At 66.0% G+C, this 56067-nt stretch carries 53 protein-coding genes, 2 tRNA genes and 1 pseudogene (1 of these 56 running past the window's edge); 34 read left to right on the top strand and 22 right to left on the bottom strand.

Annotation, left to right across the window (positions count from 1 at the left end; translation table 11 throughout):
- Positions 1 to 1477 carry the 5' portion of a DUF3604 domain-containing protein gene (locus WFK98_RS24810; RefSeq protein WP_336802159.1) on the bottom strand. The gene continues 8 nt to the left of window position 1, outside the view, so the window shows 1477 of its 1485 coding nt (coding positions 1-1477); the start codon lies at positions 1475 to 1477; its stop codon lies off the left edge, out of view.
- A 446-nt stretch (positions 1478 to 1923) separates the two neighbouring features.
- Here WFK98_RS24810 and WFK98_RS24805 point away from each other — a divergent pair.
- Positions 1924 to 2007 (top strand): annotated as a pseudogene (locus tag WFK98_RS24805) (IS5/IS1182 family transposase); the annotation flags it as partial.
- 93 nt (positions 2008 to 2100) lie between these two features.
- On the opposite strand, the gene WFK98_RS24800 reads toward WFK98_RS24805, so the two are convergent.
- Positions 2101 to 2190 (bottom strand) — tRNA-Ser (locus WFK98_RS24800).
- A 276-nt stretch (positions 2191 to 2466) separates the two neighbouring features.
- Between WFK98_RS24800 and WFK98_RS24795 the strand changes: the two genes are divergently transcribed.
- The 4 genes from WFK98_RS24795 (at position 2467) to WFK98_RS24780 (ending at position 5333) form a co-directional block, all read left to right on the top strand.
- Positions 2467 to 2793 (top strand): hypothetical protein, encoded by a 327-nt coding sequence (locus WFK98_RS24795; protein ID WP_336802158.1) that lies wholly within the window; start codon positions 2467 to 2469, stop codon positions 2791 to 2793.
- 28 nt (positions 2794 to 2821) lie between these two features.
- On the top strand, positions 2822 to 3487 hold the full coding sequence (gene msrA, locus WFK98_RS24790; RefSeq protein ID WP_336802157.1) for a peptide-methionine (S)-S-oxide reductase MsrA: 666 nt from the start codon (positions 2822 to 2824) through the stop codon (positions 3485 to 3487).
- Entirely contained in the window at positions 3484 to 4152 is a 669-nt protein-coding gene (locus WFK98_RS24785; protein WP_336802156.1) for a 2OG-Fe(II) oxygenase, read from the top strand. Before msrA ends, WFK98_RS24785 begins: the two co-directional genes overlap by 4 nt.
- A 65-nt stretch (positions 4153 to 4217) precedes the next feature.
- Positions 4218 to 5333: an NADH:flavin oxidoreductase/NADH oxidase gene (locus tag WFK98_RS24780; protein WP_336802155.1), complete on the top strand. Its 1116-nt coding sequence runs from the start codon at positions 4218 to 4220 to the stop codon at positions 5331 to 5333.
- A gap of 225 nt (positions 5334 to 5558) precedes the next feature.
- Here the strand turns inward: WFK98_RS24780 and mepA are convergent, their stop codons facing one another.
- Positions 5559 to 6566, bottom strand: coding sequence for a penicillin-insensitive murein endopeptidase (gene mepA, locus WFK98_RS24775; protein WP_336802154.1), 1008 nt, complete (start codon positions 6564 to 6566; stop codon positions 5559 to 5561).
- A 296-nt stretch (positions 6567 to 6862) separates the two neighbouring features.
- On the opposite strand from mepA, the gene WFK98_RS24770 reads away from it, so the two are divergent.
- Positions 6863 to 7510, top strand: coding sequence for a peroxiredoxin (locus WFK98_RS24770; RefSeq protein WP_266337100.1), 648 nt, complete (start codon positions 6863 to 6865; stop codon positions 7508 to 7510).
- Positions 7511 to 7669: 159 nt separating this feature from the next.
- On the opposite strand, the gene greA is transcribed toward WFK98_RS24770, so the two are convergent.
- On the bottom strand, positions 7670 to 8137 hold the full coding sequence (greA, locus tag WFK98_RS24765; protein ID WP_336802153.1) for a transcription elongation factor GreA: 468 nt from the start codon (positions 8135 to 8137) through the stop codon (positions 7670 to 7672).
- 167 nt (positions 8138 to 8304) lie between these two features.
- Between greA and WFK98_RS24760 the strand changes: the two genes are divergently transcribed.
- Entirely contained in the window at positions 8305 to 9297 is a 993-nt protein-coding gene (locus tag WFK98_RS24760) for a glycosyltransferase family 9 protein (protein WP_336802152.1), read from the top strand.
- Positions 9298 to 9486: 189 nt separating this feature from the next.
- Here WFK98_RS24760 and lepA read toward each other — a convergent pair whose 3' ends face one another.
- Positions 9487 to 11292 carry a translation elongation factor 4 gene (gene lepA / locus WFK98_RS24755; protein ID WP_266337103.1) on the bottom strand — a complete coding sequence of 602 codons (1806 nt, stop codon included), beginning with the start codon at positions 11290 to 11292 and terminating at the stop codon, positions 9487 to 9489.
- Between the two features lie 54 nt (positions 11293 to 11346).
- A complete protein-coding gene (locus tag WFK98_RS24750) occupies positions 11347 to 12255 on the bottom strand; it encodes a LysR family transcriptional regulator (RefSeq protein WP_266337104.1) in 909 nt (302 codons plus the stop codon).
- A 105-nt stretch (positions 12256 to 12360) separates the two neighbouring features.
- On the opposite strand from WFK98_RS24750, the gene WFK98_RS24745 reads away from it, so the two are divergent.
- Together WFK98_RS24745 and WFK98_RS24740 are read left to right on the top strand one after the other, a co-directional pair.
- Positions 12361 to 12879, top strand: a complete 519-nt coding sequence (locus WFK98_RS24745; RefSeq protein WP_420909584.1) for a GNAT family N-acetyltransferase — start codon at positions 12361 to 12363, stop codon at positions 12877 to 12879.
- Positions 12880 to 12881: 2 nt separating this feature from the next.
- Complete coding sequence (locus WFK98_RS24740) at positions 12882 to 13376, top strand: GNAT family N-acetyltransferase (RefSeq protein ID WP_336802151.1); 495 nt, start codon at positions 12882 to 12884, stop codon at positions 13374 to 13376.
- Here the strand turns inward: WFK98_RS24740 and WFK98_RS24735 are convergent.
- Complete coding sequence (locus WFK98_RS24735) at positions 13373 to 14491, bottom strand: TRAP transporter substrate-binding protein (RefSeq protein ID WP_266337106.1); 1119 nt, start codon at positions 14489 to 14491, stop codon at positions 13373 to 13375. The two genes, WFK98_RS24740 and WFK98_RS24735, sit on opposite strands and share 4 nt — an antisense overlap.
- A 126-nt stretch (positions 14492 to 14617) precedes the next feature.
- Between WFK98_RS24735 and WFK98_RS24730 the strand changes: the two genes are divergently transcribed.
- The 5 genes from WFK98_RS24730 (at position 14618) to prmB (ending at position 18292) form a co-directional block, all read left to right on the top strand.
- Positions 14618 to 15025: a hypothetical protein gene (locus tag WFK98_RS24730; protein WP_336802150.1), complete on the top strand. Its 408-nt coding sequence runs from the start codon at positions 14618 to 14620 to the stop codon at positions 15023 to 15025.
- Positions 15026 to 15113: 88 nt separating this feature from the next.
- On the top strand, positions 15114 to 15524 hold the full coding sequence (copM, locus tag WFK98_RS24725; protein WP_336802149.1) for a CopM family metallochaperone: 411 nt from the start codon (positions 15114 to 15116) through the stop codon (positions 15522 to 15524).
- Between the two features lie 223 nt (positions 15525 to 15747).
- The gene (locus WFK98_RS24720) at positions 15748 to 16497 is read left to right on the top strand and encodes a hypothetical protein (RefSeq protein ID WP_336802148.1); all 750 of its coding nucleotides are present in this window, start codon (positions 15748 to 15750) and stop codon (positions 16495 to 16497) included.
- An 87-nt stretch (positions 16498 to 16584) separates the two neighbouring features.
- Positions 16585 to 16977 carry a YidB family protein gene (locus WFK98_RS24715; protein WP_336802147.1) on the top strand — a complete coding sequence of 131 codons (393 nt, stop codon included), beginning with the start codon at positions 16585 to 16587 and terminating at the stop codon, positions 16975 to 16977.
- A gap of 328 nt (positions 16978 to 17305) precedes the next feature.
- Positions 17306 to 18292 (top strand): 50S ribosomal protein L3 N(5)-glutamine methyltransferase, encoded by a 987-nt coding sequence (gene prmB / locus WFK98_RS24710; RefSeq protein WP_336802146.1) that lies wholly within the window; start codon positions 17306 to 17308, stop codon positions 18290 to 18292.
- Between the two features lie 230 nt (positions 18293 to 18522).
- On the opposite strand, the gene WFK98_RS24705 is transcribed toward prmB, so the two are convergent.
- Positions 18523 to 20052: an MFS transporter gene (locus WFK98_RS24705; RefSeq protein WP_336802145.1), complete on the bottom strand. Its 1530-nt coding sequence runs from the start codon at positions 20050 to 20052 to the stop codon at positions 18523 to 18525.
- Positions 20053 to 20318: 266 nt separating this feature from the next.
- On the opposite strand from WFK98_RS24705, the gene WFK98_RS24700 reads away from it, so the two are divergent.
- Positions 20319 to 20873 (top strand): TetR/AcrR family transcriptional regulator, encoded by a 555-nt coding sequence (locus WFK98_RS24700; RefSeq protein WP_266337113.1) that lies wholly within the window; start codon positions 20319 to 20321, stop codon positions 20871 to 20873.
- Between the two features lie 10 nt (positions 20874 to 20883).
- Here WFK98_RS24700 and WFK98_RS24695 read toward each other — a convergent pair whose 3' ends face one another.
- Positions 20884 to 21279 carry a VOC family protein gene (locus WFK98_RS24695; RefSeq protein WP_336802144.1) on the bottom strand — a complete coding sequence of 132 codons (396 nt, stop codon included), beginning with the start codon at positions 21277 to 21279 and terminating at the stop codon, positions 20884 to 20886.
- Between the two features lie 310 nt (positions 21280 to 21589).
- On the opposite strand from WFK98_RS24695, the gene rlmN reads away from it, so the two are divergent.
- Entirely contained in the window at positions 21590 to 22807 is a 1218-nt protein-coding gene (gene rlmN / locus WFK98_RS24690; RefSeq protein WP_336802143.1) for a 23S rRNA (adenine(2503)-C(2))-methyltransferase RlmN, read from the top strand.
- Positions 22807 to 23271 carry a hypothetical protein gene (locus WFK98_RS24685; RefSeq protein WP_336802142.1) on the top strand — a complete coding sequence of 155 codons (465 nt, stop codon included), beginning with the start codon at positions 22807 to 22809 and terminating at the stop codon, positions 23269 to 23271. Before rlmN ends, WFK98_RS24685 begins: the two co-directional genes overlap by 1 nt.
- Here WFK98_RS24685 and WFK98_RS24680 read toward each other — a convergent pair.
- Positions 23249 to 23890 (bottom strand): LysE family translocator, encoded by a 642-nt coding sequence (locus tag WFK98_RS24680; RefSeq protein WP_266337117.1) that lies wholly within the window; start codon positions 23888 to 23890, stop codon positions 23249 to 23251. The genes WFK98_RS24685 and WFK98_RS24680 overlap by 23 nt on opposite strands.
- Before the next feature lie 108 nt (positions 23891 to 23998).
- A complete protein-coding gene (locus tag WFK98_RS24675; RefSeq protein WP_336802141.1) occupies positions 23999 to 25096 on the bottom strand; it encodes a lactonase family protein in 1098 nt (365 codons plus the stop codon).
- Positions 25097 to 25314: 218 nt separating this feature from the next.
- Between WFK98_RS24675 and WFK98_RS24670 the strand changes: the two genes are divergently transcribed.
- The 8 genes from WFK98_RS24670 (at position 25315) to WFK98_RS24635 (ending at position 33049) form a co-directional block, all read left to right on the top strand.
- A complete protein-coding gene (locus tag WFK98_RS24670; protein WP_336802302.1) occupies positions 25315 to 26847 on the top strand; it encodes a serine hydrolase in 1533 nt (510 codons plus the stop codon).
- A 346-nt stretch (positions 26848 to 27193) separates the two neighbouring features.
- Positions 27194 to 28675 carry an OpgC domain-containing protein gene (gene opgC, locus WFK98_RS24665; protein ID WP_336802140.1) on the top strand — a complete coding sequence of 494 codons (1482 nt, stop codon included), beginning with the start codon at positions 27194 to 27196 and terminating at the stop codon, positions 28673 to 28675.
- A 284-nt stretch (positions 28676 to 28959) separates the two neighbouring features.
- Positions 28960 to 29036 (top strand) — tRNA-Arg (locus tag WFK98_RS24660).
- 222 nt (positions 29037 to 29258) lie between these two features.
- Positions 29259 to 30263 carry a hypothetical protein gene (locus WFK98_RS24655; protein ID WP_336802139.1) on the top strand — a complete coding sequence of 335 codons (1005 nt, stop codon included), beginning with the start codon at positions 29259 to 29261 and terminating at the stop codon, positions 30261 to 30263.
- A gap of 104 nt (positions 30264 to 30367) precedes the next feature.
- Positions 30368 to 30571 carry a helix-turn-helix domain-containing protein gene (locus WFK98_RS24650; protein WP_266337121.1) on the top strand — a complete coding sequence of 68 codons (204 nt, stop codon included), beginning with the start codon at positions 30368 to 30370 and terminating at the stop codon, positions 30569 to 30571.
- Between the two features lie 144 nt (positions 30572 to 30715).
- Positions 30716 to 31321: a hypothetical protein gene (locus WFK98_RS24645; RefSeq protein WP_266337122.1), complete on the top strand. Its 606-nt coding sequence runs from the start codon at positions 30716 to 30718 to the stop codon at positions 31319 to 31321.
- Complete coding sequence (locus tag WFK98_RS24640) at positions 31318 to 31971, top strand: helix-turn-helix transcriptional regulator (RefSeq protein ID WP_266337123.1); 654 nt, start codon at positions 31318 to 31320, stop codon at positions 31969 to 31971. The genes WFK98_RS24645 and WFK98_RS24640 overlap by 4 nt, the downstream gene beginning before the upstream one ends.
- The gene (locus WFK98_RS24635; protein WP_266337124.1) at positions 31955 to 33049 is read left to right on the top strand and encodes a tyrosine-type recombinase/integrase; all 1095 of its coding nucleotides are present in this window, start codon (positions 31955 to 31957) and stop codon (positions 33047 to 33049) included. Before WFK98_RS24640 ends, WFK98_RS24635 begins: the two co-directional genes overlap by 17 nt.
- 381 nt (positions 33050 to 33430) lie before the next feature.
- Here WFK98_RS24635 and WFK98_RS24630 read toward each other — a convergent pair whose 3' ends face one another.
- From WFK98_RS24630 to WFK98_RS24615, 4 genes are all read right to left on the bottom strand, one after another.
- Positions 33431 to 34615 carry a glycoside hydrolase family 88 protein gene (locus tag WFK98_RS24630; protein ID WP_336802138.1) on the bottom strand — a complete coding sequence of 395 codons (1185 nt, stop codon included), beginning with the start codon at positions 34613 to 34615 and terminating at the stop codon, positions 33431 to 33433.
- Positions 34616 to 34696: 81 nt separating this feature from the next.
- Positions 34697 to 35269 carry a DUF1349 domain-containing protein gene (locus WFK98_RS24625; protein WP_336802137.1) on the bottom strand — a complete coding sequence of 191 codons (573 nt, stop codon included), beginning with the start codon at positions 35267 to 35269 and terminating at the stop codon, positions 34697 to 34699.
- A gap of 8 nt (positions 35270 to 35277) precedes the next feature.
- Positions 35278 to 36330, bottom strand: coding sequence for a LacI family DNA-binding transcriptional regulator (locus tag WFK98_RS24620; RefSeq protein WP_336802136.1), 1053 nt, complete (start codon positions 36328 to 36330; stop codon positions 35278 to 35280).
- A gap of 75 nt (positions 36331 to 36405) precedes the next feature.
- Positions 36406 to 37998 (bottom strand): GMC family oxidoreductase, encoded by a 1593-nt coding sequence (locus tag WFK98_RS24615; RefSeq protein WP_336802135.1) that lies wholly within the window; start codon positions 37996 to 37998, stop codon positions 36406 to 36408.
- 350 nt (positions 37999 to 38348) lie between these two features.
- Between WFK98_RS24615 and WFK98_RS24610 the strand changes: the two genes are divergently transcribed.
- The 8 genes from WFK98_RS24610 to WFK98_RS24575 all read left to right on the top strand — a co-directional run bounded on the left by WFK98_RS24610 (position 38349) and on the right by WFK98_RS24575 (position 47568).
- Positions 38349 to 39380, top strand: coding sequence for a substrate-binding domain-containing protein (locus WFK98_RS24610; RefSeq protein WP_336802134.1), 1032 nt, complete (start codon positions 38349 to 38351; stop codon positions 39378 to 39380).
- A gap of 169 nt (positions 39381 to 39549) precedes the next feature.
- Complete coding sequence (locus tag WFK98_RS24605; protein ID WP_336802133.1) at positions 39550 to 40284, top strand: enoyl-CoA hydratase-related protein; 735 nt, start codon at positions 39550 to 39552, stop codon at positions 40282 to 40284.
- A 52-nt stretch (positions 40285 to 40336) separates the two neighbouring features.
- Positions 40337 to 41548: a CaiB/BaiF CoA transferase family protein gene (locus WFK98_RS24600; RefSeq protein WP_336802132.1), complete on the top strand. Its 1212-nt coding sequence runs from the start codon at positions 40337 to 40339 to the stop codon at positions 41546 to 41548.
- A gap of 41 nt (positions 41549 to 41589) precedes the next feature.
- On the top strand, positions 41590 to 43134 hold the full coding sequence (locus WFK98_RS24595; protein WP_336802131.1) for a sugar ABC transporter ATP-binding protein: 1545 nt from the start codon (positions 41590 to 41592) through the stop codon (positions 43132 to 43134).
- Positions 43131 to 44123, top strand: a complete 993-nt coding sequence (locus tag WFK98_RS24590; protein ID WP_336802130.1) for an ABC transporter permease — start codon at positions 43131 to 43133, stop codon at positions 44121 to 44123. Before WFK98_RS24595 ends, WFK98_RS24590 begins: the two co-directional genes overlap by 4 nt.
- Positions 44120 to 45052, top strand: coding sequence for a tetratricopeptide repeat protein (locus WFK98_RS24585; protein ID WP_336802129.1), 933 nt, complete (start codon positions 44120 to 44122; stop codon positions 45050 to 45052). The genes WFK98_RS24590 and WFK98_RS24585 overlap by 4 nt, the downstream gene beginning before the upstream one ends.
- A gap of 3 nt (positions 45053 to 45055) precedes the next feature.
- The gene (locus WFK98_RS24580) at positions 45056 to 46072 is read left to right on the top strand and encodes an ABC transporter permease (protein WP_336802128.1); all 1017 of its coding nucleotides are present in this window, start codon (positions 45056 to 45058) and stop codon (positions 46070 to 46072) included.
- A complete protein-coding gene (locus tag WFK98_RS24575) occupies positions 46069 to 47568 on the top strand; it encodes an aldehyde dehydrogenase family protein (RefSeq protein ID WP_336802127.1) in 1500 nt (499 codons plus the stop codon). Before WFK98_RS24580 ends, WFK98_RS24575 begins: the two co-directional genes overlap by 4 nt.
- Positions 47569 to 47901: 333 nt before the next feature.
- Here WFK98_RS24575 and argE read toward each other — a convergent pair whose 3' ends face one another.
- From argE to WFK98_RS24540, 7 genes are all read right to left on the bottom strand, one after another.
- Positions 47902 to 49050, bottom strand: a complete 1149-nt coding sequence (gene argE / locus WFK98_RS24570) for an acetylornithine deacetylase (protein ID WP_336802126.1) — start codon at positions 49048 to 49050, stop codon at positions 47902 to 47904.
- 29 nt (positions 49051 to 49079) lie between these two features.
- Positions 49080 to 49817: a DUF1028 domain-containing protein gene (locus WFK98_RS24565; RefSeq protein ID WP_336802125.1), complete on the bottom strand. Its 738-nt coding sequence runs from the start codon at positions 49815 to 49817 to the stop codon at positions 49080 to 49082.
- Entirely contained in the window at positions 49814 to 50614 is an 801-nt protein-coding gene (locus WFK98_RS24560; RefSeq protein WP_336802124.1) for an ATP-binding cassette domain-containing protein, read from the bottom strand. Before WFK98_RS24560 ends, WFK98_RS24565 begins: the two co-directional genes overlap by 4 nt.
- Positions 50611 to 51444, bottom strand: a complete 834-nt coding sequence (locus WFK98_RS24555; RefSeq protein ID WP_336802123.1) for an ABC transporter ATP-binding protein — start codon at positions 51442 to 51444, stop codon at positions 50611 to 50613. The genes WFK98_RS24560 and WFK98_RS24555 overlap by 4 nt, the downstream gene beginning before the upstream one ends.
- A 5-nt stretch (positions 51445 to 51449) precedes the next feature.
- A complete protein-coding gene (locus WFK98_RS24550) occupies positions 51450 to 52283 on the bottom strand; it encodes an ABC transporter permease (protein ID WP_336802122.1) in 834 nt (277 codons plus the stop codon).
- Entirely contained in the window at positions 52283 to 53236 is a 954-nt protein-coding gene (locus WFK98_RS24545; protein ID WP_336802121.1) for an ABC transporter permease, read from the bottom strand. The genes WFK98_RS24550 and WFK98_RS24545 overlap by 1 nt, the downstream gene beginning before the upstream one ends.
- 69 nt (positions 53237 to 53305) lie before the next feature.
- Positions 53306 to 54883, bottom strand: a complete 1578-nt coding sequence (locus WFK98_RS24540; protein ID WP_336802120.1) for an ABC transporter substrate-binding protein — start codon at positions 54881 to 54883, stop codon at positions 53306 to 53308.
- Positions 54884 to 55141: 258 nt separating this feature from the next.
- Between WFK98_RS24540 and WFK98_RS24535 the strand changes: the two genes are divergently transcribed.
- A complete protein-coding gene (locus WFK98_RS24535) occupies positions 55142 to 55735 on the top strand; it encodes a helix-turn-helix domain-containing protein (protein WP_336802119.1) in 594 nt (197 codons plus the stop codon).
- Positions 55736 to 56067: the final 332 nt, after the last annotated feature.

Genomic DNA, 56067 nt, shown 5'->3' with positions numbered 1-56067 from the left:
ATTGATCCAAAAAGTAAGTTATTTCAATTGGATCATAGTGATAGGCCTTGTGGCGTTCGAATCCTCCCAGCGCATCCTCGGGAAGGAAATCCCAGCCGCCGAAGAAGCGCAGCGTGATGCGCGTCCCCGTGGTGCCATAGACCTCCTTGCGCTTCATCGCGTCCCAGATCGAGGCGCGCGTGTTCTCGGGTGCCCAGACGGCGGTGAGCCCCGAGGCACCAAGCTTCCAGTCCTTGACGGTGCGGCCGTCGAAATCGAAGGCGTTCCCGGTCGAGCGTTCCGGACCCGGTTCGCTGGCCGGGAACTTGCCCCAGAAGTTGTTCTCTTCGGTCGAGGAGATGCCGGTATGCGCGTCGGTCGAGCCGATCAGGCCGAATTTGAAGGGGTTGGTGCCCAGTTCCCCTTCCAGCTTGAGCCCGCGCTTGAGGGCCTCGCGGGCATATTCGTAGTCGATCATGCCTGGTTTCTTGGGCACGACGTTCAGGTTGCCCTTGTCCCAGATCTCGAAATCCGCGAATTCGTCGCTGGGCGCCAGAGAGGGGTGCTGCTCGGAGGTGCCCTTGCCTTGGGTGACCTCGTAGAGCGGCTCCCAGCGGGCGCGGGCCTCGGCCCATTTCGCATCGATCGGCTTGCCGTCGGGAGTCTCGGTCGCGAACATCAGCCCGTTCGACAGGTTGCCGTTATGCGGCACGGCCAGAACCTTGCCGCCGGTCTTGTCCTCATACGCCTGCAGCCATTCCCAGAACTTGTTCGGAAGCTCGCTTTCGAAGGTCGTATAGGGCCGTGCCATGTCGGCCTTGTCCTTGCCGTCGCGATAGACCACGTTGCGGTGCAGGTTGTTGCCCCCACCATAATTCGAGGTCCACTCATAGCCGATCAGGGCGGTGAACTTGCCCGGATTGTTGTGGCTTTCGACGATTTCGGTCATCTTGTGCCAGATATCCATCTGGGTATCTGGATCGGTCATGGGCTTCGGGATCTTGCCCTCGCCCTGCAGGGCGATCATCTCCATCATGACCTTGCTGGCAGACTCGCCGCCCTTCCGCATCTCGTCATGCCAGCGCTTGAGCACCGGGTCGGCCATCATCGCCTGATCGCCGTCGTAGATGCTGGCGACGGTGCCGAGCGCATCGGAATGGTCTGCCACCATCAGGAAGTCATAGGGGCGCGACAGGCGCACGGGCTGGCCGGTGTTCGACTCGATCGTCTCGCCCTCGGCATATTTCAGCGCCTCATCCGGTCCGACCCGGGTGCCGCCGGCAAAGGCATCTGCCGACCAACTTGTATGCAGGTGGATCTCGCCCCAAAGCGGCTGGGTCGCGAATTTGCGCCCGGCATAGGGCGAATAGCCCGGCTGGTTGAAAAAGCGCTCGACCATCTTGGGGTTGATCGTACCCGCATCGGTATTGACCTGCGCCGCAAGAGGGCTGGCAAGGAAGGTCGAGGAAAGCACGAGAAGAAAAATTCGACGTGTCATGTGAAGCCCCTTTCGGCTGCGAGGGCGGGGCACATATGAGTCAGTGACGTTGATCTTCCGCGACATTTAGGACTCGATTTCAGCGCGACCACAAGCTTGCCTAAACTGATTTCCAGCGGAACGCAGAACGGTCCAGCATCGTCCGGCCTTTCGGGCCTAAGGTCCAAAACCTCGCCGCGCGCCGCGCGATGGGCCCCTCAGGCGAATGCCGCGTGCAGCATTCAAGACCTATCGATCGGTCAGTTAGGGCCGCACGTTCACGCTGCAACTGCATTCGCGGCGTCCCGCAAGGTTGTTGGCGATTGGCTCGGTGCCGATTGCGCACATCATCGGCGACTCCATCGGGATCCGAGGGCGACGGGAGGAGTGTCCATGTTGCATGTGTCCTCGACCGAGGGCCCATGGGCTACATCGAGTACATGTTCCCGAAACCACGTGCGGCGGGGAAGAAAGGGGGTCGCCCGATCGGACGGGCCAAGGCTGGCCTGAACACCAAGCTGCGCGCCATCGCCGATGCCGAGGGACGGCGGTAGCGGCTGTTCATGACCGCAGGCCAGGTCGGCGACTACACCGGGCGGGTAGCCGCAGAGATTCGTCAGTCAGTTGGACATTTCAACAGCAAGTGGCGGAGGGAGCGGGATTCGAACCCGCGATACGGTTTCCCGTATACACACTTTCCAGGCGTGCGCCTTCAACCACTCGGCCACCCCTCCGTACCAAACGCCTTGCGGCGTGGAAGTCTGCCGGCGCAGCATTCGAGGCGGCGGGCGCATCGTGCGGGCGGGCAGGTCCTGCTCTTGGCAAGACAGGCGGTGCGGTATCACGAAGCCATGGGCCGCCGCAAGGGTCCCGGCGAAATCAGCCGGGGATCGTCGCGTATTCGTGGCCGTCGCTTCGGCAAGCGTTGCCGAATTCGCGCCGCCACACTATCTCTGGGCCAGTCGCCGCTGACCAGACGGGCCTGCCGGGCCGCGACGAGGGACCAGATCATGTTCACACTTCTCGTCCGCCTGCTCGGCCTTTTCGCCATCGCCGGAGCGGTGGTCGGGCTCGTCATCGACGGCACCAAGTCGATCGCCGCCTCGACGCTGACGGTGACGCCGCTGGGCCAGGCGTGGTTCGCCTTCGATCCCGCCAGTCTGAACGCCCTGCAAGCCGCCGTCGCCACCCATGTCGAGGTCTATGTCGGTCCGTGGGTGTGGTCGCCGGTGATCCAGTTCCTGCTGACGCTGCCGACCTGGCTGGTGCTTGGCGCCATCGGCGCCTGCCTTCTTCTCGCAGGGCGGCGGCGCCGCTACCACTCCGTCGTCGCCTGACATCCTCTCTCAGACAAGGAGACTTTCCATGAATCTCCTCGACCTTTTCGCGCGCAAGACCCGCATGCCCGCGCCGGGCGAAGCCTTGCCCGGCCGCGCGCAGCCGATCGTCGAGCCCGGCCTGCATTTCGTCAACGGCCACCCGATCGCCGGGCCCTATCCGGACGGCGTCCGCACGGCCCTGTTCGGCCTCGGCTGCTTCTGGGGGGCGGAGCGCAAGTTCTGGCAGACCCAGGGCGTCTGGGCGACGGCGGTCGGCTATGCCGGCGGCGAGACGCCGAACCCGACCTATTCCGAGGTCTGCACCGGCATGACCGGCCACAACGAGGTGGTGCTCGTCGCCTATGATCCGGCGGTGGTCTCCTATGGCGATCTGCTGAAGGTCTTCTTCGAGAGCCACGATCCGACCCAGGGCATGCGCCAGGGCAACGATGTCGGCACGCAGTACCGCTCCGGCATCTATGTCGCCGACGCGGCGGAGCGGCAGGCGGCGGAAGCGGCTCGAGACGCCTATCAGGCGGCGCTGGTGCAGCGCGGCTTCAGCCCGATCACCACCGAGATCGTCGACCGGCCGCCCTTCTATTTCGCCGAGGACGACCACCAGCAATATCTCGCCAAGAATCCCGGCGGCTATTGCGGGCTGGGCGGCACCGGCGTGTCTTGTCCCATCGGTACGGGGGTTGCCGCATCTTGAATGAACTTGTCGAGGCGGAGACGGACGATTTCGACAGGTCCGTCGGCGACGCAGCCATCGAGGGTCTTGCCCGAAAAGGCTACTGCGTCGTCGACGACCTTCTCCATCCAGATTTGATCCGAAGCCTGGCCGGCGAGCTGGCGGGGCTTGAAGCCTCCGGGGCGTTGGCCGCCGCGGCGGTCGGCCGCGAGGGCGGCCGTCGCCAGGCGGCCGAGATCCGGCGGGCGGCGATCCGCTGGTTCGACGGCAGCACGACGACCGAGCGGCGGCTGCTGGACGTGGCCGAGCAGCTGCGCATTGCCATCAATCGCCGGCTCTTCCTCGGCCTGTTCGACTTCGAGTGCAATTTCATCGCCTATCCGACCGGCGGCTTCTATGGTCGCCATCTCGATAGCCTTTCCGGCGCGCGCAATCGCGTCGTGTCGATGGTGATCTATCTCGATGCCGGCTGGCAGGCCGACTATGGCGGCATCCTGCGCCTGTGGGAGGCGACGGAAGAGGACGCCGGCACGGTGGAGGTCGTTCCCCAGGCCGGCCGCATCGTCCTGATGATGTCGGAGGAAATCCCGCATGAAGTGCTGCCGGCGCATCGGCCGCGCCATGCCGTCGCCGGCTGGTGGCGCGTCAACGCTTCGACCGGCCAGCGCCTCGACACCTCGCGCTGACCGCCTTCGCGCCAAACGGGCGCGGATCCCCGCCTATTGCCAATCTTCCCTGAATGGATCGATCGATGACCAGTGCGCTCTTCACTCCCATCACGCTCGGCGAGTTCACGATACCGAACCGCATCGCCGTGGCGCCGATGTGCATGTATTCCGCCGATGACGGCTCGGCGACCGACTGGCACGTCCAGCACTGGATGACGCTCGGAATTTCGGGCGCCGGCATGGTGACCTTCGAGGCGACCGGGGTCGAGCGGCGCGGCCGGATTTCGCATGGCTGCCTCGGGCTCTATTCGGACGCCAACGAGGCGGCGATGGCGCGGGCGCTGGCGACGGCGCGGCGCGTGGCGGCGCCGGGCGCCGTCTTCGGCGTGCAGCTCGGCCATGCCGGCCGCAAGGCCTCGACGCAACTGCCCTGGCTCGGTGGCGGGCCGCTGACGCCGGAGCAGGACGCCTGGCAGACGGTGGGGCCGTCCGCCATACCGTTCGCGCCCGGCTGGCATACGCCGACGGCGCTGGACGAGGCGGGCATCGAGACGATCGTCGAGGCCTTCGTCGCCGCCGCCAGGCGGGCGGAGCGGGCCGGGCTCGATTTCGTCGAGCTGCACGGCGCGCATGGCTATCTGCTGCACGAATTCCTGTCGCCGATCTCGAACCAGCGTACCGACCGCTGGGGCGGCAGCCTCGAGAACCGGATGCGCCTGATCGTGACGGTGGCGAAGGCGGTGCGCGCGGCGCTGCCGGAACGGATGTTCGTCGGCGCGCGGCTTTCGGCGGCGGAATGGGTGGAGCGGGACAATTTCAACGTCGAAGAGGCGGTCGAGGTCGCCAAGGCGCTGAAGGCGGCGGGCGTTGTCTATATCTGCGCCTCCACCGGCGGCAACGCGCATGACGCGAAGATCCCGCTCGGCCCGCTCTATCAGGTTGAATTCGCGGAGAAAATTCGCAAGGGCGCCGACATCGTGACGCGGGCCGTCGGCCTGATCACCACGCCGGCCGAGGCGGAAGCGGTGCTGCAGGAGGGCAGGGCCGACATGATCGCGCTCGCCCGCGCCATCCTCGCCGATCCGCGCTGGCCGTGGCGCGCCGCCTACGAGCTCGGCGCCGAGGCCTATGCGCCGCCGCAATATCTCCGCAGCCTGACGACGGTGAAGCACTGGGTCGTCGACGAGGATGACGACTAGGATCGGACCGGGTCTTCTTCCGCGCCAACCGGTCCCCGCTTCGCGCGAAGACGCTCCGGCGGAAACAGAAACGGCCGCTTCGAGGCGTTCGAAGCGGCCGTTTCTGTTAGCGATCCGTTAACCCCAGAGCCTTTCCGTGTTTCATTGAAACACGGAAAGGCTCTGGCTCTTTGTTCGGTCGCGTTTTCTTCACGCGAACCGGGATCCACTTCGCTTGAAAACGCTTTAGTGGAGCGTGCCGGTGACCGGCTGCTCGTCGGTCGGGTTCTCGATGTCGGCCGGCGGCGCGTCATAGGCCATCGGCGCCGCCGCGGCGGAGGGTTCCGGCGTCATGCCGGGAGGGGCCCCGATCAGCACCTGCCGGCAGGCGGCCGGCAGGTCGGCCAGCAGCATTGGCCGCGGCTTCACGGCGGGCTTGGTTGGCTTGGTCGGCGTCTTGGGCGGCTTCGGCGGCTGCAGCCAGGCGTCGAGCTCGGCGCCGCAGCCATCGCCCGGCGGCGGGGCCTTCTGCGGCACGCAGCTCGCCATGTGGGGCGGGCAGTCGAGCCGGACGTGGAAGTGGTAGGTGTGGCCCCACCAGGGACGAACCTTGTTGAGCCAGCCGCGGTCGCCGCGCGTATCCTCGCAGAGCGCCTTCTTGATCGCCGGGTTGACGAAGATGCGCGCCACCCGCGGGTCGAGCGCGGCGCGGCGGATCAGCCTGACCTGGCCCTGGGTCCAGACCGAGCGGTCGATCACGCGCGCCTTCTCGTTGACCATCGAGGTCGCGGCCATCGTCTCGCGCTCGTCGCGGGAGAGCAGGCGGCTCGGCATCGGCGTCAGCCAGAGGTCGACGTCGAGGCCGATCTGGTGGCTGGCATGGCCGGTGCGGGCCGGGCCACCGCGCGGCTGGCCCATGTCGCCGACCAAGAGCCCCGGCCAGCCGTCCTGCCGCTTGGCGTCGTGGGCGAGCTTCTCGGTGAAGGCGATCAGTTCCGGGGTGCCCCAGTTGCGGTTGCGCGACAGGCGCATGGCCTGCCAGTCGGGCCCGTTGACGGGCAGCGCCACCGCGCCGGCCAGGCAGCCCTTGGCATAGGAGCCGATCGAGCGCGCCTCGAGCGGGATCGGCGTCTTGACGTCCCCGAACAGAATCTTCGCCGGCGTCGTGTCGATCGAGTCCGCCAAGGCGGGCGCGCCGGCCAGAACCGGCAGCAGGATCGAAAGCGCCAGCGCGCGGATCGGCCTTTTCAGCATGATGACACCTTCCTGGTCAGCGCTCCCCGGCGGGCAGTATCGCCGATCAATCTTGACGATCTATCAACCATCGCCGGCTTGCCGCAGCGCACCGGCATTTGGACGAATATTCCAGTTTTGGACCTGTCTCGCCTTCGAGATGGAATGAACTGCCTGATGTCCGTCGAACGTAGGCAATCCATGCTCGAAACCGTCATGATTCCGCAATTGACCGGTTGCAATGCCGTGCGATACTCGCACCCTAGACGGCCGCGGGTCTCGTCGCGGCAGCCGGCACGCAACAGGGCATTCAGAAAATGGCACTCAATCTGGGGGACGTGGTCCCCGATTTCACCGCCGACTCGACCGAAGGCAAGATCTCGTTCCATGAGTATCTCGGCAATGGCTGGGGCGTTCTGTTCTCGCATCCGAAGAACTTCACCCCGGTCTGCACCACCGAGCTCGGCGCCGTCGCCAAGCTGAAGCCGGAATTCGACCGGCGCGGCGTCAAGGTCATCGGCCTCTCGGTCGATCAGCTCTCCAATCACGGCCAGTGGGTCGACGACATCCGCGACGCCACCGGCTCGACGCTGAACTTCCCGCTCATCGCCGATCACGACAAGAACGTCGCCAATCTCTACGGCATGATCCATCCGAACGCTTCCGACACGACGACCGTCCGTTCGGTCTTCATCATCGGCCCCGACAAGAAGCTGAAGCTGACGCTGACGTATCCGGCATCGACCGGGCGGAATTTTGACGAGATCCTGCGCGTCATCGACAGCCTGCAGCTGACGGCCAAGTTCTCGGTGGCGACGCCGGTCGACTGGAAGCACGGCGACGACGTGATCATCGTGCCGTCGGTGTCGGACGAGGCGGCCAAGGAGAAGTTCCCGGGCGGCTGGAAGACCGTGAAGCCCTATCTTCGCGTCGTGGCGCAGCCCAAGGTCGACGAGACCGTCTGATCGGGCGGTTCCGGTTCTGAAATGGCGTCGGCCCCGGCCGGCGCCATTTTTCGTTTGGGCTGCGTTTCGGCGGGTAAGGCAAGCAAGACCCTCACCCCAACCCTCTCCCACGCGCGGGAGAGGGTTGGGGTGAGGGGCTTACCGGCCACAGCCCCGGCTCTAGTCGATCCCCACGATCTCCGCGTCCCGGCCCGCGATGGCGATCTCGTCGCCGACGCTGCGGCCGATGACCGCCTGCGCCAGCGGCGAGACATGCGACACGGTGCCGGCATTCGGGTCGGCCTCGTCCTCGCCGACGATCCGGTAGGTCTGCCGCCGCCCATCCTCGCGCAGGATCGTCACCGTCGATCCGAACTGCACGGTCGCGCCGTCCGTCGGCGCCAATATGAGTTCGGCGCTGGCGCGCCGCTTCTGCCAGTAGCGCAGGTCGCGGGCGAGCGTCGCCGCCGTCATCCTGTCATCGGCAATCCGGGCCGCCGCCAGCGCGGCGGCGAGGCTGGCGAGTTCGGCCTCGATTGCCGCCAGGCCTTCCGGTGTCACCAGGTTTGGATGCGGCGAGACAGGGCGCTCCGGCAAGCCGTCATCGCCCTGGTCCGCGTCGTCTTCCTTCACGAAGGCCCTGCTCATGCGGGGAGGGTAGGGTTCCCGGCCCGCGCCGTCCACCGGCTCGTGGGGACGACTTGTCCGGCGCGCGGAAAAATCGACGCCGGCCGGGCGCCAGAATTCGAAACGCTATGGCAGCGCGGAAAAAACGGCTATGGAAGCCGCCTTCCTCCTCGCATCCTGGCCGATCCATGACATCCAATTCTGCCGCCGCCCTCAAGCCCATCGCCGTCCTGAGCGACCGGGCCGGACTAGGCGACGCGCTGATGGTCTGCCCGCTGATCTGGGCCGTGGCGGAGCGCTATCCCGGCCATCCGATCTGGTGGATCTCCTCCTGCCCCGACAAGCTGACCCGCACGGTGCATGAACTGGTCGCCGACATCGCGCCGACCTTCGTGCATTTTCCGCGCGCCCGCTATTGGCCGGTTCCCGTCATTTCGGCGCTTCTGAAGCTGCCGCGCTTCCACAGGGTTTTCGACGTGCGTTCGCGCGTCGGCGACGTGCTGCTGGCGCGCGCCTTCCTGAAGTCGAAGGGATTCCAGAGCAGCATCCCGATCGGCAAGCTGCACCGGCCGGCGCTGATCGTCGATCGCAGCTGGTCGACGATCGAGGCGGATGCCGGCCGCAAGCTCGACTGGACGCTTTCCGCCAGGGATGGCTTCCACCTGTCGCCGAAGGCCGAGGCGCTGGCGGCGGAGCTGTTTCCGGCCGATCGCCGCCATGTCGGCATCGCGGTGACGACCAAGGGCGGCAAGGGCTGGCCGGTGCCGCGCAACATCGCCTTCGCCAGGCTGCTGCTGGCCGAGGGGCTGACGCCGGTCTTCTTCTCCGGCCCGTCGGAGCGCGAGGAAATCGCCGCGATCCGCGCCGCCGTGCCGGAGGCGATGTTCACGCCGGCGCGCTATGACGGCGAGCCTGACAGCGTCTACCGGCTGGAGCTGACGGCGGCGAGCGCCCGGCGCATCACCGTCGGCGTCGCGCCGGATACCGGGCTCGGCCACCTGATGGGTATTTCGCTGGTGCCGATGGTCAGCCTGTTCGGCCCCGGCGAGCCCGAGCGCTGGGCGCCGCAGGCGGTCCGCAACATCATCGTCCAGGCGCCCGAGATCGACGGCAAGCGCCGCATGGACACGATCGAGCCGGAAACGGTGCTGAAGGCCGTGCACGACATGCTGCGCGGGTAGGGGCTGGCCTTGGCAGGCTAGCCTCTGCCCCAACCCCAACCTGGCCGTCATCCCGGGCGAAGAACCGGGATGACGACGGAGTTTGGGTTGACGACCGAACCAGTCGCGGAAGGAAGAGCGGCCCCAGAAACAGAACGGCCGTCCCGATGGGATCGGAACGGCCGGTTATTCCAACAGCGCAGCGGCGGCTCAATCGTCCATCTTGAGCGCGGCGATGAAGGCTTCCTGCGGGATGTCGACCTTGCCGAACTGGCGCATCTTCCGCTTGCCTTCCTTCTGCTTGTCCAGAAGCTTGCGCTTGCGGGTGATGTCGCCGCCATAGCACTTCGCCGTCACGTCCTTGCGCATGGCGCGGACCGTCTCGCGGGCGATGATCTTGCCGCCGATCGCCGCCTGGATCGGGATGACGAACAGGTGCTGCGGGATCAGGTCCTTCAGCTTCTCGCACATGGCGCGGCCGCGCCGCTCGGCCTGGGTGCGGTGCACCAGCATCGACAGCGCGTCGACCGGCTCGCCATTGACGAGGATCTGCAGCTTGACCAGGTCGCCGGGGCGGTGGTCGGTCAGGTGATAGTCGAACGAGGCATAGCCCTTCGAGATCGACTTCAGCCGGTCGTAGAAGTCGAACACCACCTCATTGAGCGGCAGGTCGTAGGTGACCATGGCGCGGGTGCCGACATAGGAGAGGTCGGACTGGATGCCGCGCCGCTCCTGGCAGAGCTTGAGGATGGCGCCGAGATATTCGTCCGGCGTCAGGATCGTGGCGCGGATCCAAGGCTCCGCAATTTCTTCGATCTTCATCACATCCGGCATGTCGGCCGGATTGTGCAGGTCCATCTCGCTGCCATCGGTCAGCAGGATCTTGTAGATGACCGAGGGGGCCGTCGCGATCAGGTCGAGATTGAACTCGCGCTCCAGCCGCTCCTGGATGATCTCCAGATGCAGGAGGCCGAGGAAGCCGCAGCGGAAGCCGAAACCGAGCGCCGCCGAGGATTCCATCTCGAACGAGAACGACGCGTCGTTGAGGCGAAGGCGGCCCATGGCGGCGCGCAGTTCCTCGAAATCGGCGGCGTCGACCGGGAACAGGCCGCAGAACACCACCGGCTGCGCCGGCTTGAAGCCCGGCAGCGCCTCGGCGGTCGGCTTCTTGTCGTCGGTGATGGTATCGCCGACGCGCGTATCCGCGACTTCCTTGATCGAGGCGGTCAGGAAGCCGATCTCGCCCGGGCCGAGGCTTTCGACCGGCACCAGCTTCGGCGTGAAATAGCCGACCCGCTCGACGTCGTAGACGGCGTCGGCGCCCATCATGCGGATGCGCATGCCCTTCTTCAGGTGGCCGTCGATGACGCGGATCAGCACGATGACGCCGAGATAGGAATCGTACCAGCTGTCGACCAGCATCGCCTTCAGCGGCGCGTCGGCGTCGCCCTTCGGCGGCGGCAGGCGGGTGACGATCGCTTCCAGCACGTCGGGGATGCCGATGCCGGTCTTGGCCGAGATCAGCACGGCCTCGGAGGCGTCGATGCCGATCACTTCCTCGATCTGCGCCTTGATGCGGTCGGGCTCGGCCGCCGGCAGGTCGATCTTGTTCAGGACAGGCAGGATCTCGAGGTCGTTGTCGATCGCCTGGTAGACGTTCGCCAGCGTCTGCGCCTCGACGCCCTGCGAGGCATCGACGACGAGCAGCGCGCCTTCGCAGGCGGCGAGCGACCGCGACACCTCATAGGCGAAGTCGACGTGGCCGGGCGTGTCCATCAGGTTCAGGATGTAGTTCTTGCCATCCTTCGCCTTGTAGTCCAGCCGGACGGTCTGCGCCTTGATCGTGATGCCGCGCTCGCGCTCGATGTCCATCGAGTCGAGAACCTGTTCCTTCATCTCGCGGTCGCTCAGGCCGCCGGTGGCCTGGATCAATCGGTCGGCAAGCGTCGACTTGCCATGATCGATATGGGCGACGATGGAGAAATTGCGGATGTTGTCTTGCGGCGCGGTGCTCATGGCGCGCTCAATAGCATCAAGGATGTTGGCCGCAAAGCGCTGAAACGCGCCTTTTCAACGCCGGCCGGCATGGAGCACGCCAAGTTCATCGGCGCGGGCGACGATCCTGTCGGCGAGTTCGGCCACGAGCGGGCGCGAGAGCGCCTCCGGACTGCCGGTGACAAGGGCGGAATCGCGCCAGATCACGGGCATGTCGATCGGCGCCAGGTCGATCAGCCGGCCCTCGGCGAGGTCGTGGGTGATCGAGGCCTCGAGCAGGTGGCCGATCGCCTCGCCGCGCTCGATCAGGGCGCGGCCGGAGCTGAACAGCACCTGCGAACTGGTGCGGGCCCGATGGCGCAGGCTGACGATCGCGTCGGGCGTCACCTGCCACCAGAAGAAGGAGAGGAAATGCGGCGCGACGGCGAAGATGCGGTCGAGCGTCGGCTGCGGCCCGATCTCCCGCGCCAGCGCCGGCGAGGCGGCGAGCACGGCCTTCTCGCGCAGGATCGCGACCGGCTCCAGCGCCTCGAGCAGCGGATCGAAGTTCGGCCAGCCGATGATGGCGAGGTCGAGGCTGCGGTCATGCAGCCATTCGGCGATGTCGCGGTGGCGGCCTTCCTCGAAGCGCACTTCGACGCGGGGATGGGCGTGCATGAAGTCGACGACGGCGGGCGTCGCCAGCGGTTCGATCAGGCTGCGGAGCGAGGCGAAGGCGATGCGGCCGCGATCGACGCTGCGCATGGCGTCCTCGCTCTCGAGCAGGGTCGCCAGGATGCGCCGGGCATAGGAGAGGAAGGTGGCGCCGCGCTCGGTCAGCTCGACCTTGCGGCCGCGGGTGAACAGCGCGCCGCCGACATGGCTCTCCAGCGTGCGGATGCGCATCGAGATCGTCGCCTGGGTGACGTTGAGCCGGGCGGCCGCCTTGGTGAAGCTGCCGTCGCGCACGATCCGGTCGAAGCTGCGAAGCTGGTCGATATCCATAAAAAGTACTTATGCTTCGGTTCAAATTTTCCTATTCTGATAGTTTATCATTGACATAAACGATGCAAAAGCTTGTTTTTGGGCGAAAGACCAACCGATGGAGCCATGATGGTTTCGATCCTGTCCCTAGATGGGCCGGCGGCGCGCGCCGCCATCCCGGCGCTCGCCGGCATCCTCGTCGACGCCGTGGCGCATGGCGCCTCGGTCAATTTCCTCGCCGGCTTTTCGCAGGCCGAGGGCGAGGTGTTCTGGGGCGGCCAGATGGCGGCGATCGAGGCCGGCAGCCGCGTGCTGCTGGTCGCCGAGCTCGACGGGCGCATCGTCGGCACCGTGGTGGTGACCTTCGCGCCGCAGCCGAACGGGCCGCACCGGGCGGAGATCGGCAAGATGCTGGTGCATTCGAGCGCCCGCCGCCGCGGCCTCGGCAGCCGGCTGCTGCAGGCGGCGGAAGACGTGGTCCGCGCCTCCGGCCGGACGCTGGCGCATCTCGACACCCAGACCGGCTCGGCCGGCGAGGCGCTCTACCGGGCGCGCGGCTGGACCGAGATGGGCGTCATGCCCGGCCATTCCCTGACGCCGGACGGGCGGCTCGCTGCGGCGACATTCTTCTACAAGCAGGTTTGAGCATGACGACGATCCGCGCGGCCACAGAGGCCGACCTCCCCACCATCCTGGCCATCTACAACGACGCGGTGGTCAACACGGCGGCGATCTGGAACGACGATCTCGTCGATCTCGACAACCGTATCGCCTGGTTCCGCGCCCGCATCGGGCAGGGCTTCCCGGTGCTGGTCGCGGTCGAGGGCGAGCGCGTGCTCGGCTATGCCAGCTATGGCGATTTCCGCGCCTTCCAGGGCTATCGCTTCACGGTCGAGAACTCGATCTATGTCGCGGGCGAGGCGCGCGGCAAGGGCGCCGGCTCGGCGTTGCTTGCCGCCCTCGTCGAGGCCGCCAGGGCGCAGGGCAAGCACATGATGGTCGCCGGCATCGAGGCCGGCAACGCGGTGTCGATCCGCCTGCACGAGAAGCAGGGTTTTGTGGAGACGGCGCGTATGCCCGAGCTCGGCTTCAAGTTCGGCCGCTATCTCGACCTGGTCTTCCTGCAGAAGAAGCTGGACTAGATCGCCAGCGCGCGCGCCCGCATGGCAAGCGCCGCGCCTTCGGCGACGGCGGCATAGGCGACCGCCTTCTTGCGGAAGGCGATGAAGGCCGGATGCACCTCGCGCGCCATCGGGCTCGCCTCGCCGACCTCGGCCAGGACCTCGGCCGAAGTCTTGGCGAGCGCGTCGATCACCCCGTTCGGGAAGCTCTTCACCACCGTGCCGCGCTCGATCAGCGTCGGCAAAGCGAGGATGTTGTTGGCGGTGAAATCGGCCGAGACCTCCAGTGCGGCCGCCGCGGCGGCGGTGCGCACCACGGCCTGCAGGTCGGCCGGCAGCGCCGCGAACGCCGCCTTGCCGATCATCAGCTCCATCGCCGTCGCCAGTTCGTGGAAGGCCGGCATGTAGCAGAACGGCGCGGCGCGCGGCAGGTTGAGCGCGAGGTCGTTCCACGGGCCGACCCATTCGGCCGCGTCGATCGCGCCCGTCTGAAGTGCCGCCGCGATGTCGCCCTGCGGCAGCAGCACGGGGCTGGCGCCGAGCCGCTTCAGCACGTCGCCGCCGAGGCCGGTGATGCGGATGGTGAGCCCCTTGAAATCCTCTGCCGTGCGGATCTCGCGCTTGAACCAGCCGGCGGCCTGCGGCCCGGTCGAGCCGACATAGAGCGGCAGCACTCCGAACGGCTCGTAAGCGCGCTCCCAGAGCGTCTGGCCGCCACCGAAATCGAGCCAGGCGATGTGCTCGCTCGCCGTCAGCCCGAAGGGCACGCCGGAGAAATAGTGGAAGGCAGGATCCTTGGCCGCCCAGTAATAGGGCGAGCCATGGCCCATCTCGGCCTTGCCGGTCGAGACGGCGTCGAAGACCTGTGTCGGCGCGACGAGGTCGCCGGCGGCGAAGACCTGGATCTTGAGGCGGCCGTCGGACAGCGTCGCGATGCGGTCGGCGAGGCGCTGCGCGCTTTCGCCGACGCCGGGCGCATCCTTCGGCCAGGCCGTCGCCATCTTCCAGACGAGGCTGTCGGCGGCGCGCGCGATCGAGGGCGCGGCGAGCGGGGTGGCGGCAAGGCCCGCGCCGAGTCCGGCTGCGCCGAACCCGATCAGTCGCCGCCGATCGATCTGTCCCTGCTTCCGCGTCATGCCATTCCCTCGAACCTTCGCCATTGCAGCCTATCAGTGCTGAATGACAGCTGAACACCCGTCTGGCCGACGTGAACAGAAATCTGGGACATTGACGGCGACGGCCGGAGTGGCCAGTTTTACGGCGTGACTCTCGCACGGCGTTTCGCCGCCCTCGTCCTGATCGTCGTCAGCCTGCTGCTTCCGGGTGGTTCCGGGTCGGCCTGGGCCATGGCCGATCACGCCGGGCAGGCGGATTGTCCGCATGCGGCGATGGTCCTGCCATCGGGCAACGCGTCGCATGGCGGCGCGATGGCGCACGTCGCGATGGCGCATGTCATGCCGGTCGTCGCGGTTTCCGGCGCCCCGCATCCGCTTCCCGCCGCCGCGCCGTCGCTGCCCGCCTGCTGCATCGCCATCACCTCTACCGTCCCGGCGCTCGACGCCGGGCCCGCGCTTGCGGCCGGAGAGACCGGTGCGCGGCTGCGGCCGCTTTCCGACGCCATGCCGGCGCAGCGGTCGATCGGTCCCGACTTGCCGCCGCCTCGCGCCTGATCGTCCCCGTCGTCAAGCCATGGGCCGGAAGCGCGCGGGCCGCGCCGGCCATCCCCATGCCCGCATTTTCATACAGAGACGAACGATCATGAACACCATCCTGAAACTGGCGGCCGCCGCCGCGCTTTCGCTCGCCATTCTGCCGGCTTCGGCCGAGGAAGCCATGGATCATGCCGAGATGGATCACGCGATGGATCACGGCCAGATGGACCATGGCGCCATGGCGAAGGAACAGCCGGGCGACAGCCCGTCGACCAAGGCCTTCCGCGCCGCCGACAAGGCGATGATGCAGGACATGGCGATCGAATATTCGGGCAATGCCGACGTCGATTTCTTCCGCGCGATGATCCCGCATCACGAGGGCGCGGTCGCCATGGCCGAGGTCGAGCTGCAATACGGCAAGGACCCGGAAGCGCGGAAGCTGGCCGAAGCCGTCATCAAGGCGCAGAAGGAAGAGATCGCCTTCATGAAGGCCTGGCTGGCCAAGAACGCGCCGTAGCAAGATCAGCCGGTAATAAGCCGTAGAAGAGAATCAAGATCGCGGCCGCGTGAATAGCGGTTGCGATCTTGGCCGATCCTGCCAACGATTCTTGGCCCGGCGCGTGTCGGGAGATTGACACCTGCAACGCGCGGATGTTCCCTCAACCCGCGGGGAAAGCGCGACGCCGTCGCGGCTTCGTTGGAAGGTGATGTCGTTGAGACATCCAAGGGAGATCGGCACTATGAAGATGCGATCCGCACTCATCCTGGTCGGCGCAAGCATGTCGCTGGGCCTGTTGGCGTCGGCCCTGCCGGCGTCCGCCGCGACTTCGTCGCCCGCCATGCAGTCCTGCAGCGACGACTGGTCCAAGATGAAGGCAGCCAACAAGGTTCCGGACGGCCAGACCTGGCCGAAATTCTGGAGCCAGTGCTCCAAGGACTATGCCGCTGCGCACCCGGATGCAGCCGCTGCCGCGCCCGCCGCCGATACCAAGGCCGCCAAGACCACGGCCAACACGACGGCCAAGACGACGCCCGCCGCGCCGGCCGCTGCCGACGCCAAGGCCGGTGGCAAGTCGGGCGCCATGCAGTCCTGCAGCGACGACTGGGCCAAGCTGAAGGCCGCCAACAAGGTTCCGGCCGGCCAGACCTGGCCGAAGTTCTGGAGCCAGTGCTCCAAGGATTATGCCGCCGCCAATCCGGACGGCGCCGCTGCGCCTGCCGCCAAGGCGGGCTCGGCGAAGGCCGCGACGACGGACGAGGATCTCGGCATGGCGCTGCCCGATCCCGACGCCGCCGCCAAGCTCGACACCGGCAAGACCACTGCCGGCAAGCGGCAGATGACCCCGGGCCAGCAGGCCGCCGTCGTCCGCATCCGCGCCTGCGGCGCGGAGTGGCAGGCGAAGAAGGCGGCGGGCAAGCTGCCGGAGGGCGCCAAGTGGCCGCAATACTGGAGCGACTGCAACAAGCGGCTGAAGGCCAAGGGGCAGTAGCCCCTGCAATGTTGGTGTAGTCATAGGCATGTAGCCTCGTTCCGGTCGGGGGCAGAGAACGACGTTCCGTTTGGAAGGAGAACCATCATGGGAATCTTTGACGGTCTTGTCGGCAATGTCCTCGCGGCGCTTCAGGGCCAGCAAGGCGAGGGCGTCCAGCCGGACGCCCTTGGCCAGGCTCTGAACGGCGCGCTCGCCAATACCCAGTTCGGCAGTCTCGACGGCGTGCTCAGCCAGTTGCAGAGTTCCGGCCTCGGGGCGCAGGTCGCCTCCTGGCTCGGCCAGGGCAACAACCTGCCGATCAGTGCCGACCAGTTGCGCGAGGCGCTGGGCAACGAGGAACTGCAGAAACTCGGCACCCAGCTCGGCATTCCGATGGACCAGGTCAGCGATATCCTCGCCAAGGTCCTGCCTCCCACCGTCGACCAGTTGAGCCCGAACGGCACGCTGGCGCCGCCGGCGGGACCGACGCCCGGCTGAGTTCGGGCGCTTCTTATTCGGGTGCGGTGCAAGACCCTCGCCCCAACCTCTCCCGCGTGCGGGAGAGGGCTTTCTTTCGTGTGGTTCGGCAATCGCGCCACCTCCGTGGCGGAGCGCCGGCCGGAACCCTCGCCCGCCTGCGGGAGACTGCAGGGTGAGGGGGCTGGCCGTGCGTATCGCGCGTGATTCGAGACGGCCCTCGCGCTTTCATGCTTCGATCGAAGCGCCGGCTGTCCCCATGGCACCCGAGATCGCAGTGCGGAGAGATGCGCGAAGCGTCCCGACCTGCTAGGACGGGGCGAAACCGTCCCTTACGCACGAGCCCGCCGTGACCGAAACAAGCCGCCCCGCCGATCAGTTCCTGACGATCCGCGATTTCCTCCGCTACGCGATCAGCCGCTTCAACCAGGCCGGCCTTGCCTTCGGTCATGGCGCCTCGACCGCGTTCGACGATGCCGCCTATCTGGTGCTGGAAGGCCTGAAGCTGCCGATCGACACGCTGGAGCCGTTCCTCGATGCGCGCCTTCTGCCGGAGGAGCGCCAGCGTCTCGCCGACCTGATCGAGGCGCGGGTGACGACCCGCAAGCCGACGCCCTATCTGCTCAACCGCGCTTATATCCAGGGCGTGCCCTTCTATGTCGACGAGCGCGTGATCGTGCCGCGCTCCTTCATCGGCGAACTCCTGCATTCCGAATTCTTCGGCGGCGACGAGTTCACGCTGATCGAGGACATGTCGTCGGTCGAGACCGTGCTCGATCTCTGCACCGGCTCGGCCTCGCTCGCGATCCTCGCCGCCGGCGTGTTCGAGAATGCCGAGATCGACGCCGTCGACCTGTCGCCGGATGCGCTCGAGGTCGCGAAGATCAACGTCGCCGAGCACAATCTCGGCAATCGCATCGAGCTCTATGAAGGCGACTTGTTCGCCCCGCTCGGCGACAAGCGCTACGACCTGATCCTGACCAACCCGCCCTATGTCGACGAGATCGCCATGGAAGAGTTGCCGGAGGAATACCGGCACGAGCCGGAGATGGCGCTCGCGTCCGGTCTCGATGGCCTCGATATCGTCCGGCGAATTCTCGAGGCGGTGCCGGCGCATCTCAATCCCGGCGGTGGCCTGCTCTGCGAGATCGGCGCCGGTCGCGAGATCCTCGAAGCCGAATACCCGCATCTCGATTTCTTCTGGCTCGATACCGAGGAGAGCGAGGGCGAGGTGTTCTGGCTGTCGGCCGAGAGCCTCGGCGTCGCCGACGCGGAGCCCGGTGACCAGGACCTGGCCGATCTCGCCAATCTCGGCGACGAGCCGGAAGAAGACTGATCCGGCAGCCCTCGGGCGTTTGAAATGAAGAAGCCCCCGGCCGCGCCGCGGCAGGGGGCTTCTTTTTTGGCGGGATCGATCAACCGCGCCGTTTCACCTCTCCCAGGGGGAGAGGTCGGAGCGAAGCTCCGGGTGAGGGGCTGCGATCGCGCGGGGAGGGCTCAACCCCTCACCCGCCGGCCTGCGGCCGTCGACCTCTCCCCTTGGGAGAGGTGACCTTCGCACGCCGCCTATGCGCCGATCTCCAGCATTCGCGGCTCGCGGGCCTTTCTCGGCTTGCGCGAGCGCAGCGCCACCAGCGTGACCAGCGCGGCGGTGAAGGTGATCGCCGCGCAGATCAGCATCGTGTTGCGGAACGCCGCGCCATAGGCCGCCATCGCGGTGTCGTGGCCGATCGAGGGCGCGAGCGCCTTTGCCTGGTCGAGGCTGCCGCCCGCCAGCGCGCTGGCGACATGGGGGGCGACGTCGCCCGGCAGTTCGCCGAGCCCACCAAAGACGAAGGCGGCCATCAGCGCGCCGACGACGGCGACCGCGACGGTTTCGCCCGCCACCCGCATGGTGCCGAAGATGCCGGTCGCCATGCCGGCGCGCTCGGTCGGCACGACGCTGATGGCGAGGTCGTCCATCAGGCCCCAGGGCAGGGCGGCGCCGACGCCGATCATGGCGAGCGGCAGGATGAAGGCCGTCGGCGCGCCGCCGACCGGCACGAAGGCGAGCAGCAGCACGCCGGCGCCGGCGACCAGCAGGCCGAGGCCGGCGAGGATGCCGGACGGGATCCAGCGGGCGAGATTGGCGGCGACGAACGGGATCGTCGCGATCGGCAGGCTGAGCGGCAGCAGCATCACGCCGACTTCCAACTCGCTCATGCCTTCGATGCGGATGAAGCGGGCCGGCAGAAGGATGAACGGCACAATGAAGGAATAGGCGACCGCGACCGGCAGCGCCTGCACCGAGACGAAGCGGGCATAGCGGAACAGCGACAGGTCGAGCATCGGCCGCGTCTGCAGATTCTCGATGGCGATGAAGGCGACGAGCAGGACGGCAGCGCCGGTCAAAAGTGTCACTACCAGCGTGTCGTCCCAGCCGCGTTCCGGCCCGAGGATGATGCCGAAGGTGAGCGCGACGAGCATGGCGGTGAAGCTGCCGGCGCCCCAGCGATCGATGCCGATGGCGCCGGGATCGCGGGTTTCGCGCATTCTCGGCACGCCGACGACGAGGATGACCAGCCCCGCCAGCGCGGTGGCGACGAACAGCGCCCGCCAGCCGGACGAGCCGATCAGCGCGCCGGTGACCAGCGGTCCGAAGGCGAGGCCGATGCCGAAGCCGGTGCCGAGCAGGCCGAGCGCACGGGTGCGGTCGGCGCCCTCATATTCCTGCGCCACGGCGGCGAATCCGGCCGAGATCGACAGCGCCGCCGCGATCCCCTGCAGCGCGCGCAGGAAATCGAGGATCAGCACGTTCGGCGACAGCGCCACGGCGAGCGAGGTGAGCGTGAAGCTGATGGCGCCGATGCGGAACATGCGCTTGCGGCCGAACTGGTCGGCCAGCGCGCCGCCGAGCATGATCGTGCTGCCGAAGGCGAGCATGAAGCCGTTGACGATCCAGGTCAGCAAGGCAAGGTCGCCGCCGAGATCGCGTCCGATCGCGGGGGTGGCGACCGCTGGACCGGTGAAGGAGAGCGGCATGGTGACCGCGACGAGGAAAACGGCGGCGAGCACGAGGTGCCGGCCCGGAGCCGCCTGGTGAGAAGCGTCGGTCATGGTGGTCTCGATCTGTTGGGCGGGGCCGGCGCGGGGCGCGGCCCATGGAGACGCTGAAGCCCGCGACGGGAGAGGCGTCGCGGGCTCAGGGTCATCACCGACACACGTATTTATGTGTCGGTCGATACAGAAATCATAATGGCTTGATTCCGGGCGTCAAGCGCTTTATTTGTTGATCGTTACAAAAAGAAAAGGGCTGCACGCAAGCCATGAATGCACGCGGACGTCCCCGTAGCTTCGATCGCTCCGTCGCCCTCGAACGGGCCATGGACGTGTTCTGGGCTCGCGGCTATGCCGGCACCTCGATCTCGGAGCTGACCGAGGCGATGGGCATCAATTCGCCGTCGCTCTATGCCGCCTTCGGCTCCAAGGAAGAGCTGTTTCGCGAGGCGGTGGCGCTCTATGTCGCGACCGACGACGCCTGCACCATGCAGATGCTCGAGGGCGACCTGACGACGCGCGATTCGATCGCGGCGATGCTGGCGGCGAGCGCCCGCTCCTGCGCCCGGCCCGACAAGCCGACCGGCTGCTTCGTCATGCTGGGCGCCACCAATGGCGGCCCCGACACCGACGCGGCGCAGCAGTTCCTCTGCGACCAGCGCAAGGACATGGCGCGGCGGATCCGGGCGCGGCTGCAGCGCGGCGTCGCCGATGGCGAATTGCCGCCCGGCCTCGATCTCGACCGCATCGCCGCCTATTTCGGCACCATCATCAAGGGCATGTCGATCGAGGCGCGCGACGGCGCCGATGGCGAGACGCTGCTCTCGGTGGCGCATAGCGCCATGCGCGGCTGGGACGCGCTGACCTCGACGCAGGGTTGATGGCCGGCGGCTATTGGCTCGGCTGGCCGACGTCGAACCGGTTGCCGTCGGGATCGGCGAAGACGAAGGCGCGCAGGCCGTAGTTCTGGTCGCGCAATCCCTTGATGATGCGCACGCCATGCGCCTGGCAGCGCGCATGCAGCGCGTCGACGTCGTCGACCATCAGATGCGCGACATTGTGGAGACCGGGCTTGTGGTCACGCCGCAGGTTCAGATGCAACTCGGCCCCGTCGCGCTTCAGGATCATGAAGCCGACGGGATCGCCGTTCTCGAAGGTCTTCGTGAAGCCGAGAATGTCGCGATAGAAGGCGTGCGCCCGCTCGATGTCGCGCACGGTGATGCCGGGCGCCATGCGGCCGAAGCGGACGCCATGATCGGTCGGGGCAGGGGAGGAAGGATCGGTCATCGTTTCATCTCGATTGCGCAGCTACGCTTGCGGTCCGGACGGTGCCGGGTCGCCGCGAGGCCTGCGGAGGAATTTCGATGAGACGGTGCTCGGCGCGAAACCTAGCCGAAGCCCCGGGAATTGGGAACCTGTCATCGCGCCGAATTCGCCCGGCCGGCCGTCCGGCGGTCCGTTGCCCCTTGTCCTGCGCAGGGCGGCGGCTCATTTGAAGCATTCCTGATTTCTGTGAAATTGTGATATGAGGCCGGCAACAATGATGGATGGCCTTGATGCGCGCGTTTCGCGCCCGGCCTCTCACCCGGATACCGACATGACCGCACCGCTCGCCGTGGCCACCACCGCCCCGCTCAAGACTCCGCTCTCACTGACGGAGACGCCCTCGCTCGTCGGCCTGTCACGCCCCGAGATCGGCGAAAGGCTCGCCGGCATCGGCATCGAGCCGAAGCAGATCCGCATGCGCACGGCGCAGATCTGGAACTGGATCTACGCGCGCGGCGTCACCGACTTCAACGACATGCTCAACGTGTCGAAGGACCTGCGCGCCACGCTCGCGGCCAATTTCACGCTGAAGCGGCCCGAGATCGTCACCGAGCAGATCTCGCAGGACGGCACGCGCAAGTGGCTGCTGCGCTTCCCGGCGCGCGGCGCCGGCCGGCCGGTCGAGATCGAGACCGTCTACATCCCCGAGATCGGCCGCGGCACGCTCTGCGTCTCCTCGCAGGTCGGCTGCACGCTCACCTGCTCGTTCTGCCACACCGGCACGCAGAAGATGGTGCGCAACCTGACGGCGGAAGAGATCGTCGGCCAGATCCTCGTCGCGCGCGACCGCCTCGGTGATTTCCCGGACAAGACGACGCCGGTCGGCGCCGCCGTCCCGTCCGAGGGCCGCCTCGTCTCCAACATCGTCATGATGGGCATGGGCGAGCCGCTCTACAATTTCGACAACGTCAAGCAGGCGCTGCTGATCGCCTCCGACGGCGAGGGGCTGTCGCTGTCGAAGCGCCGCATCACGCTGTCGACCTCCGGCGTGGTGCCGATGATCCCGCGCACCGGCGAGGAGATCGGCTCGATGCTGGCGATCTCGCTGCACGCCGTGCGGGACGACCTGCGCGACATGCTGGTGCCGCTCAACAAGAAATATCCGATCGCCGAACTGCTCGACGCCTGCCGCAACTATCCCGGCCTCTCCAACGCCCGCCGCATCACCTTCGAATATGTGATGCTGAAGGACGTCAACGACACGGCGGCCGATGCGCGCGAACTGGTCCGCCTGCTTCGCGGCATCCCGGCCAAGATCAACCTGATCCCGTTCAATCCGTGGCCGGGCGTCAACTACCAGTGCTCCGACTGGGAGACGATCGAGGCCTTCTCCGACATCGTCAACCGCGCGGGCTATGCCTCGCCGATCCGCACGCCGCGCGGCCGCGACATCCTCGCCGCCTGCGGCCAGCTGAAGAGCGAGAGCGAGTGCATGCGCGTCCGCGAGCGCCTGGCGCTCGAGGCGATGGTCACCAACGACGAAGACTGATGCTGACCTTTCTCCGCATCCTGTTCGTCATCCCGCTCGGGCTGATCGCGGCGATCATCGCGGCCATCGTCGTCTATCTCGGCTCGTTCGGCTTCTTCGAGACGGACAGCTGGGTCGGTCCCGGCGGCGACATCACGGCGATCATCGAGCCGGTGATCGTCGTTGTTGCCGGCATCACCCGCTTCGCGGTTCTGCCATTCCTGGTCGGCATCGTCATCGCCGAGATCTTCGCGCTGCGCTCGGTGATCCTGTGGTCGCTGTTCGGCGGCGCGATCGGGCTCGGGATCTTCCTTTCGGCGAACAGCACCGAATTTGCCGTCCTGCCGCCGCTGGCCGCCGGACTGGTCGCCGGCTTCGCCTATTGGGTCGTCGCCGGCCACGGTTCGGGAACGATCGTCCGTGCCGCCCCGGAGCGTGCGGTCTCCGGCCCGCCGGCTCCGCCTACTTCCCCTGAGCCAGAATAAGACGAACGGCGAAGGCGCCCATCACGCTGGCGAACAGCCAGTCGACGGCGCGGGTCGCGCGCGGCGAGCGCTTCAGGAACGAGGCGAGCGAGCCGGCCGACCAGATCATCGCGATGCTGATCGGTGTGGCGACGACAACGAACATCAGCCCGAGGAACAGCAGCTTGCCCGCCGCATGCGGGTCGGTCGGCGTCACGAATTGCGGCAGGAAGGTCACGAAGAAGACGATGATCTTCGGGTTGAGCAGATTGACCATCAGGCCCTTCAGATAGACCTTGCCGATCGGATCGCTGGAACCCTTGCCGCCGACCGAAAGCGCCGAGCCGTGCCGGATCGCCTGGAAGGCGAGATAGACGAGATAGCCGGCGCCGACCACCTTGAGGATGGTGAAGGCCGTGGTCGAGGCGGCGAGCAGCGCCGAGAGGCCGACCGCGACCAGCACCGTGTGCACCACCAGCCCGGTCGAGGCACCGGCGAAGGCGGCGACGCCCGCCATTCGCGATTGCCCGATCGCCTTGCCGAGAAACAGCGTCATGTCCGGCCCCGGCGTCAGAGTGAGCGCGATGACAGCGGCCAGATAGGCGAGGAAGACCGATAGCGAAGGCAGGAAGGTGAGCATGCGTGCGGCTCCGTTGAAGCGAGAGCTATAACACGGCATGTGGTTCGACCAATATCCCGTCCTTGTTTCGGCTGCCACGATCGGCGGCTTGCTTCTCTGCCTCGCGATCTACCCCACCGTCACGAAGCAGATCGCGGTCGGCGTACCGACGGCGATGTCGCGGTCGAGCCGGGTCAGCGAGCCATCGGCCGGATCGACGGCGAACAGGGTAACGACGTCGCTGTCCTGGTTGGCGACGGCGAGGACGCGCCCGTCCGGCGAGAAGGCGAAATGGCGGGGCGTCTTGCCGCCCGAGGGCACCGCCTCGCGCCGCCGGGCGATGCCGTCCTCGCCGATCGCGAAGATCGACAGGCTGTCGTCACCGCGATTGGCGACATAGAGGAAGCGCCCGTCCGGTCCAAGCTTGATCTCCGAGCAGTGATTGCCGGTCGTGTCGTCGAGCGTCGGCGCGACATCGAGCACGGTGAAGCCGCCGCTTTCCGCGTCGAAGGAAAGCGAGGCGACGGTCGAGGCGAGCTCATTGACGACATAGGCGAAGGCCTTTGCCGGATGAAAGGCGAAATGGCGCGGGCCGGAGCCGGGCGGCAGCTCCGTCTCGCCGACCTTGGTGATCGCGCCGGTTTCGGCGTCGAAGCGGTAGCTGACCAGCCGGTCGATGCCGAGATCGCTGACGACGATGTGGCGGTTGTCCGGCGTCGCCTGGACGCAATGCGCATGCGAGCGGTCCTGCCGGCCTGCATCGGGGCCGTGGCCCGGATGCGCCGCCGAGGCGGTGGCCGGATCGAGGTCGCCATCGGCGCGGCGCGGGAAGACGACCACCGACTGGTTCGGTCGCTCGCTCTCGGGCATGCCCATGTAGTTTGCGACGAGCACGAAGCGCGCGGCCCGGTCGAGGCTCGAATGCGCGGTGATGCTGCCGAGAGTCGACTGGCGGTTCAGATAGGTCAGCGAACCGGTCTCCGGGTCGATCCGGTAGGCGCTGACGAGGCCCTCGTTCCACTCCGGCACTTCGCTCGTCGCATAGAGCGTGCCGCCATCGGGCGCGGCCGTCAGGAAGGTCGGGTTCTCGATCCCGCCCTGCACGCCGAGCGGCGTCGTCGTCGCCCCGTCGAAGCCGAAGATCGCGATGCCGCGACCATGGGCCGAGGCGAAATAGGGCGTCGGCCGGTTGCAGCCGCCGACATAGAGCAGGGTCTTGCTGGTCATCGCGATGGTTCCCCCGGTATGGCGCGACGGCTTGATGCGCCGGCCGCTTCGTTGGCGGCCACGATAGCCAAGTCGGGCCACCGTCGTCACCGTTCTTTTGGCGGGCAGCGCCGGGCGGCGCCGGCCTTGGCCGCGGCGGCGCCGGGTCCGCTTTTGCCTCTTGTTCTTGGGCGGGGCTCTGGCAAACTGATTGCCGTAGCGGGAGGGGCGGCATGGTCATGGCCTGGCGATATGCGGCGGTCACTGCCGCCTTCTGTTTGAGCTGTGGCTCGGCGCCTGCGGAACCGGTCGACCGCGACAAGGTGATGGCGGCGCTGCCCAGGCTCGACGCCATGGCGCAGCAACTGGTTGCCGATCGCAGCGTTCCGGGCCTTGCCATCGCGGTGGTGCATAACGACCAGGTGGTCTTCCTGAAAGGTTTCGGCCTGCGCGAGATGGGCAAGGTCGGCGCCGTCGACCCGGACACCGTGTTCCAGATCGCCTCGCTCTCCAAGCCGGTCTCGGCCACGGTCGTCGCGGCCCTGGTCAGCGCCGGCGTCGTCGACTGGGAATCAAGGATCGCGGATCTCGATCCCGCCTTCCGCCTGCACGACCCCTATCCGAGCGCCGAGGTGACGGTGCGCGACCTCTTCGCCCATCGCAGCGGCCTGCCGGGCAGCGCCGGCAACGACCTGGAGGCGATCGGTTTCGACCGCGAGACCGTGATGCACCGGCTTCGTCTCGTGCCGCCATCGTCGAGCTTTCGCGCCGGCTATTCCTACAGCAACGCCGGCCTGACCGCGGGCGCGCTCGCGGCGGCCCGTCCGACGGGGCAGGCCTGGGAAGACGTCGCCGAGACGCGGCTGTTCAAGCCGCTCGGCATGGCGTCGACCAGCGCGCGCGCGGTCGATTTCATCTCCCGCGCCGATCGCGCGGCGCTGCATGTCGATGTCGGCAGTGGCTGGGAAGCGAGGGTGCAGCGCAACGCCGACGTCCAGGCGCCGGCCGGCGGCGTCAGCTCCAGCGCGCGCGACCTTGCGCAATGGATGCGCCTGGAGCTGGCAAAGGGCCAGATCGGCGGCAAGAGGCTGATCAGCGCCGAGGCGCTCGCCGCGACGCACGAGCCCTTGATGGCGCGGGGCACGAACCCGGTCACCGGCGACGCTTCGTTCTATGGCCTCGGCTGGAATATCGAATTCGGCCGGCACGGCCTGAGCTGGGGTCATGCCGGTGCCTTCAGCGCCGGCGCCCGCACGCTGGTCCAGCTTTATCCGGAATCGTCGATCGGCATCGTCGTCCTCGCCAACGCCTTTCCAAGCGGCGCGCCGGAAGGGTTGGCCGACAGCTATTTCGACTGGGTGTTCGAGGGGCGCCAGCGGCAGGACTGGCTGGCCGCGTGGGACGGAATGTACGGCGCCCTGTTCGGTCCGGCGGGCACCATGGCTAAGGCCACCTATGCCCCGAAGCCGGCGCCGAGCCCGGCCTTGCCGCTCGCCGCCTATGCCGGGCGCTATCGCAACGACTATGTCGGTGATGTCGTGATCAGCGACAAGTACGCGGCTCTGACGCTGGAGCTCGGGCCGAAGGGCGAGCAGTCCTATAGGCTGACGCACTTCGACCGCGACTGCTTCCTCGTTTATCCGACGGCGGAAATGCCGGACACGCCCAGCCCCGTCCGCTTCGCGATCGGTCCCGACGGAAGGGCCGAGTCGGTGATGATCGAGTTCCTCGACGACAACCATCTCGGCACGCTCGCGCGCGTCGCCGACTAGCCCGCCGATGCCGCCTTGCCGGCGGAGTTCTGCCGGCGGGGCCTGCCGGATGATCGCGCCGGCAAGGCGCGAAGGCGCCGCGCGAAAGACCCGGCTTTCCGGTCCGTGTTTGCGCAGCCGGCGCAATTTTGCCATCTCCCCTCGCTTAGCTCCGGCCGTCGCCGGGGTCATAAGGCGGCGCACCGCGGGGGCGGGGCCAGGGAATGTCGAAAGATCGTATCGAAATGGCGGGAACGCTGGCTATTGCCGTTTCAAAGCCGTCCGATCCATGGTTTAGATCGATTGTCAGGCATCCTTTGGGCTGCCGCCGATTGAAGGCTGGTGGACGGCCGGGAGGACAGCTTTGATGGCTCCATTTGGGCTGCGTCTTACGACGCCGGCGCAATATGCGCTGACGCTCCTGTTCGTGCTGCCGTGCTTCGCGCTGCGCCTGCAATGGCCCTGGCACAGCTTCTCCTATTTCCTGTTCGCGCCGGGCGTGCTTCTGGGCGCCGCCCTGTTTGGTCGCGGGCCGGCCGTCCTCGCCACGGTGCTGACGGCGGTGTTCGCCGTCTTCTTCTGGATCGAGCCGATCTACACCTTCCGGCTCTCCTCGGCGCAGGTGCCGCCGCTGGTGCTCTATGCGCTGGTCTGCGCCAGCGTCGTCGGCCTGAGCGAATGGTCGCGCGCCGCGCTCAGCCGCGATCGCCGCGCCCTCTTGGCGGAAAGCCGCGCGCTGGCCAGCGCCCGCCTCGACGGCATCGATTTCTGGCGCGGCCTCGTGCTCTGCACCATCCTGATCAACCACGTCCCGGGCAACATCTTCGAGGCGATCACGCACCGGAACATCGGCGTCTCGGATTCGGCCGAGGCGTTCGTCTTCCTCTCCGGCGTCTCGCTGGCGCTCGCCTATGGCCACCGCTTCCGCCCCGGCCAGCGCGTTGGCGTGATGGTCGCCATGCTGCGCCGGGTGCTGAAGCTCTATGGCGTGCATGTCGCGCTTTCCTTCGCCGCGATCGCCATCTTCTCGGCCGGCGCGCTCTACTGGCGCCAGCCCGAGCTGCTGATGTCGCATGGCCGCTCGCTCTATGTGAAGGACGCCTGGACCTGCCTGATCGGCATCGTCTCGCTCGGCCACCAGCTCGGCTATTTCAACATCCTGCCGCTCTACATGGCGCTGATCGCCGCGGTCCCGGTCCTGCTCTGGCTGGCGCGGATCGACGTTTCGCTGATGCTGGTCGTCTCGGCGCTCCTCTATGCCCTCACCCGCTACACCGGCTGGAACATGCCCAACTGGCCCGCCGACGGCGGCTGGTTCCTGAACCCGTTCGCCTGGCAGTTCGTCATGGCCATAGGCCTCGCCGCCGGGCTGGCGCTGAAGGAGCGCGGCGAAATCCCGGTCACGCGGCCGATGCTGGCGCTCGCGGCCGTCGTCGTCGCGATCGGCTTCCTGATGTCGCCCTATGGGCCGGAGGCGACCCGCAACTGGATCGCCGCGAACGGCCATCTCGACACCGACAAGTCGATGCTCGGCCTGACCCGGCTCAGCCATTTCCTGGCGCTGGCCTACCTTGTTTATGCGCTGCGACTGAGCGCGTTCTGCCGCCGCCTGCCGGTGTTCGCGCCGCTGGCGACGATCGGCCGGCACGGTCTTCTGATTTTCGCGCTGCTCTCGGTGCTCTCGGCGCTCGGCCAGGTCCTGGTCAGCACGGTGCGTACCAGCGCCTGGTTCGACATCGGCTTCCTCGGCGGCGGATTGCTGCTGCTCTGGTTCGTCGCCCATCTCGCCGACGCCGCCCGCCCGCCGCGCCGCGCCCGGCCGCTGGCGCAGCCGGCGATGGCGGGCTGAGCCGGCGCGGCCGCAGCGTAGACGCCCGGCCGCGGCATAGGCGCCGGCCGGCGGTCAGCGCCGCGGCTGGCAGGGGTTCGGTTGGGCAGGTCCACCGCCCCTCCGAGGCTCGCCCGCCGTCACCGCGCCACCCGGCGGGTTCGCCGGAGCCGTGCCGCTCCGGCGCGGAAGGAAGGCGGATCGGCGCGCGGCGAACTCTTCGGTGAAAGGCGGGCTTTCGCCATTGCTGCCCGGCGGTCCTTCGTTTAAGAAGACCGGCACGCGGCCTTGGCCGCCTCCGGCATGCACCCGTAGCTCAGCTGGATAGAGCGCTGCCCTCCGAAGGCAGAGGCCAGGGGTTCGAATCCCTTCGGGTGCGCCAATTTTTTCAAGGGCTTAGATGTCTTGGCCGCGTTTCGTACGAAAGTCGTACGGAAATCGCAGGTAGTTGCTTGTCCTGTGGCCTGCCCGCTGGTGTCTGTCGGATTCCGGCGCAAATGACGGGCTGGCACGGCATAGCATGGCTGCCTCCGAGGCTCGAGCATGGTGTCAGCTAGTGAGCTGCGGCCAGACTTCAGCTAGGCTTCCGATAGGGGAGGCTGGCATGCAGGAAGTATCCGAACACCGATTCGAATTCACACTCAGCGACTTGCCGCGGGCTGAATTCGTAAAACTGTCCGACGCGCTAAACTTGGCGCTATATGGCGGCGTGCTCTCGATCCGCTACGAGGGCTCCATTCCGTCCTCTGCCATCGAGGACGGGATGCTTTCCATTGCGCAAGGCACATGGCTCCTAGACACGGAGCATGGACGGGTTCTCGGGCCGCGATGCGTCAACGTCGCTAGGCCTGGCGCGATTCTGTTCGATATCGAGGACAACTCGGAGCCTGATCCTACCAGGAGCGCCGAACTCGAACAAAAGTACATTGCGCGCCTGGAACGTCACCGGAAGTGGCTGGCAGAGCAGCCGGTAGATAGGCAGGCGGATCTGGCGCTTGCGCCTTCCCCTCGCCGACACGATCCCGATGCCATCGCTCCGTTCTGGAGGGCTGAGATCGCCCGAAGACAGACGGGGTTCTACAGCAAGCTGAATATGGCAGCCCGATCCGGCGATGTGCGCTTCATGGGAATCCCCGTCGATGGACCGTGGACCTTGGAACCGAGCACATTCGGATCCCTGCCACAGGACATTCTGGCCGCCTATTTCATCATGGACCGGGATTTCGACGAGGACAGCTGCATCTCTGCCATCGGGCCAGAGGCCTCAGAGCCTGACTATGACGAGGCATCGGCAGAGGGCCGCTATGTGTCCTATCGCGACGTCGTCGTAGAGCGAGTCTCATTCCTGCGATTTTTGAAGGTCACCTATCCCTCCGTCCTGAACGCAGCCAGTGCCCAGGATCAGCTCAAGACCAAAGAAGCGATCCGGGTTCTCGCTCGGGCACTGCGCCAAGATCCGGGCATGTCGAAAGCGGCCGCGGCTGAGCTTGTCGGCTGGCCGGTCCGCAGTCGGCGCTTCGAGACCGAGATCTGGCCAGAGGCGCGTCACGCGGCTGACCTCCATCCGAGGGGCCAGGCTGGGCGCAAAGGGAAATCAACGCAGGCCTAATCGACGCACCATTTTAATCGACGCGGCTATTTCCAGTCGCTGTCGTCGCCGATGTCTCGTTCGTTCAGACACATCCCTAAGTGTCGCAGCGAATGAGGCGATCCATGAGTGCGAACGGTTCTCGGCCTGTGGCCAACACGGTGGCGGACGTGCTGCGCCGTGTCGGCATCAGCCGCACAAAATTCTATCAGGAGATCAATGCCGGCAGGTTGAAGGCTCGCAAGATCGGCAGCAAGACGATCGTCCTGGAGACAGATCTCCAGGCCTATCTGGACGCGCTGCCGCCCTACGATGGTCGCGCGGAGTAAAGCCGTGCGCGCGCGGCTTCTCACCCGCCATTCCGTCTGCTCCTCGCCCTGCGTCCGCGGCGGGTTGACGACCGATGGCGCCGGCATGTCCTCCGGCGTGACAGGCATCGTAGGGGGAGCGCTCTCGTGAGTGGCTCGCCCCGCATGTCGATCTCGGCCCCTGAGGAGTTGGCCGCAGCCACGGCTCTGACCGCGGAAGAATACGGCGCCTGTATCCTGCTTCGCCTGTACCAGTGGGAGTATGGGGCGCTCCCCACCGATGAGGATCGGCTGGCACGGATTGCCCATGTGGCCACCGATCGGTGGCCTGCCGTCTCGGCGGAGATCCGGTCGCGGTTTGGTCCGAACTGGCTTCACGAGGTTACTCAGCAGGCTCATGAGAAAGCTTCTGCCACCCGCGCGCTGCTGTCAAAGGCAGGCCGGAAGGGCGGGCGAACGCAGGGCAAGGCCAAGCCCAATGCAAGCCTGGCTTCTGCCCTGGCTACAAGGCAGGCTGTAGGCCTCGACACAAGCCAGGCTGTAAGCCTGGCTTCGGCCGGGCTTAAGCCTGATGCGTTGCCGCGCGATGGCGAGGCTTCCCGTTCGGCTCAGGCTGGCGACCAGATTCCCTATCCCGCCATTTCCGATCCGGACGCAGCGCGCGTCTGGCTGCTGGAGCGGAGTGTCTTTCCGGGTGATCTCGATGAACTTCAGTGTCTCCTCATGGCCGGCAAGCTCACGCCCGCGATCCTGGAGCCTCTTGCGCGATGACGAAGCAGCGCAGCAAGCGGGACGATACTTCGCCGATCGCGGATCTGTTCGGCCTGCCCGTTCTCAACAATCCGCCGGAAGTGAGCAGCGGATCTGCTCCTGCGGCGTCGGCGCCGGCGACAGCAAAGTCGGGGAAAGGAGCCCGAAAGCCCTTCAAGATTTTCCATCCGCGCAAGGCCAAGCAGGATAGGACCTATAACCGTGCCGACGTCATGGATCTCTATGGTGTCGGCCGGAATACGGTGACCAACTGGATGAAGGAGGGACTGGTCACAGTACCCGGTCATCCGGTCCTGTTCCGTGGCGAAGATTTGAACACGTTTCACGAGGCACGACGTGCTGGGGCGCGGAGGAACTGTTCTCCGGGCGAGTTCCTCTGCTTTCACTGCAAGAAGGTGTCCTCGCTGAAAGGGGCAGCGGCGGAGGTCCATTGGCACAGCGACCATACATGCACGCTCCGCTGGTTCTGCCCCCGCCCCACCTGCAGCAAGCCGAACGAGACCTTCCAGTCCCGCTCTCAGGTCCGGATTCTTGAAGAGCAGGGAGTCAACCTGACCTCCGTCGAAGACGACTACTCTCCTTCTCGCCGCCCCGGTGAGGTTGTGCAAATCACCCCCAAATCTGAGGTCATCCATGAACCCGTCGAATGAACGGCTGCGGCACGCCTATATCGAGCATCTGCGCGACGCCAAGAAGTACAGCGACAAGACCATCGACGCCGCCATGCGCCACCTGAGCGAGCTTGAACGGTTCCTGGATGGCAACGACTTTGAGCGCCTCACCAAGTCTGAGGCCAAGGCGTTCTCGGAGCGCGTCCATCAGCGCCCGTCCAAGGCTGGCGCCGAGACGCTTTCGGACTCGTCCATCGTCCATACGCTGTCCGATCTGAGGGCGTTCTATGGCTGGCTCACCACCATCAAGAACCGGAAGGTCGATCTCGAGGCTGTAGCCCGGCTTACGCCCTCCCGGAGGGTGCTGATGGGGCTCAGGACGCAGCCAGACAAGGCGCCGCCCACCCCAGATCACATCCGGCGGGTGCTCGCCGCCATGGACGATCAGACGGTGATAGAGCGGCGTGACAGGGCGCTGGTCGCGTTCATCTTTCTGACCGGCATGCGCGTGGGTGCCGTCATCTCGCTGCGGTGCAAGCATGTGAAGCTCGCGGATCGGCAGGTCATGCAAGACGCGCGAGAGGTGAACACCAAGTTCGGCAAGAATATGCTCACCAGCTGGTTCCCGGTTGGCGATGACATCGAGCATATCGTGGTCGCCTGGGTCAAGGAGCGCCTCGAGAGTGGTGCGAAGCCTGACGCCCCTTTGTTCCCGGCCAAGCCTCGCTATCGGCTGCCGGGGGATGAGACCCCGGAGAAGGACGCGTTCTGGAAAACCTCCGAGCCCGTGCGCGAGGTCTTTCAGGAAGCCTGCCAGGCCGCAGGCATCGACTACATCAATCCTCACTCTGTCCGCGACACGCTGATGCTGCTGGGTCTCGAGATGTGCGCGACCTGGGAGGAGCTCAAGGCGTGGAGCCAGAATCTTGGTCACGAGAAGCTGGACACCTCGATGGTCCACTACGGCAAGCTCGACACCAACCGGCAGACCGACCTCATGCAGAGCCTCGTGCGGACCGATCTGACGGTGCGCGCAGAGCAGGAAATGCTCATGTTGTTCCGGCGGGCGCCTCCGAAGACGCGGGACTCAGTGCTGCACCTTCTCTCGCGGGCGTAGCTCGCCACGACACGCCTTGCAGGGGCGAATAAAATGGAACCAGCGCCCTCGGGCGCTGGTGCTTATGGAGATCCGGGAGCCGTGGTGCTTTCGTGACCAGTCGGGGCGACACGGCTTCGCCTACCTGTCATTGCCTCAGGGTTCAACGGCGGCTTTGCGCCCGTTCCGGCCATCCAAGACGGAACTGCGAATCCGAGAAGCGGACATTACTTTCGGACCACGATGCGCCCCCGTCTGCGTGATACCAGGGCAACGATGAGGACCTGATGGAAGGCCGCGCAGCGACTTGCTGTTGAAGCGGTGCGGAAGGCTCTGGGCAAACCTTCCTCTGGGGCTCGCCCTCGGCGAGGGCTGGCAAGCTCGCCGCACCGCAATTCTTGGCTAAGCAATCTGCCGGTGCTGGATGCTAAAGGCGCCGGGCATCATGGCGCGCATCAGCGCCTCGACGAAGAAGTAATCGCCGAACATGACCGCCGACTGCACGCCGATCTGGTGCGGCATCGAATAGCAGGCCTTGGTCAGCAGGCCGCGATGGCCGGGTTCCCGGGCGAGATAGTCGCGGCAGAGGCCGGTCAGCAGCCGGTCGGCCTGGCCCTGCCACTTGGCGCGTTCGGCCTCGTCGCGGTGCAGGCGGGCGAGATCGATCATGCTGGCGGCCATGATCGCGCTAGCGGACGAATCCTTGGCTGCGTCGGGCGCCTTGTCGTGGAAATCCCATGGGGGCACGATCTCGTCGCCGAGCTGTTGCAACCACTTGTTGGCAATGACGCCGCTGCGCGCCAAATACTGGCTGTCGCCGGTGGCGCCTGCGGTCGCTGCCAAGCCGTAGACCGACCAGCCGGTGCCGCGTGACCAGGACGATTCATCGTGCTGGCCCTGATAGGTATAGCCGCGCCGCCTTTCGCCGCTCGCCGTGTCGTACTCGACCGCGTGATAGAGCGTTAGGTCGGGACGGGTGAAGGCGCGATCGGTCATGCGGGCATGCGCTTCGGCGGCCATCAGGAAACTTGCATCGCCGCTTTCGGTCGCTGCCCAGTAGAGGAGGGGGATGTTCGCCATCGTGTCGATCGCCGAACTCGCGCGACCGCGCGGATCGCTCATCGGGCCCCAGGACGAGATGTAGGCGCCCTGGCGGGTGACGACGAGGCGGTCGCGCAGGCGGGCAGCGGCGCGCAGGGCGACGTCGCGATACCGGCGCTCGCCGGTTATGCGGTAGAAGGGCATCGCCGAACTCAGGAAGATGAAGCCGATATCGTGCGTGTTACCGTCTTCGGCGCGCTGCTCGACCAGCAGCATGCGTTCGCGCGCCAGTGTCAGGAACCTCTCGTCGCGGGTATGCAGGTAGGACGCGAGCAGCAGGCCGACCCAGAAGCCGCAGAACCAGTTGCCATGGCTCCAGTTGGCGCCGGTATAGCCGGCCGAGACCGAGGCCGGCATCGTCTGCCAGGCGCCGTCCGGGGCCGTGACATAGGGAAACTCGACGCCGATGGCTCGCTCGTCCTCGATGAGCTTGGCGGCAAGCAGGTCGAGAGCTTCATGATATGGCGCAGGCGACATCGCGTTCATGGGTTTCCTCCGGGCGTGTGGGTGCGATGGCGCGGCAATCCGCGCCGTGTGTGCTTAGGCACGTGGGATGCAGGCTAGAGGTCAGCCGTGCAGCGGGTTGGCGATCGGAGGGCCCACTTCGAAGCGCGTGAAGCGGACCTGGAAGCCGGTCCGTTGCGGCGAGCAGGCCATGGGTCCGACCTGGATCGCGGCCGTGTCGGGGAAGGGGCAGAGCCGCATCAGCTGCCACTGACCCTCCGCATCGCGATAATGCGCGATCGCCGCGCCGCCGACGCGCGTCAGGCGAACCGCCTGCGGCCCGGTGAGCAGGGGACGCGCCGTGACGGACCAGTCCGACAGTCCGTCGCGGGTACAGACGAGGCTGAAATTGGTCACGCCGTCGGAATGCTCGATGCCGAGCTTGATCCAGTTCCGATCGTCGATCCGCAGCATCAGGCCGGCCTGGTCATAGAGCGTCTCGTACCGGCCCTCGAACTCGACCTGGGCCGTGAAGTCGCCTTCCGCGCGCCTGTACAGGAAGTGGCCATCGTCGCGGCGGAAGCCGTAGAAGGTGGACTGCCAGAAATCGGTGTCGCGCCCCGTGGTGAGTTGCAGGACGTCCGACTGGACGGACCATTCCGGCGGCTCGTTCATCCACGCGGTCGCGGCGTACATTCCCCCCGTCATTTCTGCTGTCCCTTCTCGGCGCTCAGGCGATGGCCGCCGCAACTCTGCCGCTGCACGAGGTGTGGCGGATAGGTGATGTTGATGGGACCATGTCCGACGTCATCCTTGATCCGTCCCAGAGCGTTGGCGATGACCTTGCCGAGTTCGTAGGGCGGCGTGGCGACGGTGGTCAGCGGAATGGGTTGCTCGCTGGCCTCGGGAATGTCGTCATATCCCACGACGGCGATGTCCTTGCCCGGCTGGAGGCCGGTATCGTGGATCGCATTCATGATGCCGATCGCGACGAGGTCGTTATAGCCGATGAAGGCGGTCGGCGGATCGTCCGAGCGCAGGATCTCGGCGGCTGCCTTGCGCCCGAACGCCTTGCTGCTGCCGCCGCTGACGATCAGGTTTTCCTCGACCGGCAGCGCGTGCTTGCGCATCGTCGAGACGAAGCCGGCGTAGCGCTCGTTGAAGGCGTAGTTGGCGGCATAGCCGCCGAGAAAGGCGATGCGTCGATGGCCTAGCCCGATCAGGTGCTCGGTCGCCATCAGCATGCCGAGCATGGGATTGCCGCCGATATAGTCGAACGAGCCGAAGCCGATGTTGCGGACGACCATCAGGAAGGGAATGTTGCTTTCGCAAAGCGCGTCGAGATGCTCGGTCTTGGTGCCGGAGGCGGGCACGATGACGAGGCCGTCGATGGCGGAATGCACGAAATTGTCGAGCATCTGGGCTTGGCGCTCCAGTGAATCTCCACTGGAGGCAAGGGTGATCAGGGTATCGTTCGTATCGAGATTGTCGGAGATGCCCTTGTAGATCTCGTGAAAGTAGGGGTTCCCGATATCGTCGATGATCATGCAGTAGGTCGTTGAACGGCGCCGCTTCTGCGATTCCTCTGACCGGCGCCGCTGATACCCAACACGCTTGATCGCATCCAACACGCGCTCGCGCGTGTCCAGCGCCAGCTGGCCCTTCTGATGAAGGACGAGGGAGACGGTCGCGGGCGACACGTTCGCCGCCTTGGCAACGTCGTGAATGGTCGCGCGCTTCGGCATTGTCGGGGGCACCAACGTTTCGTCGGTCAAGGGTACCACGCTCCTGATTCGTTCTGATGGCGCTCGGTGTCCGATCGCAATGGCACGTCACGCGGATTCATGCAGCGGGGCTTCTCCGCGAACCAGCGCCGCACCTTTTTCACCGATCATGATTGCGGGAGCGTTGGTGTTGCCACTGTTAAGATAGGGCATGATCGAGTTGTCGATCACGCGGATGCCGTCCATGCCGTGCAGCTTCAGCTCGGGGTCGACCACGGCGTCGGAGCCGGTGCCCATCCGGCAGGTGCCAGACGGGTGATAGTCGACGGAGCCGTACTGCCGAACATAGGACAGGATCTCCTCTTCCGTCCGCAATTCGGCCGAGGGGAAGCGTTCCGCCCTGATGTGCCTGGCCATCGCCGGCTGGGCCAGGATCTCGCGGATGTGGCGGATGCTCTCCACCGACATCCTGCGGTCATACTCATGGTCGTGATAGTTCGGATCGATCAGCGGGGCGTCCTCGGGATTTGCCGAGGCGAGCCTGACGGTGCCGCGGCTCTTCGGGCGCATCACGCAGGAGTTGATCGTGATGCCGTGGCCCTCGACCTTGGTGCGGGCGCCATTGACTACATAGGCCGGCAGCACATGCGTCTGGATGTCGGCGCGACCGCTTCCGTCGGTGCTGATGAAACAGCCGCCTTCTGCGACCGGCGATGTCGGGGCCCCTGTTCTATAGAGCAGGTATTGCAGGCCGTGCTTGATGTTGCGTGGAAACTCGTTCTGCCCGTCATAGGAGATCGGCTCCTTCAAGTCGCAGACGACGTAGGAATTCAGATGGTCCTGGTAGTTCCTCCCGACCGGGAGATCGTGTAGCGGCTTGATGCCGAGTGCGTTCAGCTCGTCCGCCGGGCCGATTCCGGAGAGGAGCAGCAGCTTCGGCGAGCCGATGGCGCCTGCGCTCAGCAGCACCTCCCGCTCGCAGCGCGCCACGTGCACCGTGCCGCCCTTCTCGTATTCGACGCCGACGACGCGGTTGTGCTCGACGACCAGGCGGCGGCTCATGGCGCGCGTGACGACCGTCAGGTTTGACCGCGCCATGGCCGGGCGCAGGTAGCTGGTGGCGGCGCTGGCGCGCCGGCCATCCTTCTGGGTCACCTGGTACAGGTTCGTGCCGAGCTGGGTCTCGCCGTTGAAATCCGCGTTGAAAGGATGGCCGGCCTGCTGCGCCGCCAGCACATAAGCTCTCGCGAGGGGGCTTGGCGAGCGCTGGTCGCTGACGCGAAGGGGACCGTCCGTTCCATGGTAGCGCCCGGCGAGTCGCTCGTTGTTCTCGGCCCGCCGGAAATACGGGAGAACGTTTTCATAAGACCATCCGGCATTACCGCCTTCGGCCCAGGAATCATAGTCCTCCTTCTGGCCGCGGATATAGATCATGCCGTTGATCGAACTCGACCCACCGAGCGTCTTGCCGAGCGGAAACCAGAGCTTGCGATTGTTCAGGCGCTTCTGCGGGACCGTCGAGAAGCACCAGTTTACGCTGGGCTTCTGAAGCTTGGCGAAGCCGCCAGGGATGTGAATCATGGGATCGCTGTCGCGGCCGCCGGCCTCGAGAAGAAGCACCTTTACGTCGCGATCCTGCGTCAGGCGATTGGCCAGCACGCAACCCGCCGAGCCCGCTCCGACGATGATGTAGTCGTACATTTCACTCCCGCTCCCCTTCAGGCCTGCCTCCTCCGGCAGGCGTATCGCGGTCCAAAAAAGGACGAGCCGAATGCGATGTCAATATTTATTGAAATTTATGAAGCGAAATTCTCCGGCCCGCGATACCGGTTGTCGCTGGGTTCGTTGCTGATAGTCCGCTGAATTGCTGAATTTCATCAACATCACGCCGCAGTGCACATCACGTTGACGCGGTTGCGAGCTTTATTTTAGGTAATTTTACGAAAATATTTTATTGACAATTTACCTGAGCGGCTTGCATTTTCGCCATCACTTGGTGTGCTCGGTGCACCCAGGAGGAGGGGAGGCGACCGACGGCATTACGCCGGAAGTTGCCTGTTTCGGAAAGCCGAAAGCGCTTTCCGCTTATCGGGAGGAACCAGATGTTCAACAGGCGCAAGTTCATCGCGGCCGTGCCTGCCGCAGCCTTGGCTCTATCGATCGGCATGTCCGCCGCGGCGCATGCCCAGGAGCGTCCCGCCGGTTCGCCGCCATGGACCATTGGCTTCTCGCAGGACACGATGGATCAGCCGTGGCGCGCGTTCATGGTCACCAGTGCGCAGGAGCAGGCCAAGAAATATCCGGAGCTGATCAAGGAATTCATCTTCACGGATGCCAAGGGCACCAACGAGAAGCAGATCGCCGACGTCGAGGATCTGATCTCGCGCGGCGTCGACCTGATCATGATGAGCCCGCGCGAGGCCCAGGCCCTCGTTCCGGCCGTCGAGGCGATCAAGAAGGCGGGCATTCCGCTGATCGTGCTCGATCGCGAGGTGGTCGGCGAGGACTACAACGTCTTCATCGGCGGCAACAATCTTCAGATTGGCGAAGGGCTCGGCAAGTATGCCGTCGACAAGCTGGGAGACACATGGAACTTTCTAGAGATCGAGGGGGTTCCTGGAGCCACCCCGACCATCCAGCGTCATGAAGGCTTTGCCTCGGCGCTGGTCGGCAAGGATGGCATCAAGCGTCTCGATGCGCAGCCAGCCAATTACGATCTCGCGCCGGCGATTCCAATTGTTGAGGATTGGGTCACTCGTTATCGCGGTCAGTTTAACGCCATCTACGCGCATAGCGATCCGATGATCCTTGGTGCCATCAACGTGTTGAAGGGCGCAGGCTTCAAGCCGGGTGAGGTCTTCCTGATCGGTGTCGACGGTCAGAAGGAAGCGTTTGAGGCGATCAAGGATGGATGGCTTCAGGCGACCTCGATCTACGCGACCGGCGGTGCTCTTGGCGTCGACATGGCGGTGCGCGTCCTGAAGGGCGAACCTGTTCCCAAGCGCATCACCACCGAGACACCGGTGATCACGCCCGAGAACGTGGACGAGTTCTACGACGCCAACCTGCGCTACGTGCGCTGAGGATGACCTTGCCGGGGCAGGAATGCCCCGGCGCCTCGCTCCGTCCGGGCCGTCCGTCAACTCGACGCCGTCGTCTCTGGCACGTTCTTCTATCGCGGTTCATGGACCGGTCATGCCGAACTCCCCTGGAAATTTCACGCTCATCGAAACGAGCCGGCCACGTGCCGGCGTGGCTCTGGTTCGACTCAACCGGCCGGAGAAGCGGAATGCGCTCAATGCCGCGCTGCTTGCCGAACTGGCGGAGGCGCTGTGCCTCGCCGAGCAGGACGAGGGGATTGGCTGCGTCGTGCTCACCGGTTCCGAGAGCGTCTTCTCCGCCGGGGCCGACATCTCCGAAATGCGCGAGCACGGCTTTGCCGCGATCGACAATGCGGCCCGCACCTTGTCGTGGTCGCGCATCGAGGAAGCGAGGCTGCCGATCGTCGCGGCAGTGCGGGGCACATGCTTCGGCGGCGGACATGAACTGGCGCTGCTGGCGGATGTCGTGATCGCGTCGGAGGATGCGCGGTTTGGCCAACCCGAGATCAAGCTCGGAATCCTCCCGGGTGACGGCGCGACCCAGCGCCTGACCCGCCAGGTCGGCAAGTCCCTGGCGATGAAGATGATCCTGGGCGGCGACCCGATCACGGCGGCGGAGGCGCTTCGTGCCGGACTGATCGCCGAGATCGTGCCGGGCGATGGCTGCGTCGATCGGGCTCTCGATCTGGCAGAAACGATCGCCAGGCATTCGCCGGTGGCGCTGCGCCTCGCCAAGGACGCCGTACTCGCATCCTACGAGACCTTCCTGCGGGAGGGGCTGAGGACGGAGCGGCGCAACATCGCGCACGCCTTCCTGACCGAGGACCAGAAGGAAGGCATGGCCGCCTTCTTCGAGAAGCGTCCGGCCCGGTTCAAGGGCCGCTGAGCCCTTCTGTCGCGCGCGACGCACCAGAACTTCCAATCGACGGGACACGCATATGCAACTCGACGGCATCCGGATCGTCAGCTTCAATCATTTCCTCATGGGGCCGCTGGGCATCCAGTTCCTTGCGGATCTCGGCGCCGATGTGATTTCCATCGAGCCGCTCGAGGGCGCGTTCCAGCGCCACTGGGGGCCGGCCGATTCCAAGCGCAGTGGCGGCGAGACGGCGCTTGGCCTGGTCGCGAACCGGAACAAGCAGTCGATCTGTCTCAATCTCAAGCATCCGGAGGGCCTCGCGATTGCCCGCCGGTTGATCGCGCAAGCGGATATCGTCGCCGAGAACTATCGGCCCGGCGTGATGGACAAGCTGCAGCTCGGCTACGACGCGCTGAAGGCCATCAAGCCCGACATCATCTACGCGGCGGCGACCGGCTTCGGCGCCAGCGGGCCCTATGTCGGCCGGCCCGGCCAGGACCTGATCGCGCAGTCCGTCTCGGGTCTCGCCTGGATCACGGCGAAACCCGGCGAGACGCCCCGCCCGGTCGGCACGTCGGCCATCGATCACCACGGCGCCGTCATCTTCGCCGCCGGAATCCTGGCGGCACTGGTTCGCAAGGCGCGGACCGGCGAGGGCGGGCGCGTCGACGTCAACCTGCTCTCCGCAGCGCTCGATCTCCAGGCCGAGTCGCTGGTCGCCTATTTCAACGGCGACACACCGGAGGACATCCGTCAGCCCGCTCAGGTCGGCAGCTGGTACCATGAGGCGCCCTACGGCATCTATGCGACTTCCGACGCTTATATCGGCCTGTCGCTCGGTGCGCTGGACGGTCTCTACCAGGCCTTCGACGTGCCCGAGGCCGAACGCATCCCGGCGAAGGATGCCTATGTCAGGCGCGACGCGGTATCGAGCCTCATCGGCAAGCTGGTGAAGGCCCGCACCTTCGCGGAGCTCAGTGATCTGCTCAACCGGCACAAGATCTGGTTCACCGAGGTCAATGACTATCGGGCCGTCTCCGAGGATCCGCAGGTCCGCCACAATGGCGACCTGATGCGGCAGCCGGGCTGGGACGGCGCGGAGATCACCCTGGTTTCCCATCCCGTTCGTTATGACGGCGTGGCGCCGGCCGTGCGGCTGCCGCCGCAGCCGCTCGGCGCGCAGACGCGCAGCGTCCTCGAAGGCCTCGGCTATTCGACCGAGGCAATTGCCGGGCTGGCGCAGGCTGGCGTCGTGGGCATGGGCCCGGCCGAACGTCGGGACGGGGCTTGATCCCGTGCGGCGCGGATCGGCGACAAGGCAGGCGGATGGTCATGCAAACATTCATTGAAGCGAGGGACATCACCAAGTCGTTCCCCGGCGTCAGAGCGCTGAAGGGCGTGGATGTCGATATCCGTCAGGGCGAAATTCTGGCGCTTGTGGGTGAGAACGGCGCCGGCAAGTCGACGCTCATGAAGATCCTGTCGGGCGCCCAGTCGCCGGACAGCGGCGAAATCCGGATCGACGGTGCGCCGGTCGCCTTCAGCGGCCCGCGCGACGCGCAGGCCTGCGGCATCTCGACGATCTACCAGGAGCTCATGATCGTCCCCGAGCTGACGGTGCTCGAGAACGTGTTCCTGGGCGACCTGAAGCACGGCCGCTTCGGCCTGCTGGACTGGCCGGCCATGCGTTCGGAGGCCCAGTCGATTCTCGCCAGCCTCGGCTTCGAGGCATCGGTCGACACCGTCGCCAAGACGCTCAGCATCGCCGAGCTGCAACTGATCGAGATCGCCAAGTCGCTGACGCGACGTTCCCGTCTCATCATCATGGACGAGCCGACTGCATCGCTGGCGCGCGAGGAAGTCGACAATCTGTTCCGGATCGTCTGCAAGCTGCGCGAAGACGGTATCTCGATCATCTTCATCACCCATCACCTGCACGAGATCTTCGAGATCTGCGATCGCGCCGTGGTGCTGCGCGACGGCGCCTATGTCGGCCAGGCGCCGATCTCGGAGCTGACCGAGGACGGGCTGGTCGCGATGATGCTCGGCCAGGCCGTGACCGAGAACCTGGATCGCTCGACGACGGCGCTTCAGCCGGATGACGTCGTGCTTTCGGTGCGGGGGCTGCGTCGCTCGCCGGACCTGCAGGGTATCGATCTCAGGCTGCGTCGCGGCGAGGTGCTCGGTATCGCCGGCCTGATGGGCGCGGGGCGGACCGAACTGGTCCGCGCCATCTTCGGCGCCGACCGCTTCGACGCCGGCGAGGTTTCCGTTCGGGGCAAGGTCGGCTATTTCGCCTCGCCGCGCGCCGCGCTCGATGCGGGCATTGGCCTCGCTCCCGAAGACCGCAAGGGCGAGGGGCTCATCCTGTCGCTGCCGATCGGCCAGAACATCACGCTGCCCTCGCTCGACAAGCATGCGGGTGTTGCCGGGCTTAGGCTTGGCGAGGAGGCTGCGGCCGCGCTCGAGCTCAGCCGCAAGCTGAAGGTCAAATGCGCCAGCATCAACGAGGCTGTGGGCAATCTGAGCGGCGGCAACCAGCAGAAGGTGGTGCTCGCGAAGCTGGTCGGCGCCGGCGTGGAAATCTACCTGCTGGACGAGCCGACACGCGGCATCGACATCGGCGCCAAGGAAGCGATCTACAACCTGATCTGGGAACTGACGGAGCAGGGGGCTTCGGTCATCGTCATCTCCTCGGCGATCAAGGAACTGCTCCGGCTCTGCGACACCATCGCTTGCCTGCATCTCGGCAAGGTGACGCGCACATACGCCCGGGCCGAATTCGACCTCAACGCCATCATGCTCAACGTCATGGGCAAGACCGCCGAACCATACCCGGCCGCCATCGGGCACTCACACGCAGGAGGGCGGGCATGAGCGCGGCTGCCAAGCGAATATTCCTGAGCGGAAACTTCCTCGTCCTCATCGGCCTTTTCGTCGTCGCAGGATTGATCTCGCCCTACTTCTGGACCACCGAGAACCTGCTCAACGTGATCCGCGCAGCATCGCTGATCGGTATCGTCGCGATCGGCATGAACGTCGTGATCCTGGCCGGCGGCATCGACCTCTCGGTTGGATCCGTGGCGGCGCTGACCGGGGCGATCGCGGCGAGCGTCTGGCTTTCCGGCGCACCGCCGATGGCGTTCGTCGCCATTCCGATCCTGGTCGCCGTGCTGGTCGGCCTCGCCAATGGCTTTCTCATCACGGCCATCGGGCTGCAGCCCTTCGTCGGCACGCTGATCCTGATGACGGTCGTCCGCGGTGCAGGCCTAGTCTACACCAACGGCCAGCCGATCTACGCCAATTACCCGGAGCCGTTTCGCTTTCTGTCGAATGGCTGGATCCTGGGCTTGCCGGCACCGGCGGTGATCTTCTTCGCCATCACGGTCAGCACCTGGTACGCGCTGAAGTGGCGGGTGATCGGCCGGCAGGTCTATGCGATCGGTGCCAACGAGACCGCGGCGCGCCTGTCGGGCGTTCAGGTAAGCCGGGTCAAGGTCGCGACCTATGTCTACTCAGCCCTGCTCGCCGGCGTCGCAGGCCTGATCCTGACGGCGCGGATGGGCTCCGGTGAACCCGGCCAGGCCGGTCAGTTCTGGGAGCTCGACGCAATCGCGGCCGTAGTCATCGGCGGCACCGCCCTGCAGGGCGGAAAGGGGTCCGTCTGGGGTGCCTTCGTCGGTGCCTTGATCATCGGCATCGTCTCGAACCTGTTCAACCTGCTCGGGGTGGCGCCGCAGTGGCAGCAGGTGGCCAAGGGCGGGATCATCCTGATCGCCGTCGGTCTGCAGTACTTCAACGATCATGCGCGCGTCGCGTGGACGATGTTTCGCGCATCGGCGCGCCGCGAGGGAGTGAAGCCGTGACTGAATATGCCGCCCCGCGCGCGCTTGCGCGCCCAGCAAGGCCGGGTGGTCTCGGGTCCTGGCTGCGAGGCCTGGGCATCACGCTCGGTGTGTTGATCATCGTGAATGGCTGCCTGTTTTTCCTGACGCCGGCGCTCTTTCGCGTCGACTTGGCGAAGGGGCCCTATACCGAGGCCAACAATCTCGAACTGACGCGTGTCTACCATCGCGCGATTCCGCTCTATGAGCGCGTCATCGAGACCTATCCCGATTCCGACTACGCCCTTCTGGCGCGTATCGGCATCGCGAATTCGAATGTCGGTCTCGGCAAGCGCGACCTGGCGCTGGAACAGTACAAGAGCCTGCTCGCCACTCTCGAGACCGATGCAGCCCTGAAGGACAAGCGCTACCAGGTCCTCGCCCGCATGGCGGGCCTCTATCGCGACAACGCCGATACCGAAGGGTTCAGCACCGTGTTCGCACAGCTGGAAAGCGCTTATCCCGGTACCGAGGCGGTTCGCGATGGTCGGGTCTATCTCGATCGGGTGAAGGCCGAAAGCCAGACGGCGGCCCCGACACTCCCCGCCAACTTCCCCTTCCGCGTGGATCCCGGCGCGATCATCGTGCCGAAGACGGCGAAGGTCGGCGATATCATCGAGATCACGATCCCGGTTGCGCCGGCTGCCGGCAAGACGCCCGACTTCTCGCTCATGACAAGCCTGCCGATCTATCAGGGTTTTGGCGTGAAGCAGATCTCCCCCAACCCGCGTTCGGTCGCCGATTTCTGGGGCCGCCGGGCCTGGCAGTTCGCCGGTATCGACAAGCCCGTCGAGATCAAGGCGCAGCTCCTCGCCAAGAAGGCCGGCACCTATGTCTTCGACCTCGATGTCGAGATGAATTTCGACATCGTCGAGCTCGGCATTTCCCATTCGATCCAAGTGGAGGACTGAGGCATGGCAGCCGCGATCGTCCGTCTCTTCCGCCGCAACCCCATTATCCTGGTGCTGCTGCTGCTCGGCGTGGCCTTCAGCCTGATGAACGCCGAATTCCTCGCGCCCCGCAACATCACCAACATCCTGCGGCAGGCCTCGATGCTCGGCTTCGTCGCGCTCGGCATGTCGTTCGTGCTGCTGACGCGCGGCATCGACCTGTCGGTCGGGTCGGTGGTGGCGCTCTCCTCCGTCTTTGTCGCGGGATTCTCGGCGACCCTGCCGCCGATCGTCGGCATTCACCTCGCGCTGATTGCCGGCATGGGCGTGGGCCTCGCCAATGGCTTGCTCGTCACCAAGTTCCGCTACCAGCCGATCATCGTCACGATCAGCACGATGGCGATCGTCCGGGGCCTCGCCATGGCATATTCCGACTCGCGTCCGATTTTCGGCACGCTGCCGGACGTCTACTTCCTCCTGGCGGATGGCGCCTGGTTCGGGCTGCCCGTGCCCACCGTCCTTTTCGTCGGCGCCTGCCTGATCTCGGGCTTCTTCCTCAACTATACGGCGACCGGACGGCAGATCTACCAGGTCGGTGGCAATGAGGAGGCCGCTCGGCTCGCCGGCGTCAGCGTCGACCGGATCAAGATCCTGACCTATGTGCTGAGCGGCCTGCTTTCGGCCTTCGCGGGGCTGATTCTGGCGGCGCGCATGCAGTCGGGCGACGCCGTCCGGACCGGCGTCGGCTGGGAACTCGACGCCATTGCGGCGGCCGCGATCGGGGGCATGTCGCTGATGGGCGGCGTCGGTACGGTCGTCGGCACGTTCTGCGGCGCGCTCATCATCGGCATGATGGCCAATGCCTTCAACCTGCTCGGCATCAACCCCTACTGGCAGCGAATCGTCGTCGGCCTCGTGCTGGCGATCGCGGTGGCGACCTATAGCAGCCACCACCTCAAGGCCCTGATTTCGAAGGCGCTGCGTATCGTTCGGCCTGTCCGGAACGGTGCGACCGAAATATCCACGGGAGTATCACGATGAACCACGTTGCCAAATTCACCGGCTTGCCCGAGGGCGTGCGCGAATTCGGATTCTACGTCGGTGGCTCATGGCACGCAGCCGGTGACCGGCCCCAGAGCGTCCGCAGCAGTCCGGGTCATGGCGTACCTGTCACACGGATCGCGCTCTGCGATGTTGCCGATCTCGATGTGGCGATCGAGGTGGCGCGGGCCGCGTTCCGATCGCGCGCCTGGTCCGGCGCCTCGGGCGCGGAGCGCGCCACGATCCTCCTGGCGATCGCAAGCGGCATCCGGGCCCGTCTTGACGAACTTGCCTATTGGGAGACGCTCGAGACAGGCAAGCCTATCACACAGTCGCGTGCCGAGATGGCGGACGCGGCGGGACATTATGAATACGCGGCGGGCGTGTCTCGTACGCTGCACGGCGACTCGTTCAACAATCTCGGCGATGACATGTTCGGCGTGGTCACGCGGGAACCCGTCGGTGTCGTCGGTGTGATCACGCCGTGGAATTTCCCTTTCATCGTGCTGGCCGAGCGGCTTCCCTACATCCTCGCGGCCGGCAATTCGGTCGTGATCAAGCCGAGCGAACTGACCTCAGCGACGACGCTGATCCTGGCCGAGATCGTCGCGGAAAGCGGCCTGCCGGCCGGCATTTACAACGTCGTGACTGGGCTTGGTGAGAGCATCGGGCAGGCGATGGCCGAGCATCCCGGGATTGACATGATCTCTTTCACCGGCTCGAGCCGGGTCGGCGAGAAAGTGATGGTTGCCGCCGCTCGCAACTTCAAGAAGGTTGCGCTGGAGCTCGGCGGGAAGAACCCCCAGATCGTTTTCGCAGATGCGGATCTAGAGGATGCAGCGGACGGCGTGGTTTTCGGCCTCTGCCACAACGCCGGCCAATGCTGCGTCAGCGGCAGCCGACTGATCGTCGAGGAAAAGATCGCCGAACGCTTCGAGGCGCTGTTGGTCGAGAAGTTCAGCCGGGTGCGGACGGGCGACTGCCTGGATCCCGCGACCCAGTTTGGCGCCATCGTCTCGGACGCGCACCTGCAGAAGATCCTCGGCTATATCCGGAGTGGCCAGGAGGAGGGAGCCCGGCTGGTTTGTGGCGGCGGTGAGTTGGCGATCGGGAATGGTCGCTACGTGGCTCCCACCCTCCTCGCCGACGTGAAGAATTCCATGCAGGTCGCTCGCGACGAGATCTTCGGGCCGGTGCTGTCCCTCATCACCTTTCAGGATTTCGACGAGGCGCTGGAACTGGCCAATGACAGCCCTTACGGGCTCGCGGCCAGCATCTGGACCAAGGACATAGACAAGGGCATCCGTGCGATGCGAGGCGTGCAGGCAGGGCGGACCTGGGTCAACACGACTATCGCCGGCGGTCCCGAGCAGGCCATCGGCGGCTTCAAGCAATCGGGCCTCGGCCGCGAGACCGGCGTTCTCGGAGTCGAGGAATATACCGAGGTCAAGTCGGTCCACATCGCCTTGGGCAAGCGCAAGCATTGGGTGGAATGACATCGAGGACGGGGCGGCACTGCCCTCTTTACTTGTGGGTAGGTTCACTCGGTGCCGCCAAAAAGCAAGGTGATTCGCAGCGGGAGCTGGACCAACTTGCGCAAATTGGGATTTCAATGAACTTGGGGCCGAACATATGGCGAAGACGGCTTCTGATCTCGTAGCGGTCTAAATGATGAAAATGTCCCTGTCCGCAATGCGCGCCCAATTCGGACGTCGAGATCCGTTTTGCCGTTTCCTGAAAACAGACATACTTGGCGAGGTGTCGGAGGTCACCATGCGCCGCGATAGACGCAGTCCGCCAGGATATGAATGGGGGCGCTGGTTGCTCGATCATAGCAGCAGCTTGCGGAGCGCTGCATCGCAACGGTCCAGTTGCTCGGTCGATACATATTCGTCCGGCTTGTGCGCCATCTCGATCGAGCCGGGCCCGCAGACCACCGTCGGCACGCCGAGGTCGCGCTGGAACAGCCCGGCCTCGGTGCCATAGGCGACTTTGCCGTGGCCGTTATGGCCGACGACGCCCTTCAGCCGCGTCACCAGCGGATGCGACGGGTCGATCGCCAGCGCCGGATAGTCGTAGATCTGCTCGAAGGTGATGTCCGACTGCGGGGCGCGGCAGCGCATTTCCGGCAGCAGACGGGTCTCGGCGAAATCGCGAATCCGGCCGATGATCGTGTCGGGGTCGACCTCGATCAGGTTGCGGTACTCGAAGGTGAAGGAGCAGGCGTTCGGCACGATGTTGACCGCGGTGCCGCCCGCGATCAGGCCGGTCGAGATGGTCGTGTGGACGACATCGTATTCCGGGTCGACGGGACCGGCCGCCAGTTCGCCGGCGAGATCGCGGATGAAGACGATCAGCTCGGCCGCGTATTCGATCGCGTTGACGGCGCGGGGCGCGAGGCTCGAATGCGCCTCCTGCCCGGCGACGTGGCAGCGATAGCCGCGGCCACCCTTGTGTCCGACGACGACCTGCATGCTGGTCGGCTCGCCGACGAGACAGGCCGCCGGCTTCTCGCCGCGCGCCGAGAGCGCGGCGATCATCTCGCGGACGCCCGTGCAGCCGACCTCCTCGTCATAGGACAGCGCGATGTGGACGGGCCGCTCGAGCCTTGCCGCGACCAGCTCCGGCACGAGCGCCAGCGCGGCGGCGTCGAAGCCCTTCATGTCGCAGGCGCCGCGGCCATAGAGGCGACCGTCGCGCTCGGTCAGGACGAAGGGATCGCTCGACCAGGCCTGGCCCTCGACGGGCACGCAGTCCGTGTGGCCGGAGAGGATGATGCCGCCGGGCCCGGCCGGGCCGATGGTGGCCCAGAGGCTCGCCTTGGTGCCGTCGTCCGACGGGAAGATCTCGGCCGTCACGCCATGGCCGGCCAGATAGGCGCGGGCATAGTCGATCAAAGCGAGGTTGGAGCGGGCGCTGGTGGTATCGAAGCCGACGAGATCGGCGAGGATCTCGCGGGTGCTCTTGCTATGGGTCATGCGCTTCACGGCTCGGGCTGCGTCCTGCCTCATGCGCCGCCGCTGCCACCGGGCCGGTAGGGCGGCGGCGTCATCAGCATGGCGGTGACGGAGGCGGGCAGGCCGCCGATCGGATCCTCGCGCGATGGCATGCCGTCGATGAAGGGAAGCAGCTGGTGTTTGGCGATCTCGAAGACGCGGCGAAGCTCGGCCACCGGATTGCGGTGCTCGTCGACGCGCAGGTCGAGCCAGGCGAAGGATTCCTTCTTGAACACCTTCAACGCCGCCGACTGCTTGCCGCGCTTGTCGCCGCCGGCGGCCTGTCCGGCCTCGAGCACAAGCATCAGCCGTTCGTGCAGCTCGAAGCCGGCGCTGCGCTCGGCCGCCTCCGCCATGGCGTCGATGGTGGCGGCGCCGACCAGCATGTTGCCCTGCACGGTGAAGCCGTCGCCCTCGATATGGCCGGCCCAGTCGACGCAGTCGCTGCCGGTGTGGGCGGCGGTGCGGCCCTCGCTGTCGACGATGCCGAGCTGCCGCACCGACTGGCCGGGATCCTCGGTGATCAGCCTTGCCAGCGCCTCCGGCGCTGACAGGCCCTCGCGCAGCAGCTGCAGCCCGTCGATGCCGAGATAGGGATTGACCCAGGACTGGGTGGCGATCGCACCGACGCCGGCATCGGCGAAGATGCAGATGCCGCCGACCGCCGGTACCGCCGTCGAGACGGCGACGCCGAGCATGCCGGTGCGCGGGCAGCGGGCGGAGACAGAGAAGGTGTTCAGCTCGATCATGATCCGGTTTCCAGTTCAACGGGTGCGCGGAAGCGGCGGAAGGGGTCGGGCACGGCGTCGATCAGCGCCCGCGTATAGTCGCTCTCAGGGGCGTTGAAGACACGCTCGGCCGTGCCGATCTCGACCAGCTTGCCATGCCGCATCACGGCGACCCGGTCGCTGACCTCGCGGATGACCGCCAGGTTGTGGCTGACGAAGATCGAGGTCAGGCCAAGCTCGTCCTTGATCTCGCGGAAGAGCTTCAAGACCTGCGCCTGGACCGACACGTCGAGCGCCGAGGTCGGCTCGTCGGCGAGCACGACGGCCGGACGCATGATGACGGCACGCGCGATCGCGACGCGCTGGCGCTGGCCGCCGGAAAGCTGGTGCGGGAAGCGCGAGATGGTCGCCGCCGGCAGGCCGACACGCTCCAGCGTCTCGCCGATCAGCTTCGCACGCGAGGCGCGGTCGCCGATGCCGTGGACCTCGAGCGGCGCGGCGAGGATCGTGCCGATGCTCTGGCGCGGGTTGAACGACGAGGCCGGATCCTGGAACACCGCCTGCATCTGGCGTCGGACGGCCTTGAGGTCGCGGCCATGCGCGGCCCAGACGTCCCGCCCGTCCAGCGTGATCGTGCCGTCGCTCGGACGCATCAGGCGCAGGATCATGCGGAGCAGCGTCGACTTGCCCGAGCCGGATTCGCCCACGATGCCGAGCGTCTCGCCGCGCGCGACCGACAGCGTCACATCGTCGACGGCGTTGACGCCGCGCATGAAGGACTTCGTCACGCCGGCGACCTGGATGACCGTGCCGCTCATGACGCCACCTTCGGGAACAGCGTCGGCGTGGCCGCCAGCAGCATGCGGGTATAGTCCTCGCGCGGTTCGGTGAAGATACGTTCGACCGAGCCCTGCTCGACCACCTTGCCGCGATACATGACATAGACCCAGTCGCAGAGTTCCGCGACGACGCCCAGGTCGTGCGTGATGAACAGGATCGATGTTCCCTCTCGGTCGCGTATCTCCTTCAGCAGCTTCAGCACCTGCGCCTGGACGGTGACGTCGAGCGCCGTCGTCGGCTCGTCGGCGATGATCAGTTCCGGCTCCAGCGCCAGTCCCATGGCGATCATGGCGCGCTGCTGCATGCCGCCGGAGAAGCCGTGCGGATAGTCGGCGACGCGGCGCTCCGGCTCGCGCACATGCACAGCCTTCAGGAGGCCGACTGCGCGGGACACGGCGGCCTTGAAGGACAGGTTCCTGTGCAGCACCAGCGGTTCGCCGACCTGGCGGCCGATCCGCATGGTCGGGTTCAGCGCCCGCATGGCGTCCTGCGGGATGAACGACAGCCGGTCGCCGCGCAGCTTGCGCATTTCGGCGTCGGCAAGGTCGAGGAGGCGGCGCTCGCCGAGTTCGATCGAGCCGGAGACGACGGCGCGCTTGGGCAGCATGCGGAGCGTCGAGAGAGCCGTCATCGTCTTGCCGGAGCCGGATTCGCCGATCACGCCGACGATCTCGCCGGGCCAGATGTCGAGCGACACGCCTTCGACGGCGCGGAACGAACCTGTCCGCTTGGGGAAATCGACGGACAGGTCGCGGATCCGGAGGGTCGGGCGCCGCCCGTCTTCGAGGGCGCGGGAGCGTATGTCCATCTCGGTCACTCCCTCATATGCGGATCGGTGACGTCGCGCAGGCCGTCGCCGAGCAGGTTGAAGCCGAGCACGCAGATGAACATCGCCATGCCGGGGACGATCGAGAGCCAGGGCGCCTGGGCCATGAAGCCGCGGCCGGTGCTGAGCATGTTGCCCCAGGACGGGTCCGGCGGCTGCGCGCCGAGGCCGAGGAAGGAGAGGGCGGATTCGAGCAGCACGGCATAGGCGAAGGCGACGGCCGCCTCCACCATCAGCGGCGCCAGGATGTTGGGCAGGATCTCGCGGAAGATGATGCGGGCGTCGCTCATGCCGATGGAGCGCGCCGCTTCGATATATTGCTGGCGGAGAACCGCCTGCGTCGAGGCGCGGGCGAGGCGCGAGAAGCCTGGTATGAAGACGATGCCGATCGCGATCATCGCGTTCAGCACGCTGGTGCCGAGGCTGGCCATCAGAACGACGGCGAGCAGGATCGCCGGGAACGAGAAGAGCAGATCCATCGCCCGCATCAGCACCTGTTCGACGAGGCCGCCGAAATAGGCGGCGGTCATGCCGATCAGCGTGCCGCCGACCAGGCCGACGCTGACGGCGAGCAGCGCCACCTGCATCGAGACGCGGGCGGCGTAGATGGCGCGCGAAAGCACGTCGCGGCCGAGTTCGTCGGTGCCGAGCCAGTGCGCAACGCTCGGTCCCTGCAGCATCTGCGTGACGTCGAGCTCGAGCGGCGAATAGGGCGCGACCCACGGCGCGAAGATCGCGGCGAAGAGGATGATGCCGACGAAGAAACCGCCGAGCAGCACCAGCCGCCAGCGGCGGAAATCGAAGCCTGCAGTCGCGGCCATCATGAGTTCCTCGCCTTGATCTGGCGCGGATCGAGCAGGCTGGCGATCAGGTCGACCAGCAGGTTCAGGGTCAGGACGAACAGGGTGATGGCGAGCGTGCCGGCGAGCAGCACCGGATAGTCGCGGTTGATGATGCCGACCAGCACGAAGGAGCCGACACCGGGCAGCAGGAAGATGTCCTCGATGACGACGACGCTGCCGAAAAGGAAGCCGAACTCGACGGCGGCGACGTTCAGATAGGGAATGAAGGCGTTGCGCATGGAATGGCGGAACACGATGGTGCGGCTGTTCGCGCCCTTGGCCTCGGCCGTGCGGACATAGTCGGTCGACAGTACCTCCAGCATCGAGGCGCGCATGATGCGGATCAGCAGCGCGGACGAGACGATGCCGAGCGACAGCGCCGGCATGATCATCTGCTTCAGGTTCATCACGGGATTGACGGTGAAGGGCGTGAACCCGCCGGGCGGCAGCCAGCGCAAGGTCAGCGTGAAGACGAGGACGAGCAGCGTCGCCAGCCAGAAGTTCGGAATTGCGCCGAGGATCGTCGCCAGGAAGGTGATCGAGCGGTCGGCGCCCTTCTGGTGACGGCGCGCGGCCCAGGCGCCGAGCGGAATGGCGATCAGATTGGCGATGATGAAGGCGAATACGGCGAGTTCCAGGGTCACCGGCAGGCGTTTCAGCAGTTCCGGGCCGACGGCGACGCCGTTCTGGAAGGAGGTGCCGAAATCGCCCCGCAGCGTGCGGCCGAGCCATTCCCCATACTGGACGAAGAGCGGGCGATCGAGGCCGTGCTGTGCCTCGAAGCGCTGGATCGCCTGGGCGGTGGCATGAAGGCCGAGGGCGGACTTGGCGGCGGAACCGGGCAGAACGTTGATCGTGACGAACAGAACGACGGACGCCGCGAACAGGGTCAGCACGAAGCCGGACAGCCGGGTCAGAACGAGCCTGAACATGAAGAGGGAGAAACCTGAAATTGAGGAAGCCCGCCGTCGGGCGAAGCGCGACGGCGGGCTCGGAAAGGATCAGGGCGCCAGCCAGGCGTCCTTGATGGTCTTCAGGAAGCCGGTGCGCATCGGCTTGTAGTTCTTCAGCTGGTCGGTATGCGCGGTCAGGATCAGGGCATTGACCAGCGGCACGATCGGCATTTCCTCGAGCGACAGCTCCTGCTGGCGCTTGTAGGCAGCCTTGCGGGCTTCCTCCGTGGTGCCGGACTTGGCCTCGTCCAGGATCGCCGTCATCGCGTCCGAGCAGCTCTTCTGGACGTTGATGCCGGTGTTGCAGGAATAGTTGCTGGTGACGAAATCATCCGGATCGGCCAGCGGGCTGACCCAGTACATCGCCGTCATGTCGAACTTGCTCGGAGCCCAGACCTCGTCCCAGTAGCGCGGGACTTCCATGGTCGCGATCTGGGCCTTGATCCCGACCGCGGCGAGGTTCGCCTGGATGATCGGCGCCATCGCGATCATGGCGGGGAAGGAGGACGCCATGGTCAGCGAGGTCTCGAAGCCGTCCGGGAATCCGGCTTCGGCGAGCAGCGCCTTGGCCTTTTCCGGATTGGCGGCGGGCGTGAATTCCTTCAGGTCGGCATAGGCCCAGTTCCATTCCGGGATGACGCCGCCGAGGAGCGGCTTCGCCTGGCCGAAGAAGGTGCCGGCCGTGATCGCCTGACGGTCGATCGCATGCGCGATGGCCTGGCGGACCTTCGGGTTGTCGAGCGGCGCCGTGGTGTTGTTCGGCAGCAGCCAGTAGTAGCGCGATCCTTCCAGCGACTGGCCGACGAGGCCGGGCGTCGCCGAGATCGTCGCCCAGTCCTTTGCCGGGATCTCGTTCGAGAAGTTGACCGTGCCGGAGATCAGCGCGTTGGTCAGCGCCGTGACGTCGGCGATGAGATGCATCTCGATCGCGTCGAAATAGGGCTTGCCCTCTTCGTAGAAGTCCGCGTTGCGCTCGAAATTGACCATCGAGCGGGGCGTGTAGGACACGAACTTGAACGGGCCGCTGCCGACCGGCTGGGCGTTCAGGTCGTGGCCGCTCTCGGAGAGCTTCTTCGGCACGATCGAGGAGCCGGGGAAGGCCATGTAGATCAGGAACGGCCCGGTCGGCTTGGTCAGGTTGAAGCGGACCGTCAGCGGATCGACGACGTCGATCGATCCGATGGTCTCGACCTGGGATGCATAGGAATAGCCGCTGTCGGGCGCGCGCAGGCGGTCGAAGGTGAACTTGACGTCCTCGGCCGTGAGCGGGTCGCCATTGTGGAACGTCACGCCCTCGCGCAGCTTGAAGGTATAGGTCTTGCCGTCCTCCGAGACCTCATAGCCGGTGGCGAGGTCGGGATAGGGCTTCGCGTCGGGATCGAGCGACATCAAGGTCGAATAGACCTGCTCGATGACGACGTGCGACATGCCGCTGGGACCGCGCGCCGGGTCGAAGCCGGCCGGGTCGGCGGAGAAGGCGAGCTTCAGCACGCCGCCGCGGACGTGCTCCTCGGCGAAGGCCGGGGCCGCGCCGAGCGGCAGGCCGACGGCCAGCACGGCAGCCGCCGCGACGGTTGCCTTGAGTATGGAGCGACGGCTGATCGTCGCGCGCCGATGAACTGTCATGATGGATCGATCTCCCCTGCAATCGAACGCTGTCCGCGCTGCGATGCGGCAGGCGCGGCGTGTCATCCGTGCCTCCTCGGCGCGACTGACTGAAAGTTGAATACACTTGAATGTCAGGAAAGTCAGCCTGCCGGTCAAGGGCAAATGCTGGTCATGCTCAGCCGAATTTCTGGGCATTCATGTGCTGTTTTCGCAGCAGATGTTGCGCTACAAGGTCATTCAACAGCCGCCCGGAATGTAAGCTCTTCGATGCGTGAAATGGACAAGGCCAGGGATGCCGGCAATCAGGCGGACGTGCCATCGCTCGGGGCGCAGCTGCGCCATCTTCGCCGGCTCAAGGGATTGCGCCTGAAGGATCTCGCGAGCGAGCTGGGTTGCTCCGAAAGCATGCTTTCCAAGGTCGAGAACGATCGCGCCGACCCGTCGCTGCATCTGCTGCACCGGCTGGCGGAAGCACTCGGCACGCCGGTGCAGGCGCTGTTCAGCGATACCCCCAAGGCGCCGCTGACGGTCTATCGCAATGGCGAAAGGCCGGTGCTTGCGCTGGAGCGGCGCGGCTCCGGGCCGCCGCTCGCCAGCTTCGAGCGGATGATCCCCTATGCCGAGGGCCGGACGCTCAACGCCAATGTGCACGTCGTGCCGCCGGGCGGCGGCTCGAACGGGATCCTCCGCCATGTCGGCGAGGAAGTCGGCTATGTCGTCGAGGGCACGATCGAACTGGTCGTCGACGGCCATGCGGTGGTAATCGGTGCCGGCAGCTCGTTCTTCTTCCAGTCGTCGCTGCCGCACAGCTACAGCAATATTGGGACGGTGGTGGCCCGCATCGTCTGGGTCAACTCGCCGCCCTATTGATCGCGACGGCGATTCTTGACCGCCCGAACGCAGGTCCGCTTTGCGCCCCCATTTAAGTCGTTCAGGTTCTTGGGCACTGTGCCCAAAAGCTGCCATTGGAGACTTCAGGTGAAGGTGGGCAGCCCACAGGTCCCTACTGCTGCCTGATGGCCGCAGTATTCGCATCAAGGCGAACAACATCACCGAGGGCTGTTACAGACACTACGCCCCTTAGCTTCAACCACCACTGAACCGTAGGGGTCTTCGGTTTACTCAACTGCTCGCCGGTCATTTCTTCATACCAGTCTCGAATGCTCATGCACAGAAGCCCAAAGAGTGGTGTTTTGAACATG

The organism is Kaistia sp. MMO-174 (assembly GCF_037147815.1).
In the GTDB taxonomy this organism is placed as follows: domain Bacteria; phylum Pseudomonadota; class Alphaproteobacteria; order Rhizobiales; family Kaistiaceae; genus Kaistia; species Kaistia nematophila.
This window is presented reverse-complemented; position numbering and strand designations above follow the sequence as displayed.

Coding starts and splice junctions, on each gene's coding strand:
- WFK98_RS24795 (WP_336802158.1), top strand. CDS start 2,467: ATGTTCACACTTCTCGTCCGCCTGCTCGGCCTTTTCGCCATCGCCGGA.
- msrA (WP_336802157.1), top strand. CDS start 2,822: ATGAATCTCCTCGACCTTTTCGCGCGCAAGACCCGCATGCCCGCGCCG.
- WFK98_RS24780 (WP_336802155.1), top strand. CDS start 4,218: ATGACCAGTGCGCTCTTCACTCCCATCACGCTCGGCGAGTTCACGATA.
- mepA (WP_336802154.1), bottom strand. CDS start 6,566: ATGCTGAAAAGGCCGATCCGCGCGCTGGCGCTTTCGATCCTGCTGCCG.
- WFK98_RS24770 (WP_266337100.1), top strand. CDS start 6,863: ATGGCACTCAATCTGGGGGACGTGGTCCCCGATTTCACCGCCGACTCG.
- greA (WP_336802153.1), bottom strand. CDS start 8,137: ATGAGCAGGGCCTTCGTGAAGGAAGACGACGCGGACCAGGGCGATGAC.
- WFK98_RS24760 (WP_336802152.1), top strand. CDS start 8,305: ATGACATCCAATTCTGCCGCCGCCCTCAAGCCCATCGCCGTCCTGAGC.
- lepA (WP_266337103.1), bottom strand. CDS start 11,292: ATGAGCACCGCGCCGCAAGACAACATCCGCAATTTCTCCATCGTCGCC.
- WFK98_RS24750 (WP_266337104.1), bottom strand. CDS start 12,255: ATGGATATCGACCAGCTTCGCAGCTTCGACCGGATCGTGCGCGACGGC.
- WFK98_RS24745 (WP_420909584.1), top strand. CDS start 12,361: ATGATGGTTTCGATCCTGTCCCTAGATGGGCCGGCGGCGCGCGCCGCC.
- WFK98_RS24740 (WP_336802151.1), top strand. CDS start 12,882: ATGACGACGATCCGCGCGGCCACAGAGGCCGACCTCCCCACCATCCTG.
- WFK98_RS24735 (WP_266337106.1), bottom strand. CDS start 14,491: ATGACGCGGAAGCAGGGACAGATCGATCGGCGGCGACTGATCGGGTTC.
- copM (WP_336802149.1), top strand. CDS start 15,114: ATGAACACCATCCTGAAACTGGCGGCCGCCGCCGCGCTTTCGCTCGCC.
- WFK98_RS24720 (WP_336802148.1), top strand. CDS start 15,748: ATGAAGATGCGATCCGCACTCATCCTGGTCGGCGCAAGCATGTCGCTG.
- WFK98_RS24715 (WP_336802147.1), top strand. CDS start 16,585: ATGGGAATCTTTGACGGTCTTGTCGGCAATGTCCTCGCGGCGCTTCAG.
- WFK98_RS24705 (WP_336802145.1), bottom strand. CDS start 20,052: ATGACCGACGCTTCTCACCAGGCGGCTCCGGGCCGGCACCTCGTGCTC.
- WFK98_RS24700 (WP_266337113.1), top strand. CDS start 20,319: ATGGACGTGTTCTGGGCTCGCGGCTATGCCGGCACCTCGATCTCGGAG.
- WFK98_RS24695 (WP_336802144.1), bottom strand. CDS start 21,279: ATGACCGATCCTTCCTCCCCTGCCCCGACCGATCATGGCGTCCGCTTC.
- rlmN (WP_336802143.1), top strand. CDS start 21,590: ATGACCGCACCGCTCGCCGTGGCCACCACCGCCCCGCTCAAGACTCCG.
- WFK98_RS24685 (WP_336802142.1), top strand. CDS start 22,807: ATGCTGACCTTTCTCCGCATCCTGTTCGTCATCCCGCTCGGGCTGATC.
- WFK98_RS24680 (WP_266337117.1), bottom strand. CDS start 23,890: ATGCTCACCTTCCTGCCTTCGCTATCGGTCTTCCTCGCCTATCTGGCC.
- WFK98_RS24675 (WP_336802141.1), bottom strand. CDS start 25,096: ATGACCAGCAAGACCCTGCTCTATGTCGGCGGCTGCAACCGGCCGACG.
- WFK98_RS24670 (WP_336802302.1), top strand. CDS start 25,315: ATGGCCTGGCGATATGCGGCGGTCACTGCCGCCTTCTGTTTGAGCTGT.
- opgC (WP_336802140.1), top strand. CDS start 27,194: ATGGCTCCATTTGGGCTGCGTCTTACGACGCCGGCGCAATATGCGCTG.
- WFK98_RS24655 (WP_336802139.1), top strand. CDS start 29,259: ATGCAGGAAGTATCCGAACACCGATTCGAATTCACACTCAGCGACTTG.
- WFK98_RS24650 (WP_266337121.1), top strand. CDS start 30,368: ATGAGTGCGAACGGTTCTCGGCCTGTGGCCAACACGGTGGCGGACGTG.
- WFK98_RS24645 (WP_266337122.1), top strand. CDS start 30,716: ATGTCGATCTCGGCCCCTGAGGAGTTGGCCGCAGCCACGGCTCTGACC.
- WFK98_RS24640 (WP_266337123.1), top strand. CDS start 31,318: ATGACGAAGCAGCGCAGCAAGCGGGACGATACTTCGCCGATCGCGGAT.
- WFK98_RS24635 (WP_266337124.1), top strand. CDS start 31,955: ATGAACCCGTCGAATGAACGGCTGCGGCACGCCTATATCGAGCATCTG.
- WFK98_RS24630 (WP_336802138.1), bottom strand. CDS start 34,615: ATGAACGCGATGTCGCCTGCGCCATATCATGAAGCTCTCGACCTGCTT.
- WFK98_RS24625 (WP_336802137.1), bottom strand. CDS start 35,269: ATGTACGCCGCGACCGCGTGGATGAACGAGCCGCCGGAATGGTCCGTC.
- WFK98_RS24615 (WP_336802135.1), bottom strand. CDS start 37,998: ATGTACGACTACATCATCGTCGGAGCGGGCTCGGCGGGTTGCGTGCTG.
- WFK98_RS24600 (WP_336802132.1), top strand. CDS start 40,337: ATGCAACTCGACGGCATCCGGATCGTCAGCTTCAATCATTTCCTCATG.
- WFK98_RS24595 (WP_336802131.1), top strand. CDS start 41,590: ATGCAAACATTCATTGAAGCGAGGGACATCACCAAGTCGTTCCCCGGC.
- WFK98_RS24590 (WP_336802130.1), top strand. CDS start 43,131: ATGAGCGCGGCTGCCAAGCGAATATTCCTGAGCGGAAACTTCCTCGTC.
- WFK98_RS24580 (WP_336802128.1), top strand. CDS start 45,056: ATGGCAGCCGCGATCGTCCGTCTCTTCCGCCGCAACCCCATTATCCTG.
- WFK98_RS24575 (WP_336802127.1), top strand. CDS start 46,069: ATGAACCACGTTGCCAAATTCACCGGCTTGCCCGAGGGCGTGCGCGAA.
- argE (WP_336802126.1), bottom strand. CDS start 49,050: ATGACCCATAGCAAGAGCACCCGCGAGATCCTCGCCGATCTCGTCGGC.
- WFK98_RS24565 (WP_336802125.1), bottom strand. CDS start 49,817: ATGATCGAGCTGAACACCTTCTCTGTCTCCGCCCGCTGCCCGCGCACC.
- WFK98_RS24560 (WP_336802124.1), bottom strand. CDS start 50,614: ATGAGCGGCACGGTCATCCAGGTCGCCGGCGTGACGAAGTCCTTCATG.
- WFK98_RS24555 (WP_336802123.1), bottom strand. CDS start 51,444: ATGGACATACGCTCCCGCGCCCTCGAAGACGGGCGGCGCCCGACCCTC.
- WFK98_RS24550 (WP_336802122.1), bottom strand. CDS start 52,283: ATGGCCGCGACTGCAGGCTTCGATTTCCGCCGCTGGCGGCTGGTGCTG.
- WFK98_RS24545 (WP_336802121.1), bottom strand. CDS start 53,236: ATGTTCAGGCTCGTTCTGACCCGGCTGTCCGGCTTCGTGCTGACCCTG.
- WFK98_RS24540 (WP_336802120.1), bottom strand. CDS start 54,883: ATGACAGTTCATCGGCGCGCGACGATCAGCCGTCGCTCCATACTCAAG.
- WFK98_RS24535 (WP_336802119.1), top strand. CDS start 55,142: ATGGACAAGGCCAGGGATGCCGGCAATCAGGCGGACGTGCCATCGCTC.